48 protein-coding genes (1 of these 48 cut by a window edge) are annotated in these 57,671 nt (G+C 60.3%); 20 read left to right on the forward strand and 28 right to left on the reverse strand.

All coding sequences use genetic code 11. The annotated features are described in order from the left end of the window. The 4 genes from M5C71_RS06025 to M5C71_RS06040 all read left to right on the forward strand — a co-directional run. On the forward strand, positions 1 to 437 hold the 3' portion of the coding sequence (locus tag M5C71_RS06025; RefSeq protein WP_248767447.1) for a fumarylacetoacetate hydrolase family protein. Its footprint begins 259 nt before the window's first position; 437 of the gene's 696 nt are visible here — the last part of the coding sequence; its start codon lies off the left edge, out of view; it ends in the stop codon at positions 435 to 437. A gap of 458 nt (positions 438 to 895) precedes the next feature. Beyond that, complete coding sequence (locus M5C71_RS06030; RefSeq protein ID WP_248767448.1) at positions 896 to 2,272, forward strand: glycosyltransferase family 39 protein; 1,377 nt, start codon at positions 896 to 898, stop codon at positions 2,270 to 2,272. Positions 2,273 to 2,343: 71 nt separating this feature from the next. After that, the gene (locus M5C71_RS06035; protein ID WP_248767449.1) at positions 2,344 to 2,526 is read left to right on the forward strand and encodes a hypothetical protein; all 183 of its coding nucleotides are present in this window, start codon (positions 2,344 to 2,346) and stop codon (positions 2,524 to 2,526) included. Positions 2,527 to 2,886: 360 nt separating this feature from the next. After that, positions 2,887 to 3,234, forward strand: coding sequence for a hypothetical protein (locus M5C71_RS06040; protein ID WP_248767450.1), 348 nt, complete (start codon positions 2,887 to 2,889; stop codon positions 3,232 to 3,234). 49 nt (positions 3,235 to 3,283) lie between these two features. Here M5C71_RS06040 and M5C71_RS06045 read toward each other — a convergent pair whose 3' ends face one another. The 7 genes from M5C71_RS06045 to M5C71_RS06075 form a co-directional block, all read right to left on the reverse strand. Further along, positions 3,284 to 3,874, reverse strand: coding sequence for a hypothetical protein (locus M5C71_RS06045; RefSeq protein WP_248767451.1), 591 nt, complete (start codon positions 3,872 to 3,874; stop codon positions 3,284 to 3,286). Positions 3,875 to 3,915: 41 nt separating this feature from the next. Then, positions 3,916 to 4,476 (reverse strand): hypothetical protein, encoded by a 561-nt coding sequence (locus M5C71_RS06050; RefSeq protein ID WP_248767452.1) that lies wholly within the window; start codon positions 4,474 to 4,476, stop codon positions 3,916 to 3,918. Between the two features lie 151 nt (positions 4,477 to 4,627). Further along, positions 4,628 to 5,047 (reverse strand): RDD family protein, encoded by a 420-nt coding sequence (locus tag M5C71_RS06055; RefSeq protein ID WP_248767453.1) that lies wholly within the window; start codon positions 5,045 to 5,047, stop codon positions 4,628 to 4,630. Positions 5,048 to 5,313: 266 nt separating this feature from the next. Then, positions 5,314 to 5,790: a hypothetical protein gene (locus M5C71_RS06060; protein ID WP_248767454.1), complete on the reverse strand. Its 477-nt coding sequence runs from the start codon at positions 5,788 to 5,790 to the stop codon at positions 5,314 to 5,316. Between the two features lie 5 nt (positions 5,791 to 5,795). Continuing rightward, positions 5,796 to 14,303: a hemagglutinin repeat-containing protein gene (locus M5C71_RS06065; RefSeq protein WP_283093916.1), complete on the reverse strand. Its 8,508-nt coding sequence runs from the start codon at positions 14,301 to 14,303 to the stop codon at positions 5,796 to 5,798. 48 nt (positions 14,304 to 14,351) lie between these two features. Beyond that, complete coding sequence (locus M5C71_RS06070; RefSeq protein ID WP_152742253.1) at positions 14,352 to 14,861, reverse strand: toxin-activating lysine-acyltransferase; 510 nt, start codon at positions 14,859 to 14,861, stop codon at positions 14,352 to 14,354. Between the two features lie 11 nt (positions 14,862 to 14,872). Next, on the reverse strand, positions 14,873 to 16,573 hold the full coding sequence (locus M5C71_RS06075; RefSeq protein WP_248764455.1) for a ShlB/FhaC/HecB family hemolysin secretion/activation protein: 1,701 nt from the start codon (positions 16,571 to 16,573) through the stop codon (positions 14,873 to 14,875). A 306-nt stretch (positions 16,574 to 16,879) separates the two neighbouring features. On the opposite strand from M5C71_RS06075, the gene M5C71_RS06080 reads away from it, so the two are divergent. After that, complete coding sequence (locus tag M5C71_RS06080) at positions 16,880 to 17,785, forward strand: AraC family transcriptional regulator (protein WP_152742254.1); 906 nt, start codon at positions 16,880 to 16,882, stop codon at positions 17,783 to 17,785. 1 nt (position 17,786) lies between these two features. Here the strand turns inward: M5C71_RS06080 and rtcA are convergent, their stop codons facing one another. From rtcA to M5C71_RS06100, 4 genes are all read right to left on the reverse strand, one after another. Next, the gene (gene rtcA / locus M5C71_RS06085) at positions 17,787 to 18,809 is read right to left on the reverse strand and encodes an RNA 3'-terminal phosphate cyclase (protein ID WP_152742255.1); all 1,023 of its coding nucleotides are present in this window, start codon (positions 18,807 to 18,809) and stop codon (positions 17,787 to 17,789) included. A 9-nt stretch (positions 18,810 to 18,818) separates the two neighbouring features. Further along, a complete protein-coding gene (locus tag M5C71_RS06090; RefSeq protein ID WP_177098861.1) occupies positions 18,819 to 19,607 on the reverse strand; it encodes a nucleotidyltransferase domain-containing protein in 789 nt (262 codons plus the stop codon). A gap of 22 nt (positions 19,608 to 19,629) precedes the next feature. Continuing rightward, positions 19,630 to 20,865: an RtcB family protein gene (locus M5C71_RS06095; RefSeq protein WP_178130043.1), complete on the reverse strand. Its 1,236-nt coding sequence runs from the start codon at positions 20,863 to 20,865 to the stop codon at positions 19,630 to 19,632. Positions 20,866 to 21,045: 180 nt separating this feature from the next. Further along, positions 21,046 to 22,593: a TROVE domain-containing protein gene (locus M5C71_RS06100; RefSeq protein WP_103495195.1), complete on the reverse strand. Its 1,548-nt coding sequence runs from the start codon at positions 22,591 to 22,593 to the stop codon at positions 21,046 to 21,048. A 208-nt stretch (positions 22,594 to 22,801) separates the two neighbouring features. On the opposite strand from M5C71_RS06100, the gene rtcR reads away from it, so the two are divergent. From rtcR to M5C71_RS06125, 5 genes are all read left to right on the forward strand, one after another. Continuing rightward, the gene (rtcR, locus tag M5C71_RS06105; RefSeq protein ID WP_178130046.1) at positions 22,802 to 24,403 is read left to right on the forward strand and encodes an RNA repair transcriptional activator RtcR; all 1,602 of its coding nucleotides are present in this window, start codon (positions 22,802 to 22,804) and stop codon (positions 24,401 to 24,403) included. A gap of 123 nt (positions 24,404 to 24,526) precedes the next feature. Continuing rightward, the gene (locus M5C71_RS06110) at positions 24,527 to 25,282 is read left to right on the forward strand and encodes a YkgJ family cysteine cluster protein (RefSeq protein WP_248767491.1); all 756 of its coding nucleotides are present in this window, start codon (positions 24,527 to 24,529) and stop codon (positions 25,280 to 25,282) included. A 183-nt stretch (positions 25,283 to 25,465) separates the two neighbouring features. Then, the gene (locus M5C71_RS06115) at positions 25,466 to 25,906 is read left to right on the forward strand and encodes a CBS domain-containing protein (RefSeq protein WP_103495197.1); all 441 of its coding nucleotides are present in this window, start codon (positions 25,466 to 25,468) and stop codon (positions 25,904 to 25,906) included. A gap of 320 nt (positions 25,907 to 26,226) precedes the next feature. Next, positions 26,227 to 27,918, forward strand: coding sequence for a lipid IV(A) 4-amino-4-deoxy-L-arabinosyltransferase (arnT, locus tag M5C71_RS06120; protein ID WP_248767456.1), 1,692 nt, complete (start codon positions 26,227 to 26,229; stop codon positions 27,916 to 27,918). Continuing rightward, entirely contained in the window at positions 27,915 to 29,456 is a 1,542-nt protein-coding gene (locus M5C71_RS06125; RefSeq protein WP_248767457.1) for a glycosyltransferase family 39 protein, read from the forward strand. The genes arnT and M5C71_RS06125 overlap by 4 nt, the downstream gene beginning before the upstream one ends. A 44-nt stretch (positions 29,457 to 29,500) precedes the next feature. Here the strand turns inward: M5C71_RS06125 and ggt are convergent, their stop codons facing one another. Both ggt and M5C71_RS06135 read right to left on the reverse strand, forming a co-directional pair. Then, the gene (gene ggt, locus M5C71_RS06130) at positions 29,501 to 31,228 is read right to left on the reverse strand and encodes a gamma-glutamyltransferase (RefSeq protein WP_248767458.1); all 1,728 of its coding nucleotides are present in this window, start codon (positions 31,226 to 31,228) and stop codon (positions 29,501 to 29,503) included. Between the two features lie 171 nt (positions 31,229 to 31,399). Then, on the reverse strand, positions 31,400 to 32,287 hold the full coding sequence (locus M5C71_RS06135) for a LysR family transcriptional regulator (protein WP_152742261.1): 888 nt from the start codon (positions 32,285 to 32,287) through the stop codon (positions 31,400 to 31,402). A gap of 179 nt (positions 32,288 to 32,466) precedes the next feature. Here M5C71_RS06135 and M5C71_RS06140 point away from each other — a divergent pair, with 179 nt between their 5' ends. Then, positions 32,467 to 33,501 carry a D-cysteine desulfhydrase family protein gene (locus tag M5C71_RS06140; RefSeq protein WP_248767459.1) on the forward strand — a complete coding sequence of 345 codons (1,035 nt, stop codon included), beginning with the start codon at positions 32,467 to 32,469 and terminating at the stop codon, positions 33,499 to 33,501. Positions 33,502 to 33,522: 21 nt separating this feature from the next. Here the strand turns inward: M5C71_RS06140 and M5C71_RS06145 are convergent, their stop codons facing one another. Continuing rightward, positions 33,523 to 34,878, reverse strand: a complete 1,356-nt coding sequence (locus tag M5C71_RS06145; RefSeq protein ID WP_248767460.1) for an MATE family efflux transporter — start codon at positions 34,876 to 34,878, stop codon at positions 33,523 to 33,525. Between the two features lie 87 nt (positions 34,879 to 34,965). Continuing rightward, positions 34,966 to 36,000, reverse strand: a complete 1,035-nt coding sequence (locus M5C71_RS06150; RefSeq protein ID WP_248767461.1) for a hypothetical protein — start codon at positions 35,998 to 36,000, stop codon at positions 34,966 to 34,968. A 236-nt stretch (positions 36,001 to 36,236) separates the two neighbouring features. On the opposite strand from M5C71_RS06150, the gene M5C71_RS06155 reads away from it, so the two are divergent. Next, positions 36,237 to 37,049 carry a glycosyltransferase gene (locus tag M5C71_RS06155; protein ID WP_248767462.1) on the forward strand — a complete coding sequence of 271 codons (813 nt, stop codon included), beginning with the start codon at positions 36,237 to 36,239 and terminating at the stop codon, positions 37,047 to 37,049. Positions 37,050 to 37,239: 190 nt separating this feature from the next. Here the strand turns inward: M5C71_RS06155 and M5C71_RS06160 are convergent, their stop codons facing one another. Further along, complete coding sequence (locus M5C71_RS06160; RefSeq protein ID WP_248767463.1) at positions 37,240 to 38,118, reverse strand: LysR family transcriptional regulator; 879 nt, start codon at positions 38,116 to 38,118, stop codon at positions 37,240 to 37,242. Positions 38,119 to 38,364: 246 nt separating this feature from the next. Here M5C71_RS06160 and ampC point away from each other — a divergent pair, with 246 nt between their 5' ends. Continuing rightward, positions 38,365 to 39,540 (forward strand): class C beta-lactamase, encoded by a 1,176-nt coding sequence (gene ampC / locus M5C71_RS06165; protein WP_248747893.1) that lies wholly within the window; start codon positions 38,365 to 38,367, stop codon positions 39,538 to 39,540. A 43-nt stretch (positions 39,541 to 39,583) separates the two neighbouring features. Continuing rightward, positions 39,584 to 39,985: a hypothetical protein gene (locus M5C71_RS06170; RefSeq protein WP_103495205.1), complete on the forward strand. Its 402-nt coding sequence runs from the start codon at positions 39,584 to 39,586 to the stop codon at positions 39,983 to 39,985. Between the two features lie 9 nt (positions 39,986 to 39,994). Here M5C71_RS06170 and M5C71_RS06175 read toward each other — a convergent pair whose 3' ends face one another. Further along, entirely contained in the window at positions 39,995 to 40,903 is a 909-nt protein-coding gene (locus M5C71_RS06175; protein ID WP_248767464.1) for a helix-turn-helix domain-containing protein, read from the reverse strand. A 174-nt stretch (positions 40,904 to 41,077) separates the two neighbouring features. On the opposite strand from M5C71_RS06175, the gene M5C71_RS06180 reads away from it, so the two are divergent. The 3 genes from M5C71_RS06180 to M5C71_RS06190 are packed head-to-tail and all read left to right on the forward strand — an operon-like array spanning position 41,078 to position 44,872. Continuing rightward, positions 41,078 to 42,436, forward strand: a complete 1,359-nt coding sequence (locus M5C71_RS06180; RefSeq protein ID WP_103495212.1) for a glutamine synthetase family protein — start codon at positions 41,078 to 41,080, stop codon at positions 42,434 to 42,436. Between the two features lie 49 nt (positions 42,437 to 42,485). After that, positions 42,486 to 43,574 (forward strand): polyamine ABC transporter substrate-binding protein, encoded by a 1,089-nt coding sequence (locus tag M5C71_RS06185; RefSeq protein WP_103495207.1) that lies wholly within the window; start codon positions 42,486 to 42,488, stop codon positions 43,572 to 43,574. Further along, complete coding sequence (locus M5C71_RS06190) at positions 43,571 to 44,872, forward strand: FAD-binding oxidoreductase (protein ID WP_103495208.1); 1,302 nt, start codon at positions 43,571 to 43,573, stop codon at positions 44,870 to 44,872. Before M5C71_RS06185 ends, M5C71_RS06190 begins: the two co-directional genes overlap by 4 nt. 104 nt (positions 44,873 to 44,976) lie before the next feature. Here the strand turns inward: M5C71_RS06190 and M5C71_RS06195 are convergent, their stop codons facing one another. The 7 genes from M5C71_RS06195 to M5C71_RS06225 all read right to left on the reverse strand — a co-directional run bounded on the left by M5C71_RS06195 (position 44,977) and on the right by M5C71_RS06225 (position 51,073). Continuing rightward, positions 44,977 to 45,330, reverse strand: a complete 354-nt coding sequence (locus M5C71_RS06195) for a RidA family protein (RefSeq protein ID WP_103499157.1) — start codon at positions 45,328 to 45,330, stop codon at positions 44,977 to 44,979. Positions 45,331 to 45,353: 23 nt separating this feature from the next. Continuing rightward, positions 45,354 to 46,583, reverse strand: coding sequence for a D-amino acid dehydrogenase (locus tag M5C71_RS06200; RefSeq protein ID WP_103499158.1), 1,230 nt, complete (start codon positions 46,581 to 46,583; stop codon positions 45,354 to 45,356). Beyond that, on the reverse strand, positions 46,583 to 48,007 hold the full coding sequence (locus M5C71_RS06205; RefSeq protein WP_248767465.1) for an amidase: 1,425 nt from the start codon (positions 48,005 to 48,007) through the stop codon (positions 46,583 to 46,585). The genes M5C71_RS06200 and M5C71_RS06205 overlap by 1 nt, the downstream gene beginning before the upstream one ends. 4 nt (positions 48,008 to 48,011) lie before the next feature. Beyond that, positions 48,012 to 48,695: an amino acid ABC transporter permease gene (locus M5C71_RS06210; RefSeq protein WP_103499160.1), complete on the reverse strand. Its 684-nt coding sequence runs from the start codon at positions 48,693 to 48,695 to the stop codon at positions 48,012 to 48,014. Next, positions 48,692 to 49,348: an amino acid ABC transporter permease gene (locus M5C71_RS06215; RefSeq protein WP_103499161.1), complete on the reverse strand. Its 657-nt coding sequence runs from the start codon at positions 49,346 to 49,348 to the stop codon at positions 48,692 to 48,694. Before M5C71_RS06215 ends, M5C71_RS06210 begins: the two co-directional genes overlap by 4 nt. Next, positions 49,349 to 50,137, reverse strand: coding sequence for an amino acid ABC transporter ATP-binding protein (locus M5C71_RS06220; RefSeq protein ID WP_248767466.1), 789 nt, complete (start codon positions 50,135 to 50,137; stop codon positions 49,349 to 49,351). It lies immediately after the preceding gene. Positions 50,138 to 50,203: 66 nt separating this feature from the next. Further along, positions 50,204 to 51,073, reverse strand: a complete 870-nt coding sequence (locus M5C71_RS06225; protein WP_248767467.1) for an ABC transporter substrate-binding protein — start codon at positions 51,071 to 51,073, stop codon at positions 50,204 to 50,206. Between the two features lie 99 nt (positions 51,074 to 51,172). On the opposite strand from M5C71_RS06225, the gene M5C71_RS06230 reads away from it, so the two are divergent. Further along, positions 51,173 to 52,261: a GlxA family transcriptional regulator gene (locus M5C71_RS06230; protein ID WP_103499163.1), complete on the forward strand. Its 1,089-nt coding sequence runs from the start codon at positions 51,173 to 51,175 to the stop codon at positions 52,259 to 52,261. Positions 52,262 to 52,288: 27 nt separating this feature from the next. Here the strand turns inward: M5C71_RS06230 and M5C71_RS06235 are convergent, their stop codons facing one another. The 3 genes from M5C71_RS06235 to M5C71_RS06245 form a co-directional block, all read right to left on the reverse strand. Beyond that, entirely contained in the window at positions 52,289 to 52,603 is a 315-nt protein-coding gene (locus M5C71_RS06235; RefSeq protein WP_177097668.1) for an AzlD domain-containing protein, read from the reverse strand. Continuing rightward, on the reverse strand, positions 52,603 to 53,301 hold the full coding sequence (locus M5C71_RS06240) for an AzlC family ABC transporter permease (protein WP_103499165.1): 699 nt from the start codon (positions 53,299 to 53,301) through the stop codon (positions 52,603 to 52,605). The genes M5C71_RS06235 and M5C71_RS06240 overlap by 1 nt, the downstream gene beginning before the upstream one ends. Before the next feature lie 128 nt (positions 53,302 to 53,429). Further along, on the reverse strand, positions 53,430 to 54,086 hold the full coding sequence (locus tag M5C71_RS06245) for a ribonuclease T2 (protein WP_248767468.1): 657 nt from the start codon (positions 54,084 to 54,086) through the stop codon (positions 53,430 to 53,432). 193 nt (positions 54,087 to 54,279) lie between these two features. Between M5C71_RS06245 and M5C71_RS06250 the strand changes: the two genes are divergently transcribed. Continuing rightward, the gene (locus M5C71_RS06250; RefSeq protein WP_103499167.1) at positions 54,280 to 55,104 is read left to right on the forward strand and encodes an aspartyl/asparaginyl beta-hydroxylase domain-containing protein; all 825 of its coding nucleotides are present in this window, start codon (positions 54,280 to 54,282) and stop codon (positions 55,102 to 55,104) included. Positions 55,105 to 55,227: 123 nt separating this feature from the next. Here M5C71_RS06250 and fabV read toward each other — a convergent pair whose 3' ends face one another. Further along, positions 55,228 to 56,424 (reverse strand): enoyl-ACP reductase FabV, encoded by a 1,197-nt coding sequence (gene fabV / locus M5C71_RS06255; protein ID WP_103499168.1) that lies wholly within the window; start codon positions 56,422 to 56,424, stop codon positions 55,228 to 55,230. A gap of 217 nt (positions 56,425 to 56,641) precedes the next feature. Here fabV and M5C71_RS06260 point away from each other — a divergent pair, with 217 nt between their 5' ends. Continuing rightward, entirely contained in the window at positions 56,642 to 57,586 is a 945-nt protein-coding gene (locus M5C71_RS06260; RefSeq protein ID WP_103499169.1) for a sensor domain-containing diguanylate cyclase, read from the forward strand. Positions 57,587 to 57,671: the final 85 nt, after the last annotated feature.

The raw sequence follows: 57,671 nt of genomic DNA on the forward strand, positions 1-57,671 counted from the left end.
TTGGTGAAGGTGGTACGGATATCGATCCGGACGACGCCCTCGCTCATGTCTGGGGTTACGGCGTCGGTCTTGACCTGACGCGGCGTGATATCCAGGCCCAGGCCAAGAAGCTCGGACGGCCGTGGGATTGGGCCAAGGGGTTCGACGAGTCGGCGCCTTGCACGGCCTTGCGTCGCGCCACTGCGCTGGGACATCCGCAAAGCGGCGCGATCTGGCTGAAGGTCAACGATGTCGAACGCCAGCGCGGCGATCTGGCGGACCAGATATGGTCGGTGCCGGATGTCATCAGCCATATCTCGTGCTCGGTAGAACTCAAGGCCGGCGACCTGATTTTCACCGGCACACCGGCCGGCGTCGGTGCTCTGGTGGCGGGTGACCGGATCAGCGCGGGAATCGAGGGGATCGCCACGTTCGAGCTGACCATCGGTCAACGCTGATCGGCGACCGGAATGTCGCCAGCGCAATCAAGGCACTGGCGGCAACCAGCGATCCAAGATGCAACCATCAGTAATGACTCACTGACGAACTCGATCCGGCATGTACGCTTGCCGCAGACCCCGCCCAAAACAGCACATTGGGCTCGAGGGCATTCATGATCAGTGGGAGAACTTCTTTTCCCTTCGATGAAATTTCCTAGAAAGCTCCAAGCACTTGTTTGCGCCTGATCTGAACGCTAGGCTTCACTCCGTCACTGTCAATTCAGTGAGCGAGTTTAGTCATCCGCTGTCTGATCAGGCGCACAGTGCCACCTTCTCCGAGGCGCTTTTTTTCGGCCTCCGTTTTAAGGGTGGTCATGCACAGGGCACTTTGGTGCAGCGTTTTTCCTGATCACTGGCCGACTAATCCTACATCTTACGGCCCCCTTGCATCATTCATTCTTTGAGACACTCATCCTATGAAAGCCTTGACCAGGCACTTAACAAGACAGATTGCCGAAAGACCCTGCCTGGGTATTTTCTTTACCACACTTATCATCTTCATGGGATTACAATACAAGGCCGCCATCCTTAACTATACAACTCGCTTTGTCGATTTTGCAGACTACATGCTCCACCACGGCGTGACGCTGTTTCCTATTGCCGAAGACTTGAAACCTTACCCTGACTATACGATTGCAAACACCTTCCTGATTTATTTGGCTTCCTTACCTTTTGGTCGGATATCCATTCTTTCGATGGGTTTACCCTACTGCATTTCAGCGGCTTCGATGCTGGTGTTTATTTATAAACTGGGGGTATTGCATGAGAGAAAATGGGGGTTGTATGGTGTCCTTTTTTCGCTGTTCACCTGGGCGTTTCTGGATGGGGTCAATTCTTTAGCGCTTGACGTCTATCCCGCGCTGTTTACGGTGATCTGCTTCTACCTGGCCTACTCCGCAGACTTGAAAAAAGATCCATCGCGCCTGTTTTTTGTGTTTGTCGGGTTGGCACTGGGTTTTATGTTCCGCGGCCCTATTGGCCTGATCGGCCCGGCGATCGTTGTCGCGTCTTATTATCTGCTGAGCAGGCAGTGGCGCAGGGTATTTTTATTTTCATTGATCTCTGGCCTGATTTTCATTTCAGGTGCTGCCTTGCTGGCATGGGCCGCCTACCTGCAAGGCGGCACAGCTTTCATGCAAGATGTATTGATGATGCAAGGGCTGGAGCGCTTCGCCAGCAACCATTCGCCGCGCTATTACTTCTATTTTACCGGAGGATTGCTGGTCTACGGTGTCACGGCATTTTTTGCCTTGATCGTTATCGTAAAAAAACACAGACAATTCTTTTGTGCGCCTCGACAGTTCGACAACGGCATGCTGCTTTATCTCAGCGCGTGGTTGCTTGCCCTGCTTATACTCTTCACCCTTCCCAACTCGAAAAAATCGCGCTATATACTTTCAATCACACCGGCTATTTCGCTATTGGCCGCCTATATTTTTGTCGATAAATCGGGCGTATTTCTCAGAGCAAAAAACTGGCTGCTGCGGTTCTGCCTGGGGCTCCCCGCCGTTGGATTGGGGTTGGCCTTCCTAGTACTGATATATAACGCTTACGCAACGACTCCACTGCAACCAAACTATCCAGGTATTCTCGGTAGCTTTGTTGCTCTTACCGCCGTCCGTTACACGCTAATCAAATATTGGTCCGGACATCCGCATCGTGAACTGATTACCCTGTCGTTCGGGGTCGGAGCATTTCTCTTGCTGGATGCATTTTTCTTTAACCCCATCACTTATCACCTCGAGTTGGCGAACGAGCCGACGCCCAGGTTTCTCCCCTATTGGTTTTGGTGAGAACCCTCCGAGGGTAAGCCCAGGTGCTGAGCGGACACACCATCAGCCCTGGCGCCTGACAGGACTCCGTCATGGAACGGGAGGCGGCGCTTCCCGCGACGTTGATGATAATGGTCAATGTCTCGCCACTGACTGAGACCAATTCCCGACCAGGCGCGACCGTCACCAACCTGCCGTACTTGAGTAAAGGATACGGCTCAGGCTGTATCGTCCTTGATGATCGCCAGGGCGAATGTAATGCAACGCAGGCCTGACATCGGCGGTGATACTGTCTGGCGATTGGGCGCCAAGCGAGAGAACTCTCTTTCCCTTGAGTGAAATTTCCTAGAAAATCCCGACCGCTTGTTTGCGCCTGATCTCATGGCTAGGCTTCACTCCGTCACTGCCAATTCAGTGACCGGGTTTAGCAGCTCGTTTTTACCGAGGCACGCAAGTGCCGCCTTCCGTTCAAGCGGCGTTTTTTTTTGCGCCTGCTGTTCTTTATGGTGGCTGTGCGTGGGGCACTTTCGAGTGCGCCGGGTCCCTTGGTAACCGGTCTGCTAACCCGCGTACAGTCGCCACCCATTCCGTTTAGCAGCGATGTCTGGCGACTCCACTTACCAAGGAGTTTTGCCATGTTCAAGGTCACCCCCAATCCGCCTGTGATACTCAACGTTGAAACCATCGACCCTCGTGCCGCCGACCGGGCTTTGTCTCACTACAATCTCGGGCCGGACGCTGGTTCGAAGCCCGCACCAAACGCTGCCCTGCATGATCATCTACCTGCCCCAAGACACCAGGAAGACGCCCTGGTCAACGTCTATTCGATTCTGCAATCCGCCGCAGCCACAGCCTATGAGCACGCCGATAACCAAACCGGCTCGAACCGCAAAGTGGCGATGGGTGTGGTACACCTGATTGAGCTGGCACAGTTGAAGATGGACTCGGTGCTTGATGGACAGAGCATCAGCGTCGGAGGCTGATAGGACTGGGTAGTTGAACGGGAAGCCGTACTTCCCGTTCCGCACCCTTTTACACCTTCTTCCTCGCCGCCTGGGGCCGTTTCTTCCGAGTAGCCGGCTTCACCGCAGCCTCCCTTCCCGGCCATAGCGACACGCCCAGGGCAATAAGAATCACTGCACCCAGGCCACACACCGAGATCATCACAACATTCGCCTTCCACTCTCCCATTGCGACAGCTTCGCTTCTCCAAGCCATCCATGGATGGTCTGGCGACACCCTCAGCCCCTCGGCTGCCGCCTTGTCGCAGAATCGTTTCGTCAGCGCGTTCTGCTCACTCTGACTGATAACGGGATCGGGGTGACGGCTATACCTCGGCGTATCTGGCGGCGTCCAGGTTTCCTGATAGTGACGAGCGAAGTCGTCCCCGTAGCTGAACGTAGCCGAGACGTCCCACCACGAGTCCTGTTTGCTGTAGCGCATGTTCATCGAACATTGATCGACGCGAGCCGCAACCGACGGCCAGTCACGCGCTTGCCAAAGCGTGGCGGCATCGTAAAGCCCCATGCCAGCACAAACCAGGAAGACGATCCCGAACACGATGAGGACAATCGAACGAATACCAGAGAAGAAGGTTATGACCCAGGTAAAAAATCTCTGCATGATTTCCCTTGAGAGGTAGCCTTTGGTTTCTCAAATCGGACTCAAAGGCCCGATACGCTCGCCACGGGAATACGCGCCTCTGACTGGGTGACATCGTAGACATGCTGTTCGCAGCGGTCACCCACAAACTGAAACTCCACCAGATAGACCTTGCTTCGCTCCGGTGTGAATGTGCTTCTAACCGGGCCACATCGGTAGATACGCCCAATGCTCTCGTCACTGGCGTAACCCGAGACCACGAACGGTTGATCGGCGTCGGCCTGTACCTCCAACTGCGGGAAGCGCTTCAAAGTTGCGCTGCTAACCGTTTCGTTGAGCGTGGCAATCCAGCCGAACACCTTGCCCCGACCGGTATCCACTACAGTTCCCTGTACATCCATGCGCTGGTCAGGATCCGTTGCGCGCCTGATCGAAAACTCTACTGGGTGGGTGGCGCCCGACGCTTTCATGATGACCTTGGCGTGCTGCGCATCGACGACCACCTTGTTCTGGCGCAGTTGGATACCGTCCTTGAGCAAACTGGGGGAAGAGTCTCTGACGTTGGATTTACACCCAGACAATATCAGAATCAGGCTCAACATTAGCAGTGACGTTTTTTTCATAAACACTCCATGTACATCATTAAAAATTACTTGCCGCCCGACTGAGGTATTTCAGGAGCAGACAACGTTACCCTTTCCTTTTGCACTTCATCAGCAGTTGTGAGAGGAATCAACCGTTTTCAATACTCTGCGATATCGAAAGATATAACACCTATTCTGCGTTGATCACTACTGTCGACGCGAGCATGTCCCCCAATCTTTTCCGCCCTCCAAAAAATACGAACACCCAATCTATAAATAGCAGATTAAACTTCAAAAAATTCCGAACAAATGACTGAAGATAGCTGCAGCCTAAAAGGCTGAACTCATCAACAGCTGAAATCTTCATCATTTTTTTACCAATGCTTTGGCCATCCCAAATAGCGTCAGAAAATAAAAAATATCCGCCACCGACGACCATCCCCACGAGAGAGGCGATACTGTACGGGCCTACAAAGCTCAAAACCGTGATGATGACAGAAATCAGAAAAAGCACGATGACTGAGTCAATGATCTGAGCAGCTAATCGACGAATTGGGCTGGCCAAATTGGGAGAGTGTTTCTGTGCGCGTCCATCCATACTGAATTCCATATTATCTCTTGACTGCCGGATCACTGTAAGAAATTACTGACAAGGTAACTTGAAAAAGGGACGGATTTATTTTCAGACGCGACTGACAAGACTACCGCTCACTCACGCATAAAAAATAAATCGTCCTTTTTTAGGCCTTAAAACAAGTTCCCTCGCCTCTTCATCAACGCCAATAGCATCAAAAACACCAGCCTGTTCGATTATCATACAACCTCATTTGAGGCCTATCCACATTTACCGCCACATAAGGAATCTGAGCGCTATCATTACTGCATATCAACTGGCGTATCGCCCCCAGGCGCTGAAGGCTTTGTTTCAACAAGTAGCGCCCGCATAGAAATACGAGTTTCTGAGTCAATCTTCCCAGCCCCCAGAAAATAATAAATCGCAAAATGTACCTCGACAGGAAACTGTACGCGGCGCTCATACAAGTAATTAAAAAAAACTTTGGCGCTCATCCGTCGGACAAATACATCTGAAACCATGAATTTCATCGCATTCGCCCCTCCAGTTTCCAATAGATGTTGTAGCAGCAAAATCTGTTGCTCAGCAGACAAATCCCCTCTAGCAGCTAAGGCGGCAGCGGCTCGTACATTTTTATGCATGATCTGCATAATAATTTCCAACTTATGCTCCGTGCCCAACCCCCTGAGAACCTTAGCCAAATCGTTTTCTAGATTTGGCAGTCGGCGCTCAACAAGTTGAGTCGCCAGTTTCTTTGCAAGATCAATAGGCTCACTCATGATCGTTACTCACCTATAGGTTTAAAGAGATCATATGGCAACTTTACCACAGATGCTCCTGCAGCTGATGGTTGATAATGCCCTGAGCTGTTATCCCAGAATTTCAGGCTGCCTTTCTGTGAAAACTGAATTGTACCTGCATAGTCAACATCAGCACCTCTTGACAGAGACAAATGCCCCGAGACATCAGGATCATTTTTAGGTGGTGCAATTCTTATTTCACCGTCAACTTGAACAAAATCAAACACCCCTTTAGGCGTACGGAGATCGCCGTTTGGCATCTGATATTTGAAATCCCCCATTTCAGTTTGAATCAATTTATACCGAGGCCCTGGCATTGCCGGATCGTCAGGAAAGAGATTTGATAATTTCCCTGTCGAACTCGCGGCTGCCGCCTCATCAATCGCAGCCACTCCTCTACTTGCCCCTAGCCCGCTACTAAAGTCCCCAATGCCATCTACAACCTGCCCGTTAACAGTTGAAGGATAATCTCCAGAAAGTTTTCCGCTATACGGACCTTCAGAGCTGGCCCACGCAGACTTCCCAGTCGAACCTTTTGCGCTCGCACCAATCTCAGCTACATCTACTGCCCCTTGTACACCACCGACCTCTTTCGCCGCAACGCCCAGTGCCATATCATTTGTCACCGGTGCTTCAGGTGACGACGCCTTGAAACCAGAGTATCCCGCGAGCGTAGCTGTCAATATCTGCAAAGTCATTGCCGTATCATAACGACTTGCCTGCTCTTCCCAGCTTAGCTTTGACTCTTTTGCCATTGCAGTGATGGCTGCATCTCGCGTCACACTTTCATGATCCAACCCCAGCAAAATAGTTTCAACATTTCTTGCATCATTCGGGTATAAATCTTTATACAACAAGTTATAAGTTACGTTCCCCCCATACTCTTTCAACGCATCTTGCGCAGTTACTAGCAGGGCACCACAAGCGGCCCCCGACTTGTTCCCAGCAGTGCAGACAGACTGAATAGCGGCATTTCTATCCTTATCAAGCTGATTTATCTCGGCTAACTTCTGAGTTTCTTCAGGCGTGAGCGGCTCGTGCAACTGTTTGTACTCAAGCCCTTTCTTTTCTTTTGCTTCTGACACGCTCAGGTAATTATTCTCTACCGCATTTTTCCCAACCTGTGCCGCCGCTACCGCATTCAACGAATTATTACCCGTCACCGCCCCCGCGATCCCCGCTGTCAATGTGGACAAGCTGGAAATCGTCTGTTTCTGCTCTTCGGTCAGATTATCATTGCTGATGTCACCGTAGAGGTCCTTCCTGATCAGGCGTGCAGTTTCTTCGGCCACAACTGCGCCAGCAGCACCCGCTAGCGCCGAATTGCCTCCCGATCTGGCTAACACCGCCCCCAGAACAGCGTGAGCCATCAGATTCGCGGTATCGTCGCCCTCCGTCATCTGTTTTACAGTCTGGGCAAGATAAGGTGCTGCCGCTCCCGCTAAAGCCCCACCAATATTTCCACCAGCCACCCCTTCAACAATCGCGGTGACGGCTTGGGCTGCTTTTCTGAAGCTGCTGCCCACACCGTATGCCTGGCTGACCTGCTCGGCGATTTGCTCATTGCTCGGGTCAGCGTTGCCCTTGTCCAATAGCGCTTGTCGGGCAGACTTCGACTCTTCGCTATTGGGATCTTGAGCCGCCTTCATTTTTGCCGTGGCGATAGCATCAGCAAGACCATTAGCCAGTTCTACCGAACTCCTTACAAGCTCCATCCGCTCTTGCATGGCCTTTTCGTCGGGCTTGTCCAACTTATGATTGGCGTTCGCGGTATCGCGGTTGAGCCCAACCAGATCATTCGCGCCCTCGGCGCTACGTACGACTATCGCGCCCTCGCTGACGGCGCTGCGGGTTTTGTTGTGATCCGAGTCGGTCAGTGCAATACCAAACAAACCACCCAGTGAGGCCGTTGGCCCTCCATCACCACCGGAACTTGCAGACACGCTCACACCAACCGACTGGCTCTTGATCTCACTGGTGTTTTTGATATCGCTGACAATCAACCGATTCGTGTTGAGCAGGTTCTTGTCCGCGGACGCTTCACTGGCAATAACCGCGCCTTGCAGGATGGTGTTGTCACCGACATGGATGTTGTAACCACCCGCCCCCGCGAACAGCCCGCTCTGATCCGTCACGGCCTTGTAGTTACTGTTCATGTTGCCCGCCGCCAAGCTGGCGGAAGCCGTCACCGTCGAGCCGTAGCAGAACGGCGGAATACAAATGCTCGCGCCGAAACCAGCACTGCCCTGCTCACTCTTCTGGGTCTCGCTGTCCTGACGCGAGGTGATATTGAGATTGCCGCCGATATCCGCCTTGATGCTGTTCGCCCGGACCTGCGCGCCAGCCAAGGTGGTGTCCTGACCACTGCGCAGGACCAGGGAGCCGGTATCGAGGGTGCTGTTGACCTGGGTTACAGCCCCCCCGTCTCCCAGGCTCTTGGCGATGGATGCGCCCAGGTCGAGGGTGAAGCCATTCTGCTCACCGATATTGAAACTGGCACCGATCGCGGTTCTATCGTTATTGCTGTCGTTGGCCCAGTTCGCAGTGTCCTGCGCACTTTCCAGGGTGATGTTGTTCTTCGCCAGCAACAGTGTATCGGCCGCTTTCATGCCGCTGCCAATGACATGAATATCGCCTGCCGTTCCCGCCGCGCTGCCATCGGCGATGATCGTCAAGGTTTTACCCGCCGTGAGCGAGCTTTGTTTGGCAGTCTGGCTGTCGTACTCACTGGTACTGGTGTTGTGGGTGTTCGCCAGTTCAGTGCCGATCTTGATCAACGAACCCTTGCTGGCAGAACCACCTGCCTTGTTGGCATAGCCCGACATAGCATCGTAGACGTCTGACGCCGTGCCCCCCAGGTTGTAACCCGCCAACGCCGCCTGCGCCCACTTGACCGCCTTGAGTCGAGGATCGTCCGCGCTGTTCGCGGCTTGTATCGCGCTGCGAATGGTGTTGTAGCTATCGACCACCATGCCGCCCAGTACTCGCCCCACCGCCAGGCTGCGGGTCTCGTCGGTGCTGCTCTGACTCGCGCTCTCCATACCGGCAGCGATGGTCACATTGGCACCGGTCAGGCTCATGCTCTGGGTGCTGACCAGATCGCTGGCGGTCACGCTGAGCGAGCGACCGGCGCTAAGCGACACATTGCCTGCACTGGAACCAAGGGTGCTGCCGGTCAAGGTGGTTTCCGAGGACTGGCCGGTATGGTTCTGGCTGCTGATGGACAGGTGCTGGTTGCCGGTCATGTCATCGAGGCCCAGCTTGTTCCCCGTCAGCACGCCGGTGAAGTCGTGGTTCTTTTCCTTGTGCAGTTCGTTGCGGGTGAAGGTGTTTTGCGCCGCATCGATCTGCAGGTCACGCCCCGCGCTCACGGTGATATCCGCCGTGCTCACCAGCGACGATCCACGGACCAGTCCATCCTGCCCGGCCTGGACATCGACGCTGTTGCCGGAGACCAGGCTACCCACCGCCGTGGTTCGGGTTTCGCTGACCTTATCGGTCACTTTGCTGGCCTTGAATCCACCCAGGCTGCGGCTATTGCTGTCTTTGTCGTGGCGCGTCTGCGTGCTGTCGACAGCGGCGACAATCGAAAGATCGTTACCCGCCGAAAGCTGAGCCGCACCTTTCTCCGCGATCACTTCGCTGCCCTGAACCACCAGGTTGCGTCCAGCCTGGACCGCCAGTTGCTGCGCATCGAGGTGCGAGCCCTGGGCGGTGGTTTCAGTGACGGAGTCGCGGGTGGTCGTGGTTTTGCTGGAAAGGAAGCCATTGCTGCCTTTGACCTTGTGCGCTTCGTCGGCGCTGCGCATGTTCTCGCCGGCCGTCAGGTTGACGTCCCGCACAGCCTGGGCAATCACGGTACCGGCGGTGCTGCTGAGGCTGGCGGCACGCGCATTGATGTCGTTGCCGGCGCGCAGGCCCAGGTCACCCTGGGTCTGCAGGCTGCTGCCACTCTCGTTGCGGCTCGCTTCGGTGCGCCAGTTGTCCGCGTTCCAGTGGTTGCTCTGGTCGCGGCTCTCGATGACCGTTGTCAGGTTCAGGTCACGACCGGCGGACAGGCTGGTGACACCGGCGCTGCCGCTATTGACCACTTGCGCGCCCTGCAGGTTGATATCACGTCCGGCGGTGGCCATCAGGTTGGCCGCCGGATCGGAAACGAACAGACCGGCGACCCGCGAAAGATTGGTCTGGCTACCCTGCGCGCTGTGGGTGGTGAGCGTGCTGGACTGCACATTCAGATCACGCCCGGCGCTGACCATCAGGCTCTTGTCGGCGGCAATCCGGCCACCGAGGTTGTTCAGGTCCTGCGTCGCGTCAAGGCTGACGGCGCTGCCTTGAATACGCCCTTCCAGGTTATTGAGCGTGTCCGCCTTGATCGAGACCACTTGCCGTCCCGACAAGCTCGCGCTGTTGACCAGATTGCCCGTCACGTTCAGGTTCAGTTGCTGCCCGGCCATCAAGCCGCCGGCGCCGTTGATGTCGCCGTCACGGACCCGCACATAGACCTGCGGCACCAGCACACTGCGTACCTCGCCACTGGCCAGCGTCACATCCTTGGCCACCAGCCAGACGATATCGCTGGTCAACTGGGCCATTTGTTGCGCGGTCAGGGCGACACCGGGAATCAGCTTCCAGTTATTCGCGTAGGTGACGGCGTTGTCGATCAGGCCGCGATACTGCGCTTCGTCACTGGCATAACCGTCGACAAAACGGCGACCGGTCAGTTGCGCCACCTGCTCGCGAATCAATTTCTGCTCATAGAAACCATCACCCATGCGTTGCTGGGTCGCCGCCGGGTCCAGGTTCAGCCGGCCGAGCATGTAGTCCGAGGACAGCCACTGGCCATAGTTGGTGAAGCGCGGATCGGTTTCGACCAGATAACGGGAGGTGCTGCCGGGCATCGAACGAAACAGCGCGTTGTCCGGCAAGGCGCTGTTCACCCCGCCGGTGAGAATACGCTCAGCCACGCCACCGACATTGTTGGTGGCGTTGGCCAATACTTCGCTGATCGGCGTGAGGCTTGGCGCTTGGATCGTACGGCTGGACACCTCGGTAGCGCCCACCGCCCCAAGGTTCAGGCTTGCAACCTGGGGGCCACTGCCTTGAGGCGCGGTGTTCTGTTCGTAGACCGTCGGCTGCAAGGAAATAGCCTGCACGCTGGGCGCCGGGTTGTAGGCGGTAGAGTCGATCCCCTGACGGTCGCGGCCTTTGCGCTGGATGCGATAGAAGTGTTCGAGTGCGCCGCTGTCCGTGGTGACCTGCTGTCCGGCGACTTCGGTGTTGGTCAGGCTGTTGGCGTTGGTTTGCAACACGCCACCGGCGATGATCCGGCTCTTGTCGTTGAGGACCTGGCCGGCGTTGATCGTCAGATTGGCGCCGGCGAGTATCTGCCCGGGATCGGAACTGGCAATCTGGGTTTGGGTCACGACGCGGGTCAGGTCGTAGCGGTTCCAGTCGTCATTACTGCCTTCGGGTGTCACCAGAATGTCGACTTCGTTGTTATAGGTCGAAATCTGATTCGGATCGTAGCGATTGACCGAGCCCGTCAGTTGATACTGTTGCAGCGCCTGGCGCGAGACCTCGACTTCACGTGTCGAGAAGTGTTCGTTGGTGTTGCGCACCGAGGCCGCGTTCAACGTCAGGGCACCGAGGGCCTCGATGGTCGCACTCGCGTTATTGAGTTCGAGGGCCTGACCGGTCGCGTGGTAGGCGCTATCTAGCGCCCCACCGATGGCCATGTCTCCGGTACTGAAGATCAAGCCATGTTCGCTGTTGTTCAGGTATTGCGCACCGATATCCAGGCTCACACGAGCGGCGATCACCGCCGCCGTACCGTTTTCGACGGTATTGGTCAATGTGCCCGCCGCCAGCGCCAACTGGTCACCGTAGATTCGTCCGGTGCCCAGGTTGCTCAAGGTCGGCGCGCTCAGCCGAGTGTACTGGCCGTCGATCAGGCCGCGGTTGACCAGCGACTCGCTGGCACTCAGTTGTACCTGCAAGGCACTGATCTCAGCGGCGGCAGCGTTATCGATTTGCCGGGCCGACAGCGTCAGCAGGTTACCCGCCTGCAAGCTGCCCTGGTTACTCAGTCCCCCCGTGGTGGCCAGGGTCAGATTGCCATTGGCCTGCAGCAGGCCGGTATTGAGGTAATCGCCATTGAGGGTGAAGGACAGATCACCCAGGCTCAAGGCCCGACCGTTGCCGGTATAGCTGGCGCTGTTGAGCGTCAACGAGCGCCCCGCGACCAAGGTGCCGCCCTGGTTGCTCACGGTTTGGGTTTTAGCCGCCAGGTTACGGTCGGTCAGCAGAAACTGGGTACCGGCCGAGATCTTCCCGGACTGGTTGTCCAGCACGCCGCTGCCGGTCACGGTCAAGGCCTGATCGGCAATGATCGAGCCGACCTGGTTGCCCAACTGATCGGCGTTGAGGCTGATGGTGCGCCCTTCAATGCCTTGATCCAGGCCTTGGGTGCCGGCGTTGTCGATCTGCCCCGCGGTCATCAACAGATCGGCACCGGTGCGAATCAGGCCGCCGCTGTTATCGAGCTTGCCGTCGATGGTGAACTTGAGGTTACCCAGTGCTTCGATGCGCCCGCCGTGATTGTCGAGGCTGGTTGCCGCGATTGTCGCATCGGTACCGCTCTGGAGTTGCCCAGCGCCGCCATTGCCGATGCTCCCCGCCGTGATGTCCAGGGCCTGCCCGGCACCGACGAAACCAGCGGTGTTGAGCAACTGGCCCGAGACCAGCGCGATCGATTGCAGCGCCTGAAGGTGACCGTTACTGTTGTCCAGCAAACCGTCCGTGGCCGTCAGTGTCAGGCTCGACTTCACCGAACCGATACTGCCCTGGTAGTTGCTCAGCGAGGCGGCAGTGATTTTCAGTGCGCCCTGGCTGGCGATCACACCTTGGCTGTTATCCAGTGCCCCCTGCAAATCGATGCTCGCGAGTGACAGGCCGCTCTGCAGGATTTCGCCTTTCACGTTGGACAACTGACCGGCCTTGATCCCTACTTGAGCCGCACTGACTGTGGCGCCATCGGTGCGCAATACCTTCGCTGCTGTGGCGGTCAGCGTGCCCTTCGCGGACACGCGGGCCCGGCTGACGTCGATATCGCCCTGCCCGCTGGTGAGTGTCAGTTGGGCGGCGGAGGTCTGGCTGTCACTCAGGTCGACGGCCGCCGCCTGGGCCTGCAGACTTTCGGCGGCGATATTCTGCCCCTTGGCGCTGAGCTGGCCCGAAGCGTCCAGGGTCAATGAGCCGGTCTGGCCCAGCTTGCCACTGCTGTCGACCCCGGCAGCCAGGGTCGAACCACTGGTGCTGCGCAGGTTCACGGCCGCCACCCGGGTATTGCCCTGGGCGGCGACGATACCGCTGTTGTCGATGTCGGCCGTGGTCTTGAGCGTCAGGTCGCCCTTGGCGTACAGCGTGCCACTGTTCTGGACTCCGCTGCCTGTCTCGACCTGCGTCGAACCGGCACTGCTGATCTGTCCGCTGTTTTCCAGACGTCCATCGGCACGGATCACCACCTCGCCGGCACTGGCGCCGATCTGCCCGGCATTGCGCACCCCGACACCGGCGCCATTGCCCACCAGGACGATCTTGCCCGCATACATGCCGCCCAGTTGCGCGACATCGATGCCGACCACGGGTACAGCCGCAGTGCTGTTGTCGGCGGCGGTCTTGCCGGCCTGGATACTCAAGTCCTTGGCCCAGATACCGGCATTGACCTCGACGGTGCGCGCGATGATTTCGGTGTAGTCGCTGTCGCGGGTATCCATCCCGGCACCGTTGATGGAGACCTTGCCGCCGGTGACCTGATAGCCGCGCAACTCGCCGTTCTCGAGCTGCGCCTTGCCGGTGGTGAGGGTCGCGCGATTGGCGTTGATGAATCCACAGCCGTCACAACTGATCCCGGATGGGTTGGCGATCACCACCTGAGCCCGGGAGCCGGCCACTTCGACATAACCGTTGAGCTGGCTCGGATTGCTCGAGTTGACCTCGTTGAGGATCACCCGCGCCGTGCCCCTGCCCAGCGCCGGGTTGCCATCCACCCAACCGCCAAGCTGGGTCTGACTGTTGGTCGCCGAGTTATTGAGGATCACACCACGCCGATCGACATCGAACTGTTGATAGGTATTTCGCGACACACCGCCCGCGCTGGGCGCGGTGATATTGACCTGGGTGACGCCGTTCCCGGTCACCCCGATGCCCGGCTGCTGCGCGGCAGGTGCGCCGGGGTCGGCGACCACCGCCGCCTGGGCCGACGAGGCGTCCAGCAGGATCAGGCCGAGCGCCGCCATCAAGGCAAAACGCAGGGGTGTCAGTCGTACCACGCAGCCGACGCCAGGCGCTGCGCCTGCCACATGACCGCCAGCTGATTTCGAGCCACTGCTCACATTTTCGGCCACCACCATCAACAGGCCGCGCGCCTTGTTGAAAATGATCCGATACAGATGCTTGTTAATGTTCCAATTCCTTTTGAGCTGCGCCAATCCGTAGAGGCGCCAGATATCAAGATAAAAAGCTGCGGGTTGTGAGACCTAAGGCAGCGGGTGGGTGGCGAACCAGGCACGCGCTTCGGCAGGCAGGACACCGATGCCCTGCCAAGTCTTGATACTCAAGCCACGCTCATCGCCCCGATGCCCCAGGTGACGGCCGAAGCGTTGCGCCCAGAGACGGCTGTGCAGCAATTTCGATAGCTGCCTGGTATGCCCGAAAGGCGCGACCCAGTCGCTGATCCAAAGACGTTCGCCACTGTTCCAGTCGGCCTCCGGCATGCACACCGGCGGGTTGTGCAGATAGCGCTGTTCGGCCTCGGCACTGAGGTTCATCCACGCCATATAGAACACCGGCCTGCCTTGCTCGCTGGCGAGCATGAACTGGCGCTGCTTGATCGCCGGCAGCAGCAGCGCCGACAAGCTATGCAACGGCGCATCGCGATGGGCCGCCGAGTGCATCCACAGCCAGACGGCGGAGCCGAGCACGCTCGCTTCGTTCCAGGGTTCGTCGAACAGTTGGGGTGCAAGGATTTCAAGACTGCCAAAACGCATATCTGCCTCCGTCAAAATGACCAGCTGAGATTGAAGCCAGCAGTCACATCGGCCGTCTCAAAGTTCTTGGGTTTCATAAGTGGTTGGCCAAGGAACAGGTCGTAGGACACCTGCTTGTAGCCACCGCGCATACCGACCACCGCACCGGCGAGTCGATTCCCGGACAGGTACTGGGCGGAGTGTCCGCCGACCTCGCCATAATCGACGCCGAGATAGAGTTCCTGGCTGTTCTGGAAGACAAACCAGCCCAGGTCATTGCGCAAGGTCCAGCCCCGTTCGGCGGAGAGGATCTGTTCGCCATCGAACCCGCGGACGCTGTAGCGCCCCCCGATGGAGAAGCGATCCTGGGCCACCAGCGGCGAGCGGTTCCATTGGCTACGCCAGGCGCCGATATAGCGAAATTGCTGTGTCCCGATACGGAATGGGCTTTGCAGTTGAGCGCTGGCGCTGATGATCTTCGACCGTGAAGTCCCCTCGTCGAGGTCTTCTTCCGGTGCGCGCAAGGCATGGAACGCCCCGGTACCGCGTCGATAGCTCAAGCCCAGATCCAGGGTGTTGCTGCCAATGAACTCGCGATGATCCAGCCCCATCTGCCACCCGGCCATGCGCCGGCGCTGCACTTCAATTTCGGTGTCATCGATGTAATTGCTGGAAGTCCGCGTCCAGCCACTGACCCAGGCCGACGTCTTGCGCACGGCGTCACGGTAGAGCAGTCGAGAAAGTTTCAGTTCGTTGTTGTTACTGTGACCCTGATAGTCATAACTCTGATTGTTCCCGGCCACGGTCTGGTGATAGTCGTACTCGCTGGAGGTCAGCCCCAGTTGCCAGTAGTCGTACGGCAGCGAGTAGTACAGGGTGTGCCCTTCGGAACCGCGATCACCACTTTTGCCACCGCCCAGGTTGTGGCTGAAACTGGCATAGAACAGGTCATTGAGACTCAGCGGATTGTCCAGCGACAACGCGACGTTGCCCTGATACCTGCCGGTGTCCTTGCTGCCCGAGTCGTCCATCGACAGGCTCACGCGCGCAATGGAAGCTTGCTTCCAGAGGATCACCACATCGCTTTCACCCGGTTTGGCGTCGGTGTCGGTTGCCGGCGTGATCTGCACGTCGGCCTCGGCCGTGGGCACCCGTTTGAAGTTCTCCAGCGCCTGTTCAATATCCCGCAGGTTCAGCAGCTCACCGGGTTGGGCGGGCATGGCGTTCCACAGTGTCGCCCGCGACGGGGTGCCGTCGGCAAACCGGATATGTTTGATGCGTCCCGGAATCAGTACCAGGGAAAGCGTCCCCTGGCTCAGGTCCTGAGGCGCGGCCAGCACCCGCGTGGTGACGAAGCCCCGCGCAATGATCAGGTTCTGTATGCGCTTCATGGTCAGGTTGATGCCCGCGGCACCCAGGCAACGACCTAGTGCGGGATCAGACGCCGGGTTGGCGGCACGCAGGGCCCACTGGAAAGCCGCCGAATCCTCGCCTTCGAGCACAATATGGCGAATGGTGAAGCAGGGCGCTTCATGGGCCGGCAGCAGGCCCTGGCCATCATCGGCGGAAGCCTTGAGGCGTACGTCAGGGGAGGAGTCGAGCTGCTCACGCAGGACCCGTTCGCGCTCTTGCTGGCGCAGCAACGGTTGTTCCGGTGCCACCGGCTCGGCCGCCATGGCCGTGAGGCTGGCGGACAGGCTGATGATTGCGAAGGGGTAGAACGAATGTTGCAAAACTGACCGACCGGTCACGCAGGCACGCAACCGGGCACACAAACGAGGCTTGAAAAACACAACACATCCCTGAGAATAAAACTTCCTGCAACGCGCCGTTAATCAGCGCCTTGTCGAACAGCTGTAATGAAAAACCGACAAACCAGAAACAATTAGATACATCAACTCAGAAAAGTTCCGCGCCCCAGAGAAACAAAAGAACCGGCGTCGACAAACCAGCACAAGCCAAAATCCACCCGTGGCGTCGCAAAGCCCTCCTTCGCCCCTTAGAATGTCCGCATCCGGTTCAGTTCAAGGACAGTGTCGATGTCGAGTTCCTCCCGTGTGCGCACCTATGGCATGCAGCAACGCAGCGACCGCCCGGACTTCTATATCCGTGACAAACAGGCGCGCCCGGCCATCGTCACCCCGCACCGACATGACTACTTCCAGATCCAGATCAACCTGGGCGGCGACACCGTGCAGCACATCGGCGGCGCTATCCGGCCTTATCCGCGCCAGGCCCTGGCGTTTATCCTGCCCCATCGCCTGCACCTGATCCCGCACCCGGAAGACGGCAATTTTGTCCTGATCAACTTTTCCCAGGCGTTTTTCCTGCCGCACCTGCATTGCGACCCGCTGGACCTGGAGGACCTCTCCATCCATGACCTGCCGCAGCTGTCACCGTTCCAGCATCAGGAGCACCTGGATTTTATCCTCGCCGACCATGACTTCGCCGAAGTCCTGCTCCTGCTGGAAAAGATGCGCGAGCTGGATCAGGGTCGCGATCTTGGCACCCGCCAGGCGCTCAAGGGCTGCCTGCTGCAACTGACCGGCAAGATCTGCAGCCTGTATGCAGACGAGTTGCAGGCCCTGTCGGCGAACAAGGCGGCACGACGCGGCCGACGGGATGCACTGGCGCGGGTCTCGAGTTATCTGCGCGAGCATATCGCCGACCCGGCGCTGAACCTCAAGGACACCGCCGAGGCGGCCTTTCTGTCGCCCAACTACCTGACCCACTTGCTGCGCAAGGAAACCGGCAGCACCTTCTCGGAGCTGGTCCTGGAACGCCGCATGCGCCTGGCGCGCACGCACCTGCTCAACAGCGAAAAGCCGGTGAGCCAGATTGCGCAACTGTGTGGTTTTGCCGACGAGGCCTACTTTTCACGCCGTTTCAAGGCCACCCAGGGCCTGCCACCGGGGCAGTTTCGGCGCCGGCGGCAAGAATCCTGAATCAGGCGCGACACTCGACGTGCAACACCCCGTCCGCCGCTGTCGTACAGGTAATCCTCAGCGGCAGAAAACTCTCGATCACGCGAATATTGCTGTGCAGATGCTCGGTCATGCCGGGCGTAGTGAAACGCCCGCCACCGGCCAGGGCCATGGGCAACAGCAACTGATCGGCCAGGTGTTCGCCTACCGCGGCGCTGCTGTTCAACCAGCGTCTGGCAGACTCAACCGCTTCGTCCGCCACGGCCTCGGCCCGCAAGCGGGCTTGCCCGAATGCGCTGAACACCTCGGTCACCTGCTCACAGCGGTATTCCAGCAACAGCGCGTTGCCAGGACCTTCAGCCGGATCGATCAGCACTGTACGACGCGATTCACCCGGAAAGTCCAGGCGACTGCCAACCCTGGCCAACTCGCGCTCGGCCACGGATTCGGCAACCCCGCTGAGTAATACGCAGGCTTCGCGTGCAAGCACAACCCCGCGCTCATTCAGCTGCAAAGCCTTCAACGACGAAGGCTGGATAAAGGCCTCCAGTTCGCCGCCGCCAGCTGGCACAAAACCGTGGCGCGAGAGCTGCAGCTCGACCTTCGCCTCCATCCGCCGCAACAGAGGCAACCAGGCACGCTCGAGAAACTCGAACGGCGGTGCCAATGGATTATGGGTGCCGCCCGTAATAACCACACGACTCGGCGCGGGTGCCTGCAATAAAGCAGGCAACAAAGTTTGCAGCACCAACGTGCAGCTCCCTGCCGTACCGATAGCGAAGCGAAAATCCCCACCACGAATCGGACCCGGCTCGAAATACAGGCTTTGCGAACCGAGTTGCGCGCCCTCCACCTTCGCCCCACACACCTCGGCGGATGCCAGCACCGCCGCCAGGTGTTGGCGCATCAAACCGGGACGGCTGCGCTTTGCCCGAATATTGCCGATCCGCAGCGCCCGCCCCGTCACCATCGACAGACTCAGCCCGCTACGCAATACCTGCCCGCCTCCCATGGCGCCATCCAGGCCAATCACATCCCTTTCCATATCCTTCCTTCATGCATAGCTGTAAACCATTTCCCTCAGGTAGCGATCCAGCCGTTGACTGTCTTCAGTGGTACGCGGCAATACCGGTACCGGACGCTCCAATTGTGTTTCGATAAACCCGTGCAGCGCCGGACGCCGAGGGCCGTAGGCGGATTCATCCGCACTGCGCTTAAGCCGCAGTAACTCATCAACCTCCTCCAGCAACAGCGGATCGTCGACGGTCTTGAGCAGGGCATCGAACGTCATGGGCGGGCGACCCAATCCCATGTCGATCCAGCGCACCGCCAACAAAGGTCGCAGCACGTAGAAATATTTCTTGAAACGCACTGTCTCGCCTTGCAAGTAGCCGCGGAAGTTTTTCCTGGCCATCGACAGGTAGTGATTGCGCGCGGCTGGCGGGCTATAGAACGCTTCAGCCAGTTCACGCAACGACCGGGTCGCGACCTCTTCGCTGTGATACACCAAGGGCGAGTCGAGCCATTCGAGCAAGGTCGGGTTGGACTTGCGCAACAACCCGAGGGTCTTGCGCAGCTCCCAGCCGCTGATATCCAGCTCGTCGTCCAAGGGCCGCTCGATCACATCCCGAGCCTCACTGACCTGGATGAACCAGTCCGGTTTTTCCACATAGACAAACCGCACATCGTAATCACTGTCCGTCGACGAAAAGCCCCAGGCACGGCTACCGGACTCGCAGGCATACAGCACCTTGACGTTGCGCTCGCGCTCTATCCGCGCAAGCTCCTCCAGCACCCGGGCGCGCATGGCGCTATCCAGCGGGTGACGTTCTGCATGTTCCATCTTTATTTCCTTTTAATCCGCTCTATCCCTTTACACACACCACCTGCCGCAAGGTGTGCAGCACTTCCACCAACTCGCGCTGGGCGTGCATGACCTGGTCAATGTCCTTGTAGGCCATCGGAATCTCATCGATCACCGCCGCGTCCTTGCGGCACTCCACGTGGGCCGTTGCCCGGATCTGGTCCTCGACGGTGAACAGTTGCTTGGCCCGGGTGCGGCTCATCGTCCGTCCGGCGCCATGGCTGCAGGAGCAAAACGACTCTTCGTTGCCCAGCCCGCGCACAATGAAGCTCTTGGCCCCCATGGAACCTGGAATGATCCCCAGTTCGCCCTTCTTCGCCGACACCGCCCCCTTGCGGGTCACCAGAACCTCTTCACCGAAGTGCCGCTCCTTCTGCACATAGTTGTGATGGCAGTTCACCGCCTCCAGCGCTACATCAAAGGGCTTGCTGATCACCTGGCGTGTCGCCGCGATCACTGCCTGCATCATCAGTGCACGGTTCTGCCGGGCGAAATCCTGGGCCCAGCCGACGGCTTCGACATAATCGTCGAAATGCTGGCTGCCCTCTTCAAAGTACGCCAGGTCCCGATCCGGCAGGTTGGCGATATGCTCGCGCATATCGGCCCGAGCCATCTCGATGAACAAGTTGCCGATGGCGTTGCCGACGCCACGCGAACCGCTGTGCAACATGAACCAGACGCGGTTCGCCTCATCCAGACAGACTTCGATGAAGTGATTGCCTGAACCCAGCGTCCCCAGGTGGCTGCGGCTATTGCTCTTCGCAAGCTTGGGATACTTGTCGGTGATCGCCTTGAACCGCGACTCCAGCGCCGACCACGCCAGATCAGCCGCGCTCGGAACATGATCCCAGGCGCCCTTATCTCGACCGCCGCGAGTACCGCTACGCCCATGGGGCACTGCCCGCTCGATGGCCGTACGCAAACCGTGCAGGTTGTCCGGCAGATCACTGGCGGTCAGCGAGGTGCAGGCGGCAATCATGCCGCAGCCAATATCAACGCCGACCGCCGCCGGGATGATCGCACCCATCGTGGGGATCACACTGCCAATGGTCGAGCCCTTGCCCAGGTGCACGTCCGGCATCACCGCCATATGTTTGAAGATGAACGGCATCTTTGCCGTATTCATCAGTTGCTCACGGGCCTCTGGCTCGACCGGGACGCCCTGGGTCCAGAGTTTGATCGGCTTGCCGTTGGCGACTTCGAGCAAGGTGTAGGTCTGGTCTTGCATATTCTTCATTTCCTGATGGCCAAAACACTGGCCTTGTCCTGGGTTAACGGCGACAACAAAGGGGTGAAACAGGCACCGCGCTCTGACCACTGAGCTATTACCTTGCGGCAAGCGGGAATCGAACCCACCACCACGGCGTACTGTAGTTCCACCGGCATTCGCCGGAGTAAAACCATCAATCAAAGCTTGTCATATCGACATGGCGTCAATCACCTTCACCCAGTGCCGCGCCCCGTAGGAGCCCTCGGTGAACTGGCTGATGACATCGAACACCGCGTCACTGAAACCGCCGACATTCAAGATGTCTGGCCGGTCCGGTGCCTGGGTGGTCACACCGGGCTGCATGTCGATACAGATCAACTGCGCATTCGGATTTACCTGGCGGATACGCTCCCATTGCCGCATCGTTTCCGTAGCGCCATAACGTCGTTCATCCATCCAGGACTCGTTATCCGACACCAGAATCAAGGTGTCCACCCAGGCCCTTTCATCAGCCAACTGCGCCAGCGGTGCCGAGCAACAGGTGCCCCCGCCACCGATGGCGGCGAGCTTCTGGGCATTGCTCATCACACTGTCCCGTGGATTGAGCCGCACCTTCACCACCTCGTTCTCGAACGGCATCACCCTCGCCTCCGGTGTCTTGCGCAATATGGCCGCCGCGATCAGTGCCGCCACATCGATGCAACGCACAGCCGTGGTCGCCCCCTGGCGATAGCCGGTGACCGGGTTGTGCATCGAACCCGAGACATCCGGGCAGATCACCACCGAGCCCCGCAACACCGGGACATTGCCCAGGGACAGCTCCAACGCATCCTGCAATGCCTCACGGATCACCTGCGGCACTTCGGCGCCGGTCATCTGGTAGGCCGCGAGCAACTGGTATGGATAAACCCTCGCCTTGGCCACGGCCTCCGGGTCCGCCAGTCGCGCCGCAACAGCTGTGGCACAACCCTGGACCTCAAAGGCACCGTGGCGAGCCAATGTGTTCAGGTTCATCCGCAAAGCCTGCCAGCCCATGCTCATGGCCAGCGCAGCCCACTGGTGCTTGTCCAGCGTCTCGTTGCCAAGCAACTGGAACGGCACCTGAGGCAGTTGCCGGGTCGCACCGCCGCGAAACTCCAGCAGCGAGCGAGTCAACGGTGGCAAGGTGTCGATTGCCACGGGCTTGCCGAGGACCCAGGCAAAGAATGCTCCGCGCCAGGCTTCACTTGGCTTGGGATGAACCATCTTGAGCACATCCGCCAGCGAGGGCTGATTACCCACTGATGCTTGCAGTAACTGCTGCTCGCTGGCCGTGTTCAGCCACTCCTGTACCAATCGCTTGGGCTGCGAGCCCAGCGACTTGCGCCCGGTGACACCGCTGCGCAGGATCTGTACGAAATTGCGCAACATTTTGCCGCTGTCCACCACCTGTGCGAACACCACCGGCAGCATTGTCGAGTGTTGAGCTGCCAGGGCCGCCAGGAGCAACGCCGGCATGTCTTTCATGTGCCCTTTCTGGCGGGCATAAATCGCTGCCTTGGCGACAAAGACGCTATCAAGTTCGGTCACCCGCTTCAGGACTTCGTCCAGTTGGCTTTCCGCGCTGGCATAGAAGGTTGAGTTCAGGCAACCGGTGACGGCCAACTGTGCCAGGGCATGGCGAGCGGTGTAGGCATACGCCGGGGCCTGGGAAGCATTCAGTGTGTCGCACGCTGCCGGCATGGCACGAGCATGAAACAGTTGGGTATTGGCCATCTTGGCATCTCGCTCTGCTGTCTTGTTTGTTGCCAGAGGTACTGCAGACGCTGTGCCAGTTTTTTATTTCCGCCAAAAATAATTATAAACATATGATTTATAAGTAATTTTTTATACCTCTATCAAAAACAGTTTTTTGAACCAGACAAAAAAGCCTTTTTTATTTATTATTTTATATCGCCATTTATCCTGAAAGATAAACATGCCCATCAAGCGTACGGTCACCATCGGTTTTATCGGCTCCACTCTCGATCGCGTCGGCAAGGGCGCCAACCGCTGGGGTCACTGGCGACCGAGTGTGGGCTTGTGCCAGCAGCCTGACTTGCTGGTGCACCGCTTCGAACTGATCCACGGCACCGACGCCCGGGATGTAAGCCTGGCTGAACGGGTCAGCCACGACATTCGCCAGGTATCGCCGGAAACCGAAGTGCGCCTGCACCCCATGACCTTGCGCAATCCCTGGGATTTCGAAGAGGTGTACGCAACGCTGCATGACTTCACCACCGACTACCATTTCGATACCGAGCATGAGGAGTACCTCGTGCATATCACTACCGGTACCCACGTGGCGCAGATCTGCTGGTTCCTGCTCACCGAAGCGCGCTATCTGCCGGCGCGGCTGATCCAGACCTCCCCCGCCCGACGCCTGGATGAAGAAGCACGGGTCACCGGCACTCACGCACTGATCGACCTGGACCTGTCGCGTTATGACCGGATCGCCACACGCTTTACCCACAAGCGTCTTGAGGGACTGGCATTTCTGAAGTCCGGGATTGCCACCCGCAATGCCGACTTCAATCGCACTATCGAGCAGATCGAGCGCGTAGCCGTACGCTCACGTGCGCCGATGCTACTGATCGGGCCGACCGGCGCGGGCAAGTCCTTTCTCGCCCGGCGCATCTATGAACTCAAGCGCAGCCGGCACCAGGTTCAGGGGCGGTTTGTCGAGGTCAACTGCGCCACCCTGCGCGGCGACGGCGCCATGTCGGCGTTGTTCGGCCATATCAAGGGCGCATTCACCGGCGCGCAAAACAGTCGCGAAGGCCTATTACGGGCGGCCGACACCGGCCTGTTGTTCCTGGACGAGATCGGCGAGCTGGGCCTGGACGAGCAGGCGATGCTGCTCAAGGCCGTCGAGGAAAAGCGCTTCTTCCCCCTCGGTTCCGACAAGGAAGTCGAAAGCGACTTCCTGATCATCGCCGGCACCCACCGGGATCTGCGCAGTCGTGTAGCCGAAGGCCTGTTTCGCGAAGACTTGTACGCCCGAATCAACCTGTGGACCTTCGACCTGCCAGGCCTCGCGGGCAGGCGCGAAGACATCGAGCCGAATCTGGACTTCGAACTGGAGCGCCACGCTCGGGAACAGGGCCATCTGGCGCGCTTCAACGCTGAAGCACGGCGTCGCTATCTGACATTCGCCAGTTCCAGCGAAGCGAGCTGGCTCGGCAACTTCCGAGAGTTATCGGCGTCGATCACCAGAATGGCCACCCTGGCAGACAGCGGTCGCATTGATGAAATCCAGGTCGAGGAGGAAATAGAACGCCTGCGCCGGGCCTGGGGTCTGGCTGAACCGCAAGACGCCCTGGATCAGCTATTTGGCGAAAACACCCCGGAAGTCGATCTGTTTGATCGCTTGCAGCTCAATGCCGTGATTGACGTGTGTCGCAGAGCCAGCAGCCTGTCGGATGCCGGCCGTCAACTATTCAACGCCTCCCGCCAGAACAAGGCCAATCCTAACGACGCCGACCGACTGCGCAAATACCTGGCTCGATTTGGCCTGGACTGGAAGCAACTGAATCCCAACCACTGAGTTTATTTCGCCAACCCTGTAACAAAAAAGCTACTCGCCCCCTCCACAGATCAAACTCCGTGCAACCACGGGGGCCGGCGCTTGCGCGTCGGTTCAAAAAGAGCTGGGTGAGGTGGCGAGTTGATCAACACACGATTTTCCTGCGTGGGCTGCGGCAAATGCTGCAATGACCATTACGTCCCGTTGACGCTCGAGGAGTCCCGCCAATGGGCGGCGGACGGCGGCACGGTGATCGTGCTGGTAGAAGCGTTCCTGGAAAACGGCCACGGGGTGGCCGAAGCACAATTCGAACACGCCCGGCGCCGTTCGATCCTGGTTCCCAGCGGAACAACCCAGGCCTGGCTGGCCGTCACGTTCGCCGCCTACAACAACGGGCCGTGCCGCAATCTCGATGCCGACAACCGCTGCGGTATCTACGAGCGGCGCCCGCTGGTCTGCCGCATCTATCCGGCGGAGATCAATCCGCATATCCCGTTGCGCACAGACCGCAAGGACTGTCCGCCCGAATCCTGGGAGCAAGGCCCGGACCTGATCGTCGGTGGGCAACTGGTCGACCAGGAACTGGCCGAACTGATCGAGCGCTCGCGCCAGGCCGACCGTGAGGATATCGGCGCCAAGGCAGCCATCTGTGCCCGCCTCGGCATCAGCACGACCGCCCTCAAGGGCAACGGCTTCGCTACCTACCTGCCCGACATGCAGGCGTTCATGAGCGCCATCGACGAGGTTCGCGGAGATCGGACGCTCGGTTCCACTGAACAGCACTGGGCTTTTCATCTGGCCGATGAAAACAGCACCCGGGCACTGCTCGCCCATGGCGCGGCAGTCACTCAATCGGGTACAGGACACTACCGCTTTATTCCCTTGCGATCGGCCGATTAAGGCGCTTGACTCAGTGAACGGCGGTCATCTGCGGCAAAAAATCGGGCAATGACGTTTTTTCAGCCTCTACAGGCCGCTTTCCGCATCGTCTTCGCGGTATCCGTCTACGATTCTGTAAGAGCGCCACGATGGAGTGTGGCCCTCCCAAACAAGAACACTAAGAACAGCAAGAGAGAGCCGTCCATGAAAACCGTCGCAGAGCTGTTGAAACTCAAGGGTAGCCAGCATCAGGGCGTGCATACCATCGCCCACGACCATACTGTGTTCGAAGCCTTGATACTGATGGCCTCGAAAAATGTCGGCGCCCTTCCGGTACTCGAAAACGGCCAGGTCGTGGGCATCATCAGTGAACGCGACTACGCCCGCAAAGTGATCCTGCACGGGCTCAGTTCGGTCACCACCAAGGTCCACGAGATCATGAATGCCCCAGTGATCAGCGTGGATTCACGCCAGAACGTGGAAACCTGCATGAGCATCATGACCGACAAGCATCTGCGCCATCTTCCGGTGGTCGAGGACGGGCAACTGATCGGCCTGCTATCCATCGGTGACCTGGTGAAAGAGGCCATTGCCGAACAGGCCGACCTGATCCGCCAACTGGAACAATATATTCGCGGCGAGTAAGGCCAGCCCCGGCCCCTGGAATGGCTCACGGCAGGAGCGACGCCGCTCGCTCCTGCCAGCTCAATGATCGCCCAATAAAGTATGTCAAAATGTTTATGAAACCCCGCTAATACGGGGCTTCCAGCGATATTTCCGATTTTTTCACAACGCTTTCACTTCACTCCCACCTGCGCCTCTCTACATTCCCCCCCTGCCCACACGCGGCCTTGTCTATCCTTTACAGTTTTAAACATCGAAACCCTGGATCGGGCCATCAAGTCCATGCATTGTGCCTGCCCCGCTCAAACCCTAGCTGCGGCGCTTACCGCTAAGGTCGACCCATGAACCCTCACGTGTTTCCACTTTCCGCCGCGACGCTCAGGCGCTGGTCCGTGCCGGTGCTGCTGCTGGCCTTCGCGGTGTTCTACCTGTTGCCCATGATGGGCCACGGCCTGTGGATCCCCGACGAACCACGCTACGCCCAGATCAGCCAGGAGATGTTGTTAAGCGGCAACTGGACCTCCCCGCATTTCATGGGCCTGCGCTACTTCGAAAAACCCATTGCCGGCTACTGGATGATCGCCATCGGCCAGGCCATATTTGGCCAGAATTTTTTCGGCGTTCGCGTGGCATCAGCCGTGGCCACCGGCCTCAGCGTACTCTTGACGTATCTGATCGCCCGGCGCCTGTGGAACGACCCGCGCAAGAGCTTCGCTTCGGCCCTGCTGTTCATGAGCTTCGGCCTGATCGCCGGGCAAGCCAGCTACGCCAACCTCGACCCGCAATTCACCCTGTGGTCGAACCTGAGCCTGTTCGCGTTCTGGTTCGCGGTCGACAGCAAGGAACAACGCCAGCGCCTGTACGCCTGGGCCGGCCTGGGCCTGGCCTGCGGCATGGGTTTCCTGACCAAGGGTTTCCTCGCCCTGCTGCTGCCGGTACTGATCGCCCTGCCCTATATGATCTGGCAACGCCGCCTCGGTGAGCTGTTGCGTTATGGCCCGCTGGCCGTGATCGTGGCGGTGATCATCGCGCTGCCCTGGGTGCTGGCGGTCAATGCCCAGGAGCCCGACTACTGGAATTTCTTCTTCTGGCACGAACATATCCAGCGTTTCGCCGGCGACAACGCCCAGCACGCCCGGCCCTGGTGGTTCTACCTGCCGCTGCTGGTGGCATCTTGCCTGCCGTGGTCGGTGCTGCTGATACCGACGTTCAAACAGGCCTGGGAGCAAAAGCGCCTGCCCGGTACCGGCTTCCTGTGGCTGTGGTTCCTCTTGCCCCTGGCCTTTTTCAGCCTGAGCCGAGGCAAACTGCCGACCTACATCATGCCGTGCCTGTTGCCGCTGGCGCTGATGATGGGCAATGCGCTGATCGATCGGGTGACCCGCGCCGAAGGCCGGATGCTGCGGCTCAATGGCTGGCTCAACCTGGCCCTCGGCGTGGTGGCCATGGTCGCCCTGATCTACCTGCAAACCAGCCGTTCGATCTACGCCAACAGCCATGCGGAAGTCTTCAATCTCTCGCTGGTGTTCATCATGTTGATGGGCTGGATCATCGCCAACGCCCTGCAAGCGCTACGTCCGCTCACCCTTTGGGCCATGCCGGCGCTGGGGATCGGCTTGCTGGTGGCGCTGCTGCCGGCGGGCATGCCGGCCAGCATCGTCAACAGCCAGATGCCGGACCAATTTATTGCAGAACATGTCAATGAATTGCGCCAGACCAACCGTCTGCTGAGCAATGAGCTGGGCGCCGCCTCCTCCCTGGCCTGGCGCCTGCAACGCCCGCGGGTGGATTTGTTCAACACAGCGGGTGAATTGAAGTACGGTCTCGACTATCCTGATGCCGCCGAGCGGCAGGTCAACTCCGCCAACGTCGAACAATGGATGACTGAAGCCCGTAAACAGGGTTCGGTCGGTGTAGTGCTACGCGTCAAGAGCGTAGACGAAATGCGCGAAGTCGAGCAGCTCCCACTGGACGGCAAGCGTTATCAAAAGGGTAATACCATCATCATGATCTTCCCGCAGACCCAACCATGAATCAGAGTTTCTGGAAAACTGACAAAGGCGCACTGACGCTTCTGCTTATCGTATCGGCCGTCCTGCTGCTGGTGGGCCTGGGCCAACGCGAGTTGTGGGGCGCGGAAACGCGCTGGGCCAACATCGCCCTGCAGATGCTGCAGTCGGGCAACTACTTCGACCCCTACCTCAAGGGCTCGCCTTATTACGACAAACCGCTGCCGTCCTACTGGCTGATCACCGCCAGCGCCGGCCTGATGGGCGGCCTGGGCAATTGGTCGCTGCGCCTGTCGTCGGTGATTGCTGCCTGGCTGACGGTCTGGCTGGTCTACCTGATCGGCGAGCGCCTGTGGCGCAAGGGCACCGGCCTGATCGCCGGCTGGATGCTGGCGACCACCTTCTATTTCGTGTTCTGGGCACGGGTGGCAACCGCCGATATCCTCACGGTGTTCGGTGTGGTCGCGGCCATCTGGTGGTACTGGCGCGGGCCGGACGATACCCGGCTGGGCCGCTACACGGTGTTTTTCCTGATCCTGGCCCTGACTTCCCTGCTCAAGGGGCTGATCGGTTTCATCCTGCCGGGCCTGATCCTGCTACCCCACGTGCTGGCTGACGGGCGCTGGAAACGCCACCTCAACCCACGGCTGTTCGTCGCCCTGGCGATTGCCGGCGCGCTGTACGCCATTCCTTTCGTGCTGTCGCATTTCTATGGCTCGCCGACCTATGGCGAAAGCGGCCTGGCGCTGGTGTTCAAGGAAAACGTGGTCCGTTTCTTCAATCCCTTCGACCATATGGGGCCGATCTACACCTACCTGATCTACCTGCCGGCCTACACCCTGCCCTGGGCACCGTTCTGGATCCTCGGCCTGTGGGTCGCCATCCGCCAATGGAAGAAGATCGAGCCCAACACCCGCTGGCTGGTCTGGGGACTGGGACTGCTGTTCCTGTTCTTCACCCTCAGCGGCAGTCGTCGTAGCTACTACGTGCTGCCCCTGGTGCCATTCGCCCAGTTGCTGGCGGCCTGGTGGGTGACCCGACGCCTGGAAGAGAAGCGTGCGGCCGGCAAGGTCGCGGGCCCCGGCTGGTCGAAAGGCTTCGCGGCGGCGGCGCTGCTCCTGCTGCTGGTGATCGGCGTGCTCTACCCGTGGACCAACAGCGGCGGCGGCGTGACCAAGTTCGCCGACGACGTACGCGCCAAGGCCAGCCAGCAAATGCCTTGGGACGAATGGAAAATCGTCATGATCGAGGTGGACAACAAGCTGCCGATGTACATGAACAACCAGGGCGCACCGTTCTACTACATCAAGGATTCCCAGGACTACCCGCGTACCGGTGACAGCGCTGCGTTCATGGCCTGGCTGGAGAAAACCAGCGGTCAGCGCTGGGATCCGTCACGTACCCTGATCGTCACCAGCTACAGCAAGCACGACGAGGTGCCGTTGAGCTACCTCTCAGTTGACCATGATGTGGTCAACACCGAGCTCACCAATGGTGCGCGGCTGGCCAAGAAGAAAGAGAGTGGCAGCGTGGCTTATATCCCCAAGGCCAAAGGCCTCTAGCCAATAGACAAGGGCACCGAAAGGTGCCCTTGTTCATTTCAGCCTCAATAACCCAACGACAGCCCCGTATTACGACGCGGATCATTCGCGCCGTAGAAGCGGTTGTTGCCTACCGGCTTGCCATCGAGGGACGGAGCGCCGACCAGGATCGCCGCCAGGTGATTCGACGGCTGAGGACCGGCAAACTTGTGACCCCAGCCTTCAAGAATCTTCTGAGTGTCCGGGCTCAAGGCAAAGGCCTCGATGTTGGTCTCCTCCGGCAGCCATTGCTGGTGGAAACGCGGCGCGTCCACCGCTTCCTGGATGTTCATCTTGTAGTCGATGACATTGAGGATGGTCAGCAGGGTTGCAGTGATAATCCGACTGCCGCCAGGCGTCCCCACCACCATGACCGTCTTGCCGTCCTTGGTGACAATGGTCGGACTCATCGATGACAACGGTGTCTTGCCCGGGGCAATGGCATTGGCCTCACCCTGCACCAGGCCGTACATGTTCGGCACACCGACCTTGGAGGTGAAGTCGTCCATCTCGTCATTGAGGATGACCCCGGTCTTGCTTGCCATGACGCCAGCACCGAACCAGTCGTTGAGGGTGTAGGTCACCGATACCGCGTTGCCCCATTTATCGACGATCGAGTAATGGGTGGTGTTGTTGCCCTCATGAGGTGCCACGCCAGGGTTGATGTCCTTGGAGATCCCGGCCTTCTGCGGTTCGATGGCCGCCCGAAGTTTCTCGGCGTAGCCCTTGTCCAACAGGTGCGCTACAGGGTTCTTGATGAAATCGGGATCACCCAGGTAGCTGTTGCGGTCGACGTAGGCGTGCCGCATGGCCTCGATCTGATAGTGCACGCCCTGGGCCGAGTGATAACCCAGGTCCGCCATCGGATAGCCTTCGAGGATGTTCATGATCTCGCAGATCACCACACCACCCGAGCTCGGCGGTGGCGCCGAAACGACGTGGTAGCCACGGTAGTCGCACTCGATGGGGGCCAGCTCGCGGGTCTTGTATTTGTCGAGGTCGGCCTGGGTGATGATGCCCTTGCCGGCCTTGCTCGAATCGACGATGGCCTTGCCGACCCAGCCCTTGTAGAAGCCGTCGGTGCCCTTGGCGGAGATTTCCCTGAGGGTCTTGGCCAGGTCTTTCTGCACCAGCTTCTGGCCGACCTGCATCGGTTCGCCCTTGTTCAGGAAGATCGAGCCCGAATCGTGAATGTCTCTCTTGAACTCGTCAGTGGCGGTGTGCAACAGGTCGATATCGCCCTGCTCCAGCACAAAGCCCTCGTCGGCCAGCTTGATGGCCGGAGCCATGACCTGAGCGCGTTTTTTCGTACCGTACTTTTCCAGCGCCAGTTCCATGCCCGAGACGGTACCCGGTACGCCGACCGCCAGATGGCCTTTCGAACTCAGGTTGGGGACGACGTTGCCGTCCTTGTCCAGGTACATGTTGGCCGTGGCGGCCAGAGGCGCTTTTTCGCGGAAATCGAGAAAGGTCTTGCGACCGTCGGCCAGTTGCACGGTCATGAAGCCGCCACCGCCGAGGTTGCCGGCGGCCGGGTAGACCACCGCCAGCGCATAAGCGACGGCGACCGCCGCATCGACCGCGTTGCCGCCGGACTTGAGCACGTCGACCCCGACATGGGTAGCCAGGTGCTGCGCCGTGACGACCATGCCATTTTCGCCCGCGACCGGGGCCTGGGAAGCAGCATGAACAGGGGAAATAGCCAGAATCAGTGCCGTCGCCAGGAGCGAACGCGCAAGGGGTTCAAACTTCATAAGCCGACTCTCTTGTTTTTATTTGCGGGGAACAACGCAGACTCCTGCCTGCGCAGGCCTTTACCAAGGTAGGCGCTCCAGCGGTATTTACCTAGTACCAATGCGCAACTTTTTACGGGTACCACGCTGAGCCAGGGGGACATGGCAAACACTTGATGCCAGCGAGAACCGTCACTCCTGGCGGGCCCATCGGCGGACAAAACCGATGAACGCGTCCAGCTTGGGCACCGGCGTCCTGGAGCGCGGATAGACCATATGCACCGGCTTGGGCGCCGGGATGCAGGCGTCCAGCAAACGGACCAGGCGCCCCTCGGCAATCGCCGGAGCCAGCAGGAAATCCGGCTGCATCAGGATACCGTTACCGGCCAGCGCGGCTTGCAACAACACCTGCCCGTCATTGCTTTTCAACACGGCTTTTTCCGGCCATGGCACCTCTTCCGTGCCATCGCTCAAAGGCCAGGCAAAGCGGTTGTTCCAGGAGGTGTGGGCGAGGATGCGATGGCGATGGAGGTCGGCGGGTTCAAGCGGGGTGCCGTGCTGTTGCAGATACTCGGGCGCTGCGCAGATCAGCATTTGATAGGGGTTCAACGCAACCGACATCAGGTTGATATCGACCCCCTCCGAAACCCGAAACGCCAGGTCGAAAGCACGTTCCTGCAGGTCGATGATCTCGTTGCCGAGGATCAGCTCGACCTGAATATCCTCGAAGGCGCGCATAAACGCCGCCACCAGCGGCGCTACGAAGGAGACTCCGAGCGTCATCGGCGCCGTTATCCGCAGCAGGCCGCCGGGTTTGTCGGCGGAAGACTCAAGACGGGCAAAGGCGGCATCGACCTGCTCGAGTGCCAATCGGGCCTCGTCATAGAACAGCCGGCCTTCGGCGGTCACCGTCTGGCGCCGGGTGGTGCGCTGGATCAGACGCACCTTGAGCACCTGCTCCAACTGCTGGATATGCCGCCCCACCATCACCGCCGACATTCCCAGCAACGGGGCCGCCTCGGTAAAACTCCCCGCCTCCACCACGGCAACGAACACTTCCATTTGCCTGAGCTTGCTCATCACTGCCACCTTCGGCCGGGCAAAATACGCTCGCCATCATGCCCGGCCACAACGGCAAGTCAATCAAGCGGAGGCCTTATCGATTACTAATCCAAGGTTAGCAATCAACGAACGCAGGGTGCCTTTATCCTCACCCGGTCGACCCCTACCCTGAACGGCATACTCACGGGAGACCGACCATGACCGCCTCGCTGGACAACACCCTCGCCACCTTCCCCCGCGCCCGACTGCTTGAGGGCCCGACGCCGATCCAGCGCGCGTATCGCCTTGAACAGCAGCTGGGAGCCGCGGCCAAAGGCATCGGCCTGTATCTCAAACGCGATGATTTCATGGCCCTGGGCGGTGGCGGCAACAAGTTGCGCAAGCTTGAATTTCACCTCGGTGCGGCCTTGCACCAGCACATCGACACGCTGATCACCGTCGGCGGATTGCAATCCAATCATGCCCGGCTCACCGCCGCGGCCGCCGCACGCTTGGGAGTGGACTGCGAACTGATGCTGACACAATCGACAGCGGTTTCCGGCCTCGATTACGAATACAACGGCAATCGGCTGCTCGACGAGTTGTTTGGCGCCAGATTGCATCTGTTGCCCGCCGGAGCTGATTCACTGGCCGTTGCCAATCAACGGGCAGCACAGTTGCAAGAGGCCGGACGCAAGGTCCTGGTGATCCCTGTCGGCGGCTCCACGGCACTCGGCAGCCTGGGGTATGCGAGTTGCGCCCAGGAAATTGCCCGGCAGGAGGCCCAATTGGGACTGCACTTCGAACGAGTCTTCGTGGCTAACGGCAGTGCCGGTACCCATGCCGGGCTGGCAGCCGGCTTTGAGGTGCTGGGCCGAGGCGCGGCGCTGGTGAAGTCCTGGTCGGTGCTGGCCGAAGAAACCGTCTCGGCCGAGCGAACCTGGCAGTTGACTTGCGACACCCTCGACTTGCTGGGACATCCCCACGCATTGGAACGCGCATCGATACAGGTTAACGGCAGCCAAAGGGGTTGCGCTTACGGCGTGCCCACCGAGGCCATGCTGGAAGCCGTACGCCTGCTGGCCCGTAGCGAAGGGCTGCTGGTCGATCCGGTGTATTCCGGCAAGGCCCTGGCCGGATTGCTCGCCGACCTGCGTGACGGCCGTTACCAAAGCGGCGACAACCTGCTGTTCGTGATGACCGGCGGCTCGCCGGGGCTCTACGCCTATCGCGAGTCACTGCAGCGAGCCTGAGGCAGTCGCCGGAGCGCCCTGTCAAATCAACCGTTCAATCCGCTTGTGCCGCCACACCACCTTGTAATAAGCGCTCTGCAAAACCAGCATGCAGATGTAGGCCACCGGAAACGCCATCCACACCCCTTCCAGCCCGAAACGCGCATCGAGCAGGTAGGCCACCGGCAACTCCATCCCGACAATACAGAAGATCGAGATAAACACCGGCGCCAGCACCGTGCCGCTGGCGCGCATGATGCCGCCGATCACCGCCTGGAAACCGAACACCAGAATGCTCCAGAGCATGATATGCAGCAGGTGCTCGGCCTGGGCGCGGGTGATCGAATCGGTGATAAACAAACCCAGCAGCCAGTGGGACAACATATAACCCAGGACAATCAGGGCACCGGTCAGGCAGGCGTTGATCATCAAGCCCGTGCGCAGAATCGGCCCCAGGCGCTCCAGACGCCCGGCCCCAATGGCCTGGGCCCCCAGGATCGAAGCGGTAATGGCAATCGAGAGCGCCGGGAACTGCACATAGTTGACGATCTGGGTCACCGCGCCATACGCCGCCGTCGCCTGGGAACCGTGATGGTTGACCAGGGACAGGATCACCAGTTCGGACAGCGATAACACCACCATCTGCAACCCCGTGGGCAGGCCGATCTTCAGGACTTTGCTCAAGATGCTCCAATCCAGGCGCATCGCCCTCAGCAATGTCCAGTCCGGGGCCATGACACTGGCTTTATGCCGCAGGCGCAAGGCCAGGAAAACCATCGCCAATGCCGTGCCCAGCAACCCCGCCACAGCAGCGCTCTTGATACCCATCTGCGGCAAACCGAGCCAGCCACGAATCAGCGCCGGGGTCAGGAGCAGGCCGGTGGCGGTGGAGACCGCCAAGGCCAGCAGCGGCGACAGCGTATCGCTGATGCCCCGCAACAACTGGGTAAAAAGCACGAAGACCAGCAACAGCGGCATGATCAGCATCATCACCTGGGCATAACCGACTGCCTCGTCGAGCACATCAGCGGGCGTACCCAAGCCGATCAGCGCCGGGCGCGCAAACACGCTGCCCAGCACTGCCGCGACCAAGCCGATCAGGACGCCCAGCGCCAGCGTCGTGCCGGCTACCGCCTTGACCGAGTCGGGCTCGCGGGCGCCCCAGGCTTGCCCTATCAATACCGAGGCCCCCGCTCCCAACCCGATGATCAGGGCAATAAAGAAGAATACGATCGGAAACATCCCCGACACCGAGGCCAATGCCTGGGTGCCGAGCATCTGGCCGATATAGATGCTGTTGAGCGTACCGGAAAGCGACTGGAGGAAGTTGGAAAGCACCATGGGTGCCAGAAAAACCAGATAGAGCTGCCAAAGCGGGCGCTGAGCATTTTTTTGCATGAAGGGGTCGAGTTCCAAATAATTACATCTGCGTGCTCGCCGACTCTACCTTATAGCGCCGACCGTGTTGAATTTTCCTCGTCTTGATCAAGGATGCGGCGTCACTTTCGCTGGCGGCTCGACCAGCACCCGCTGCTCCACCGCGGTCGCCAGATAGCCTTCGATCTGGGCCGCCAGATAGTGGGTCGTGGCCGTCACCCCGCCACTCGGGTCCGACACCAGTTTGAGCCACGCCTTGTCGAACGCCTCCCCCAGGGTCTTGCGAATGCGCACCCGGGTATCCGGCTGCTCATGCTCGTGGACGATCGCGCGAAAACCCGCGACCCCGAGGGAAATCATCGCCCCGGCAACCCGACCGACCGCCGTCGCGACCGCACCGGCCACCCCACGGCTGGTGAACTCGGACTGGAGCTTCTCGCTGGTCTGCCGGGCGACCGAATTGATCCCCGCACTCGATGTTCCGTCATTTGCGCCTCCCCCCAGGTGAGTACGCGCGTTCAAGGCGAGATAGGCCGGCAACTGACTCAACGGCGCGGCATGCAGCGCTTGATAGAGTGAGGCATTGTGGTCGGCGGGCGGAGCCAGGGAGATCGCCGGAATCTGATTGATGTGCTGGGCGAGCTGGTCCGCCGGTACGCCATACCGCTGGGCGATCACCGCCAGTTGCTTGCCCATCTGTTCGAGATAGAACTGCGCCGCCTGATCCATGATCGAGTCGGGATCGATCTCCACTGCCACCGGGGCCAGCACCCGCGCGCGATATTGCTCCTGCAGGTAACTCGCCAGACGCTTGGCCGATGGATCCTGCTCGCCCTGGTCATTGAGCCGGTACCAACCGACCTTGATCGACAACCACTCCTGGGTCCAGTAACCGTCGAACCAGGGGATGAATTTTTCGTCAGTCTGCTGATAGATCCGCGTACGCCAATACTCCATGGTACTGCGTGCCCAGGCGTCCGCTTGCACGGTGGCTTGCTCGGAAGCCTGGATCAGATCGACATCGACTTGCTGCCAGATCCCCGGCGAAACCGCAGCCGCTGCCGCGACCTCAGAGGCGCGCTCATGGCCGGCACACCCGGCCAGCAGCACCATCAAGGCAACAATCAGCGCACGCAGGCTCAAGGTCGCAACTCCCTAAAACCGGTTCAAGCACGGTCGTGCCGCCGGCATCACCTGCCTTGAGTATAGGTCGCGAACCTGATGGCCCCCGTACTGCCGACTTTCACCTGACAATCAATGGTACGGGCAGGTGTCAAAAAAGTTACCCAACGGAGAAACGCCTGAAACCTGGCCCCTTGCAGAATGCGCCCACGCCTGACCTCCCAGGCACTTACATCGGCCCATAAGCGAGGCTTTCCATGATGGTGCGCACGCGTCCCCTGCAAGCGAATTACAGCATTGTGCTAGTCAACTATAAGACCCATGAGCTGACGCGGACTTGTCTGGAATTGCTGAAGACCGCCTTGCATGGAACCGATGTCCCGGTATTCGTGGTGGATAACGATTCGAACGACGCAAGCCTCGAGTATTTGCACAGCCTGGACTGGATCAACCTGATCGAGCGCAAAAGTGGCGCCCCTGAATGCGGGAGCGCCGCCCATGGCCGAGCTCTGGACCTGGCCCTGGCGGAAGTCGAAACCGAATACCTGTTTCTGCTGCACACCGACACCTTTATCCATGATCCGGACGTGTTCGGCCTGATGATCCGGCAGTGCTCGACCCCGGAGGACGTCGTCGCGGTCGGCTGCATGGAGCAGTTGAATCGGGGCGTGATCCGCTCGGCCTGGCGCCTGACCTCACGCTTTGCCAAGCATTACACCCGACGCGGCCTGCGCGCCCTGGGGATGAATGCCAGGGAGCCGAGGCCGTTCCGGGAAAAGCACCTGAAGAGTTTTTGCACGCTGTGGAATGCACGCCTTATCAAGCACCATGGACTGCACTTCCATATGAACGGCGGCAATCCCGGCTATGCACTGCAAGACCGTATGACCGAACTCGGCTACCGGGTCGAGTGCATTGCGCCGCGCCAGCTGTTTCGCTATCTGGACCATATCCAGAGCGGGACAGTGGCGGCAACCGGCGGTTTTGCCAAGAACCACCGTCGGGTCAAAATGTACAACCGCCTGAGCCCGGAGCCCGTTGCGGCCCTGCCCGCTTCGCCGTACATATAACCCGGCGTTTGAATCATCATTTCGATTGATCATTCAAATCGCAAAACAGAATTTTTTATTTGCCCGCGATCCGTCCAGGATAGGCCCGCCTCCACAGTCCCGGACGAAGCCCCCATGAATCTCAATTTTGCCATTGCCTGCGCCGTTGTCGTGTCCTTCGCCATTGCCCTGCTTCACGCCTGAGCGCGACTCAAGGCGTGGCCACGGCCTCACCCAGCCAACTCCTGAACGCCGCCATCGCCGAGGTTTCAGGACGCGACTGCAAACGCGTCAGCCAGTAGCTGCCCGTGGCAATCTCGACATCGAAGGGTTGTAGAACAAGCTCCGCCTCCAATTGCCGGGCGAACATCATCACCGGCACCAACGCCACACCCGCCCCCTGAAGCGCCGCCTCCATCATCGCCAGCGAGGAATCGAAGACGATGCTCTCCGGTACCCGCCCTTCGTCCGGCAAGCCCGCTGCCTGAAACCATCGCGGCCACTCGTCCGTCCGATAAGAGCGCAGCAGCGTCTGCTTCAGCACATCGGCGGGGGCTTTGAGTTGCCGGGCAATCGGCGCGGTGCACAGCACTGAAAGGGGCGTTTCCAGCAGGTGCATCGCCTCTACCCCGTGCCAGGCCCCGGCGCCGAAGCGGATGGCGAAATCCAGGCCCTCGGCGGCCACATCGACGCGGTTGTTGTGGGTCGACAGCCGCAAATCGATAAAGGGATGCCGGGCGCGAAAGTCCGCCAGGCGCGGTAACAGCCAGCCCAGCGCAAAAGTCCCCACCGCACCCACCGTGAGCACCTCCCGATAATGCCCGCCCTCGAACCGCCCCAGGGTCTGGGCAATCCGGTCGAAGGACTCGTTGAGCACTGGCAACAGGCTTTCGCCTTCGGCTGTCAGCATCAGTCCGCGGGCAACGCGCTTGAACAGCGTCACCTTCAACTGGCGCTCAAGGCTCTTGACCTGATGACTCACCGCGGCCTGGGTCACGCACAGTTCAATCGCCGCCCGGGTGAAACTCAGGTGCCGCGCGGACGCCTCGAAAGCGCGCAGCGCATTCAACGGCAAGTGCGGTCGAACCATGATCAAGCCCCTAATTTTTCTAATAGCTAATCCGAAATTTCATTGTTTGTCGATTTCCTGCCCACTGACTACATTCGGCGTCCTGGCATTTGCATGGGCCGCTGAAACTCACGGAAAGCCGCGTAAATCGGGGATTTTCCCCACTCGTCAGTGCAGCCGGATAATCGCACCGGCGTATTTTCGACACAAAAAACCGCTCCTGGGCGAGCGGTTAACATAATGAAACATATTGGGAGCCTTTGAACCATGTTCAAGAAGAACCTTGCCAAACTGGAAGTCCTGGTGACCTCCCTCCTGCTGATCGGCGCCAGCAACAGCTTCGCGGCGGACACGCCCCAGGCCGACGTCAAGTCCATCGTCGACGCCGCTATCGCCCCGATCATGCAGGAGCAGAATATTCCCGGCATGGCGGTGGCCGTGCTGGTGAACGGGAAGCCATATCACTTCAACTACGGAATGGCCTCGAAGAGCAATCGGCAAGCGGTGACCGATGACACCCTGTTCGAGATCGGCTCGGTCAGCAAGACCTTCGCCGCCACCCTCGCCGGCTATGCCCAGGCCCAGGGCAAGCTCGTCCCGTCGGAGCGGGTCAGCCACTACCTGCCGGAGCTGCAAGGCAGCGCCTTCGACAACATCACGGTGTTGCAACTCGGCACCTACTCCGCAGGTGGCCTGCCCCTGCAGTTCCCGGACGCGTTCGACGCCCAGGACAAGATGCTCGACTACTTCAAGCAATGGAAACCGACCTATCCGGCCGGCACCTATCGGCAGTATTCGAACCCGAGCCTGGGGCTCTTCGGTTATGTGGCCGCGAAAAGCCTCGGCGCACCCTACGACGAACTGATCGAAAGAACCCTGCTGCCGGCGCTGGGCATGAAGCACACCTATCTCCACGTGCCGCCGGCACAGATGGGCCATTACGCCGAGGGTTACACCCAGGATGACCAATCCGTCCGGGTCGGCCCGGGCGCACTGGATGCCGAAGCCTACGGCATCAAGACCACCGCAACCGACCTGCTGCGTTTTGTCGAGGCCAACCTCCAGCCGGAAACCCTCGAAGCCCCGCTGCACAAAGCCATCGACCTGACGCAGAGCGGCTACTACCAGATCGATGGGACCACCCAGGGGCTGGGATGGGAGTTCTACCCCTACCCGATCAAACTTGAGCAGTTAGTGACGGGTAATTCCTCGGAAATGGCCTACGAGGCCCACAAGATCACCACTCCATTCAACCCCGCGCAGCCGCCGCAAAAGAATGCGCTGTTCAACAAAACCGGGGCGACCCGTGGCTTCGGCGCTTACGTCGTCTACGTGCCGGCGAAGAAAATCGGCATCGTGATGCTGGCCAACAAAAACTATCCCAACCCGGTCAGGGTAAAAGCCGCCTACCAGATCCTGAACGCACTGGAGGGCGTCAAGTAAGCGGATAGGCAAAGGCCGGCCGGGTTGGCTATGATCGGAGACCATGACAGTCTCACTTCCGATCCGTCAGCCCTGCCCACCCGGCGCCTGCATTTGCGAGCGGGAACAACTGCTGCAAATAGCCGGCGCCGACCTGCGCATCCTGGGCCTGACCCGCCAGCAGGAAAAGGTGCTGCTCGAACGTCTGGAAAACCTCAAGAGCCTGGCCGACCTCGAACACCTGCAAAAACGGATATACGAACAGTTGGGCCTGCGGGTGTCCGTCGTCCCGGGCTTCAATGAAGTACGCACCATGCGTGGCATCGATATCCAGATCGCCGACCACCCCGGCCTGTGCCGCAAGACCCGCCAGTCGATTCCGGCCGCGATCCGCCGTGGCCTGGAGAAAAACCCGGAGATCGCCTACGCCCTGCTCAACGCCAATGACCTGTTGCGTGATGCCTGAGACGCGGTCTCAGCGCAGCCGCTGACCGCGCTTGAGGGTCTCGCTGGGCAGTTCGCCAAACAGCGCCCGATAGCTGTTCGAAAACCGCCCCAGGTGCCAGAACGACCAATTCATCGCCACCTCGGCCACCGTCTTGTCCAAGGCATTGCGCCCGAGCAGTTCATGGCGGGCACTGTTGAGCCGGCGCAAGCGCAGCCAATGGCTCGGCGTCATGCCTGTGTAGGCCTTGAAGGTGTGCTGTAACTGACGCAATGAAACCCCGGCGAAACCGGACAGTTCCAGCAGGTTGAGGGTTTCATCAGGCGAATCGGCCGCCCACTCGCCGATGCGCTTCATGATCGAACGCTCCTCGGCGCGGCGCTGCAAGGAACCTGGGTCCAGGCAGACAGCGTTATCGAGAATGTACAGGCAGTCGTCCAGCAGTTGCTGGGTCAGGCTTTCCCGGCTCGGCGGATCGAAGGTCTGCGCCAGGCGGGTCAAGGTCCCGCTCAGCCAGCGGCTGAACAAGCCGTTCTGTTGCGAGTTGAGCGGCGCCATGAACAACCCCTCCAGCCGTGCCACATCCAGGCCATGGTGCTGCACGAACTCCGGACCGAACACCACCGCCACTTCCTGGTAGTTCTCGGGAGTGATCCAGATATTGCAGCTCTCGCCGTTGAGCACATACAAGGCGTTGTCACTGCGATCGAAACAGAAGGCCAGCGCCCCCGACGGCGCACTGAAATTCTGCTCGACCCGGGTGTTCATGCACTCCTCGTAGATCTGCACCCCTTGCAGGTCCAGGTAACGAATCTGCCCGGCGAAATGCCCCGGCGACATCTGCTGGTAATGCTGCACCCAACCCGGTGTGGCGCGTATCTGTTCGGCCACATCGGCGGTATTGAACGCTTGAACCCGCAAGGCGTTTGACTCTGTCATCGGATGACCGTTCGCACTCATTTGGTGCGTCTTATGCCGTCATAAAGTGGATAGATGGGACCCCCATCGCTCGCCCAAGATAGTCGCCAATGCGCCGCAGGGGAAGTCTCTCGCCGCTCGGCCGGGATGCAGACAGATCACCCGGCGCAGAAAAAAACCAACAACGAGGTCTTTATGAATGCCCCTTTCGATCAGCTGTCTTCGTGGCTGAAAGAACACAAGATTACCGAAGTAGAGTGCGTGGTCAGTGACCTGACCGGTATCGCCCGCGGCAAGATCGCACCCACCAACAAGTTCCTGCATGAGCGAGGCATGCGCCTGCCGGAAAGTGTGCTTTTGCAAACGGTAACAGGGGACTTTGTCGACGACGATGTCTATTACGACCTGCTCGACCCTGCCGATATCGACATGATCTGCCGGCCGGATTCGTCGGCCATGTATGTGGTGCCATGGGCCATCGAGCCCACCGCCATCGTGATCCACGACACCTTCGACAAGCAGGGCAACCCTATCGAGTTGTCGCCGCGCAATGTCCTGAAGAAGGTCCTCAAGCTGTATGCCGACAAAGGCTGGCAGCCCATAGTCGCTCCGGAGATGGAGTTCTACCTGACCCAGCGCTGTGAAGACCCGGACCTGCCGCTCAAGGCCCCGCTGGGGCGTTCGGGTCGCGCGGAAAGCGGTCGGCAGTCGTTCTCCATCGATGCCGCCAACGAGTTCGACCCGCTGTTCGAAGACGTCTACGACTGGTGCGAAGCCCAGGGCCTGGACCTCGATACGCTGATTCACGAAGACGGCCCGGCGCAGATGGAAATCAACTTCCGTCACGGCGATGCCCTCGACCTGGCCGACCAGATCACCGTGTTCAAGCGCACCCTGCGCGAAGCCGCGCTCAAGCACAACGTCACCGCGACCTTTATGGCCAAGCCGATCGCCGACGAGCCCGGCAGCGCCATGCACCTGCACCAGAGCGTGGTCGACAGCGTCACCGGCAAACCGATCTTCGTCGATGCCGACGGACAGATGAGCCAGCTGTTCCTGCACCATATCGGCGGTCTGCAGAAGTACATCCCCAAGCTGCTGCCGATGTTCGCCCCCAACGTCAACTCGTTCCGCCGCTTCCTGCCGGACACTTCGGCGCCGGTCAATGTCGAGTGGGGCGAGGAAAACCGCACCGTCGGCCTGCGGGTGCCGACCTCCAGCCCCGACGCCATGCGCGTGGAAAACCGCCTGCCGGGCGCGGATGCCAACCCTTACCTGGCGATTGCCGCGAGCCTGTTGTGCGGCTACCTGGGCATGGTCGAGCAGATCGAACCGAGCGCCAAGGTCGAAGGCCGCGCTTATGAACGCCGCAATCTGCGCCTGCCGATCACCATCGAGGACGCGCTGGCGCACATGGAAGACTGCCCGACCATCGAACGCTACCTGGGCACCCAGTTTGTCCGTGGCTATGTGGCGGTGAAACGTGCCGAACACGAAAACTTCAAGCGTGTGATCAGTTCCTGGGAGCGGGAGTTCCTGCTGCTGAGCGTCTGATCCAGAACCTTTACCCAGACCGAAAAACAACCCCAACAAGAGGTGTCGAATGCGTCTATTGAAATCCGTCGTTCCGCTAGCACTGGCCTTGCTGTTCAGCGCCACCGCACAAGCCGAGCCGACCGTCAGCGTCTACAACTGGACCGACTATATCGGTGATACCACCCTCGCCGACTTCCAGGGCAAGACCGGTATCAAGGTGATCTACGACGTCTTCGACTCCAACGAAACCCTGGAAGGCAAGTTGCTCGCCGGCCGCACCGGTTACGACGTGGTGGTGCCTTCCAACCATTTTCTCGGCCGCCAGGTGAAAGCCGGGGCCTTCCTGAAACTGGATCGCTCGCAGCTGCCGAACTGGAAGAACCTCGATCCCAAACTGCTCAAGCTGCTGGAGAAAAACGACCCGGGCAATGAACACTCGGTGCCGTACCTGTGGGGTACCAATGGCATCGGCTACAACGTCGACAAGATCAAGCAGGTGCTGGGCATCGACCATATCGATTCCTGGGCGGTGCTGTTCGAACCGGAGAACCTGAAGAAGCTCACCCAGTGCGGCGTCTCGTTCATGGACTCGGCCGACGAAGTGTTCCCGGCGGTGCTCAATTACATGGGCATGGACCCACGCAGTTCGAAACCCGAGGACTACAAGAAGGCTGAAGCCAAGCTGCTGACCCTGCGGCCCTATATCACCTATTTCCACTCGTCCAAGTACATCTCGGACCTGGCCAACGGTGATATCTGCATTGCCTTCGGTTACTCGGGTGATGTGTTCCAGGCCGCGAACCGGGCCAAGGAAGCGAAGAACGGCATCAACATCGCCTATTCGATTCCCAAGGAGGGCAGCAACCTGTGGTTCGACCTGCTGGCGATTCCCGCCGATGCGACCAATGTGAAAGAGGCCCATGCCTTCATCAATTACCTGCTGGACCCGCAGGTGATTGCCAAGGTCAGCGCCACCGTCGGCTACGCCAACCCCAACCCGGCGGCCAAGCAGTACATGGACGAAGCGCTGGTGAACAACCCCGAGGTCTATCCCTCCCAGGAAGTCCTCGATAAGCTCTACATCTCCACCACACCGACACCTGAGATCATGCGCCTGATGACCCGCTCCTGGAGCAAAGTGAAGTCCAACAAATGAGTCAAGCCAGCCCAATGGAACACGCTCGCTCCTATTACGCGGCGACCGCCGGTTCGATGCCGGATTATCCCCGGCTCGACTCCCAGGTGACTGCCGATGTGTGCGTGATCGGCGGCGGTTTAACCGGCGTCAACACCGCCATCGAACTGGCGCAGCGTGGGCTGTCGGTGGTGCTGCTGGAAGGCCGGCGGATCGGCTGGGGCGCCAGCGGGCGCAATGGCGGGCAGTTGATTCGGGGCATCGGCCATGATGTCAGCGGTTTTGCCAAGTATGTCGGCACGGAAGGCGTGCGTTATCTGGAGCGTGCCGGTATCGAGTCGGTCGAGGTGGTGGGCAATCGCATCCGCGAGCACGCCATCGACTGCGACCTGCGCTGGGGCTTCTGCGAACTGGCCAACACCCCGGCGCAGTTCGCGGCGTTCCGCGCCGAGCAGGCGCATCTGGCGGAACTGGGTTATGCCCATGAAACCCGGATTGTCGGGCCCCAGGACATGGCCCAGGTGGTGGCCAGCACGGCGTATGCGGGCGGTCTGATCGACAAGGGTTCGGGGCATTTGCACCCGCTCAACCTGGTGCTCGGTGAAGCGCGGGTGGCGAAGGCGCTGGGGGTTCAGATCTTCGAACATAGCCCGGTGCTGGAGCTGATCCATGGCAGTACGGTGGAGGTGCGTTGTGCCGCCGGTAGCGTGCGCGCCAACAGCCTGGTGCTGGCCTGCAACGCGCACCTGGAAGATCTGGAACCACGTTTGAGCGGCAAGGTGCTGCCCGCCGGCAGCTATATCATCGCCACCGAACCATTGGCCGCCGAGGTGGCGGCCGAGTTGATTCCGCAGAACCTGTCGCTGTGCGACCAGAAGGTCGGGCTGGATTACTACCGTCTTTCTGCCGACAAGCGCCTGTTGTTCGGCGGTGCCTGCCATTACTCCGGACGCGACCCGGCGGATATCGCCGCCTATATGCGACCGAAGATGCTCAAGGTGTTCCCGCAACTGGCGGATGCGCGCATCGACTATCAATGGGGCGGCATGATCGGCATCACTGCCAATCGTTTCCCCCAGGTCGGGCGCCTGCAACAGCATCCGAATGTGTTCTATGCCCAGGGTTATTCGGGGCATGGCGTCAACGTGACCCACTGGACCGCGCGGTTGTTGGCCGAGGCTATCCATGCAGGGCAAAGCAAAGGCATGGATATCTTCAGCGCGGTGCCGCATATGACCTTCCCGGGGGGCAAGGCCTTGCGCTCGCCGTTGCTGGCGCTGGGGATGCTGTGGCATCGGTTGCGTGAAGCGCTGGGCTGAGGTGCCCCTGTAGGAGCCGGCTTGCTGGCGATCCAGGCGACGCGGTCTGACAGGACACCGCGTCGATCCCATCGCCAGCAAGCCGGCTCCTACAGGGGTTGGATTCAGGCCTTGGCCGCAATCACCATGATTTCCACCAACACTTCAGGCCGCGCCAGGTTGGCTTCTACCGTGGCCCGTGCCGGGGCACCGCCCTCCGGCAACCAGGCATCCCAGACCGCGTTCATCGCCGCGAAGTCGCGGTCGATATGCTTGAGCCAGATCTGCGCGCTGAGCAAACGGTTCTTGTCGCTGCCGGCCAGGGCCAGCAGCCCTTCGATCTTCTCCAGCACCTGGCGGGTCTGGGACTCAATGTCGCCTTGCAGATCGCCCGGTACCTGGCCGGCGAGGTAAAGCACATCGCCATGGCTGACCACGCCGGACATCCGCGCATTGCTCTGGAAACGTTGAATCGTCATCGGTCTTTCTCCTTGGATAAACGTCAGCCGGCCGCGTGTTCGACCAACCGCACCAGGCGCTGCGCGCTGCCAAAGGCCAGGGTCATGCCCAGTGCGCCATGCCCGGTGTTGAGGTACAGGTTACTGCCTGCGAGGTGTTCAAGCACAGGTCTGCCAGTGGGCGTCGCCGGCCGCCAGCCGCTCCAGGGCTGACAATCCCCGGTGTGCCAACCGCCGCCGAACAACGCCTCGGTCGAGGCTTGCAGTTGCTCGATCCGCGCCGCCGGAATCGACGCGTCCATCCCGCACAACTCCACCATCCCGGCCACCCGCAGACGGTCACCGATGCGGGCGAACACGGTCTTGCGGCGCATATCGGTGATACTGACCGTCGGCGCCCGGGTGTGCCCGGTAATCGGCAAGGTAATGCTGTAGCCCTTGAGCGGATAGACTGGCAAACGGCTACCCAGTTGCGCCAGCAAGCCGGTGCTGTAGGCGCCCGCGGCCAGGACCACCGCCTCGCTGTGCAGCACTTCGGCCCCTTTATCGGCATGCCTCAGGTTCAGCGCGGTGATCCGCTCAGCACGGCGCTGGAAACCTTCGACCTTGCGCTCGAACAACAGCTGCACGCCCTCGCCCGCCATGATCCGGGCCATTTCGCGACACAGCTTGAGACCGTCCACCGCGCATTCGCTGTCGGTGTGAATCGCGCCATGAAACGCCGACTGATAACCGGCCAGCGCCGGCTCTATCGCCACCGCCTCACTGGCGCTGACCACCTGTTGTCGCGAGCCCAGCCCCGCCTGGAACCGCACCTGACGCTGCGCCTTGTCCAGCCCTTCGGCGTCCGGGTACAGCACCAGCTTCCCGGTGCGGGTGAAATCGCAGTCCAGACGCTGCTCTTGCATAAACCCGTCCAGGGCCTGACGGCTCTCGGCCGCCAGCGCCAACAACTCCACCGTGGTCTGGCGCGAGACCGAAGTCCGGCAGGCCGCCAGGAACGCCATGCACCAGCGCCATTGTTCCGGGCTCCACTGCGGGGTGAAGCGCAACGGCCCGCTACGGTCGAGCAACAGCTTGGGGATCCCCGGCAACAGCGACGGATCGGCCAGCGGCTGCACATAGCTGTAGCTCAACTGCGCGCCGTTGCCGCCCACCGCGCCCATGCCGGGACCGGACGCCTGGTCGATCACCGTGACGCGATGCCCGGCCCGGTGCAGGAACCAGGCACTGCTCAGCCCGACGATCCCCGCGCCCACCACGCAAATCTCCATTACACCGCCTCCTTGTCCAGGGCCCAGCCGCTCGGCGTCAGTTGATGCCAGTCGGTCTGCTGCTGATAGGCATGACCGATGCGCAGGATCAGCGGCTCGGCGAACGCCTTGCCGACGATCTGCATCGACACCGGCATGCCCTGGCCGTCAAAACCCACCGGCAATGCCACCGAACACAGATTGAGCAGGTTGGCGAAACGCCCCAGCAGCGCCAGCGGCGTGCCGTACTCATCCACTTGATCCAGCGGCACACTGCCGACGGCATTGGTCGGGAACACACAGGCGTCGAGATTCAGCATCGCCTCCTGCATGGCCTTGCGCGCGGCGCGGCGCTGATTGTGCAGATCGATATAGGCCGCCGAATCGATGGCCTTGCCGCTCAATACACGACGCTGAACGTGGGGGTCGAAGCGCAGGTCGCGCTGTTCGAACAGCGCACCGAGACTGGCATAACCTTCAGCACTCATCAGCCCGCCGGCCACCCGCATGCACAACTCCAGCGAGCGTGGCAACGGCTGCTCCACCAGATGCATCCCCAACGCGGCCAACTGCTCCAGCCCTCGATCGTAGGCCGCCAGGATATCGGGGGCAATGGCGGCGCGCTCGGCTTGTGGCAACACCCAGATCCTGAGTCCCGCTACCGCTTGATTGAGTCCCGCCGCGGCACTGAACACCGGGGCCTGGGCCGAGACCGGGTCCAGCGGATCGGGGCCGAGTAAGGCATCGAGCATCCAGGCCGCGTCCTCGACGGTGTGGGTGATCGGCCCCACCGAGTCCAGCGACGGGCAGAGTTCGATCAGGCCATGACGGCTGATCAGCCCACGGGTGGTTTTCAAACCGACCAGGCCGCACATACCGGCGGGAATCCGCACCGATCCGCCGGTATCGGTGCCCAGGGCGGCACTGGCCAGGCCGCTGGCCACCGCCACCGCCGAGCCGCTGCTGGAACCGCCCGGCGCCCGATGGACTTCGCGGTCCCAGGGATTCCAGGGCGTGCCCATCACCACATTGGTGCCCCAGCCGCCGAAGGCGAACTCCACCGTGTGGGTCTTGCCCAGGATAATCGCCCCGGCCCGCTCCAGACGCTGCACGGCGGTTGCCGTGAGGCGGGAGATGCGCGGACGCTGCGCCAGCGAGCCACCGGTAATGGCCTGCCCGGCGATTTCAAACAGGTCCTTGATCGCCACCGGAATGCCGTGCAACGGCCCGAGATCGACCCCGGCGGCACGCTGCTGGTCAGCAGCGATCGCCGCCCCCAGCGCACGCTGGGTGTACGCCTCGACATAGGCATTGAGCTGGCCGTTGAAGCGTTCGATACGGGCCAGTTGGCCGCGCACCAGGGCCTCGCTGGTCAGTCGGCCGCTGCGCAGCGCCTGCTGCAACTGGCCGATACTGTGGAAAGTGCTGTGATCCAGGGAATTCATCCAGTCAACCTCTCAGGCTTTTGCGGCCACGGGAAAAGCGCTTCTCAAGCACTCGCGACAGCAGGGAAAGCGGGAACGCGATCACGAAATAGAACAGGCCGACCAACAGGAAGATGTGCATCGGCAGAAAGCTCTCCGAAGCAATCGCCCGGGCAGCCAGCATCAGCTCATCGGTGGCGATCAGGGCACAGAGCGAACTGTCCTTGAGGATCGACACATAGGCGTTGAGCAATGGCGGCAACATCCCGCGAATCGCCTGGGGCAGGATCACCGCGGTGAACGCCTGGAACGGCGTCAGGCCGACGGCAATCGCCGACTCCCGCTGCCCCCGGTGCAGGGCATCAAGGCCGCCGCGCAGGATCTCGGCGATATAGGCACTGCCCTGCAAGCCCAACCCGAGAATGCCGGCCTCGAAGCCGGACAAGGTCAGGCCCAGGCTCGGCAAGGAGAAATACAGCGCCAGCAACAACGCCAACAACGGCAGCGCGCGCATGCCCTGGATGAAATACACCGCTGAGCGACGCAGCCAGGTAAACGGGCCGCGCAAGGCCCAGGTCAGCAAGCTGCCGAGCAGCGCCGCCAGGGCAAAACCGCCCAGGGACAACTTCGCGGTGACCACGCCGCCTTGCAGCAGGCGCGCGGTCCAGTCGCTCCAGTACTCGGGGTATTGCGCAAGGAAACTGATCATCGTGCGCTCCCCCAATGCCGTTCAAGACGGATAAAACCCAGGCCGATGGGCAGGATCATCGCGGCGTAGATGCACATCACCGCAAAGTAGATCAGAGAGGTCTGGAAGGTCGAAGTCACCAGGTTGCGCGCCAGGAACATGATTTCCGGCACGGCGATGGCCGAAGCGATGGAGGTGTCCTTGATCAACTGCGTGACATAGTTGGCGAAGGCCGGCAGCGAACGGCGCAGCGACTGCGGCAGAAGAATGTTGGCCAGTATCTGCATCCGGGTCAGCCCGACCGCCAGACCGGCCTCGTATTGCCCGACATGCAACGACTGCAGGCCGGCGCGAAAGATATCGCAGAGCACGGCACTGCCCACCAGGCTCAGGCCGACGATGGCCGCCAGCCACGCGGGCAGATTGATCCCCAGGTACGACAGGCCGAAGTAGATCAGGAACAAATGCGCCAGGGCCGGCACGTTGCGCATCCATTCGATAAAACAGGCAATGCCCGCCTGCACCAGTCGCGAACGGCTGAAGGTCAGCCACACCGCCAGCGCCAGGCCGCCGATACTGGCCAGCACCAGAGTGCAGAGGGCGATTTCCAGTGCCGTCAGGGCACCGCTCAACAGCAGGGGCAACAAGCCGAAAAAGGTCTGGAGGCTGCTCATTCAAGCCTGCTCCATGGCCATGCGCCCGAGAAAGCTGCGGGTGCGCTCGTGGCTGGGCGTGTCGATCACCTGGGCGGAAGGTCCCTGCTCGACGATATGGCCGCCGTCCATAAAGATCACCCGATCGGCCACATCGCGGGCAAAGCGCACTTCGTGGGTGACCATGATCATGGTCCGGCCCTCTTCGGCCAGTTCGCGGATCACCGCCAGGACTTCGCCCACCAGTTCGGGGTCGAGGGCCGAGGTCGGCTCATCGAACAGGATCACCTTGGGTTGCTGCGCCAGAGCCCGGGCAATCGCCACACGCTGCTGTTGCCCGCCGGACAACTGCTCGGGGTAGGCATCGGCCTTGTGCCGCAGATGGACCTTCTCCAGCATCGCCTCGGCCAGCTCGTAAGCCTGCTTGCGCGGCATGCCACGGGCCTTGATCGAGCCCAGCGCGACATTGTCGCGTACGTTCAAGTGCGGCCAGAGGTAGAACAGCTGGAAGACCATGGCGATCTCCAGCCGCTGCGGGGCCATTTCCCGGTCACTCAGAAAACGCAGGCGCGAACCGTCCCGGGCTTGCCCGATCAGTTCATCGCCGAGCCAGATTTCGCCCCGGCTGGGCTTCTCCAGGTAATTGATGCAGCGCAGGCAGGTCGACTTGCCGGAACCGCTGGGGCCGATCAGCGACAGGGTTTCCCCGGCCTTGAGCTCCAGGCTGATGCCCTTGAGCACCTCCAGGTCGCCATAACTCTTGTACAGATCACACACGCGCAACAGCGCAGGTTCTACCAGGTTGGACATCTTGCTCACCCGCTTTTTCTCGGTCCGGCGCAGGGTCGACCACCTGACCCTGCGCACCACGCTTTATTATTGGCAGCCAGGCAGTTTCCAATCCGCCGGACGGTCGACGCTCAGGCGCAGGTCCTTGCCCTGGGGCATGAACCAGACATCCTGGGTCAGGCCGTAGCGAGCGCCGATCTTGCGCATCTCGCAGGTTTTCCAGAGCGCCTCGATCTGCGCATTGACCGCCGCCAGCAACTGCGGATTGTCCTTGTTGAAACCGAACACCACCTGTCCCAACCCGGTCAGCAGGGGGAAATCCGGGTCGTTGTCGGTGAAGGCGTTGAAGTGCAGGTGCCACTGGGCATTGCGCGAAATGGCGTACTGCATGACCGGCGGATCACCGATCACCGCGTCGATACGCCCGGCCAGCAGGTCACGCACGGCGGCGTCCGAGGTATCGTAGAGCGTCACTTGCAGCCCCGGGATCTTGCGCATTTCAGGAATGAAGGAGAACCCGGTGATGGTCCCGACCTTCTTGCCCTGCAGGTCCTTGAGGGTTTTCCAATCGGTCTTGTCGGTCTGGGTGATGCCGTTCTTGAAATAGTGGATCGGATCGCTCAGGGCCATGATTTTCGAGCGTTGCTCGGTCCAGCCCATGGTCCCGGCCATAACGTCGACGCGGCGGGCCTGCACCGAGGCAATGGTTCCCGACCACTCCATCAGCGCCGGCTTGACCTTCATCCCGAGTTTCTCGGAAATTTGTTGAAGGATTTCACCGTCATAACCGACCATCTTGCTATCTTGATAACCAGTCCCCGGCATGTCACCGCTGAAGGCGATGGTCAGGCTGCCCGGCTCCACGGTGTCCAGCGCGAACGCCGGTCCCGCGGCCAGCAGGGACAGTATCAATCCGGCGCAGAGGCCGGTAAAACGTTGCATGTCAGGCTTGTTCATCGTGTGCACCTCGTTGGTTTTCTTATTGAACGACAGGATGTTGGGCAGGCCTCCATCCTAGGGCCGAGGGCACATAAATCAGTTGGATGCTTTGCACGAATGATTGAATATTTGCGACATCTGCATGAAACCGCGAACGAGGCCGGCGAGCCGAGCCTGGTGGCGCGCCTCGACCAGCAACCGGCACCCGCCCCGCACAAGCGCCGCGGAACGGCCGAACTGTCGGTGGGCATCGTGCTCTGGCCGCGTTTTCCGTTGCTGTCCTTGTCCGGGCTGACCGATGCCCTGCGCCACGCCGCCGACACCGGCGACCAGAGCCGGCCGATCCGTTGCGAATGGAAGGTGCTGGGCACACCGGGGCAACGCGTGGCCTCAAGCGGTGGACTGGACGTGCCGATCGATAGCGAAATGGGCGACCCGCAACGCTTCGACTACATCGTGGTGATCGGCGGCCTGCTGGACTCGTTGGCCGATGTGCCGAAAAGCTACCCGGCGTTCCTGCACCAGGCGGCGGCGGCCGGCGTGCCCTTGATCGGCTTGTGCACCGGCAGCTTCGTCCTGGCCCGTCACGGGCTGATGGATGGCCACACCGCCTGCGTGCACGCCTACCATGCCGATGACTGGAAACGCCTGTTCCCGACCCTGCGGTTTATCACCCACAACGACTTTCTGATCGACAAGGACCGCATCACCTGTGCCGGCGGTGTGTCGGTGATCGAGCTGGCGGTGCATCTGATCGGCATGCACTGCGGCCCGGACCGCGCCGGCAAGGTGGTGCACCAGATGACCGTGGCCAAGAGCGGCACCGGCAGCTTTCTCGACCGACGCAAGGCCCTGGGTTATGCCAGCTCGTCCAACCGGCGTTTGCACGAGGCGGTGATGCTGATGGAAAAACACATGGCCGAACCGCTGGAAATCGAGGCCATCGCCCATTGGGTCGGCACCAGCAAGCGCCAGCTGGAACGGTTGTTCATGGCGGAAACCGATACCAGCCCGGCGCAGTTCTATCGCCAGGTGCGGCTCCGCTTCGGGCGCTGGCTGCTGGTCAGCTCGGATCGACAGATCGGCGAAATCGCCTTTGAATGCGGCTTTGCCGACGCGCCGCATTTCATCCGGCATTTCCAGAGCCTGTTCGGTCTGTCACCGGGCAAGTTGCGCAAGGAGTTGTTGAAGCACGCCGGTCCGTGATCGGTGTGAAGACCGCTCAGCCCAAGATCACGCCAACCACCAGCGCAGCAGAAAAAAGAACGCCATGCTCAGCAACATGCTGAGCAAGGTGTTGCGGGTGTAGAGCACCAGGCCGATGGCCACCAGCGAACTGAGCAGGTACGGATTGTCGTACTGCAGGTTCAACTGGTGATCGGGCATGAACACGATCGGCCCGCAGATCGCCGTGAGCATGCCCGGCACGGCAAAACCGAGAAACTGCCGGGCATTGCTGCTCAGGCGCACCGGCAAGCGGGGTTCGAGAAACACGTAACGGTTGAGGAACACCAGCAGCCCCATCCCGAAAATCACTGCCCAGACGATCATTCGTGCCCCCGATACAGCTTGTTGCAGAGAAATCCTGCCGTCATTCCCGCCAGCCCCGACAACACCAGGGCCGAACCCAACTGCCAATAGCTGAACAGCACCGAACAGAACAACGACACCGCCACACAGACCACGGTCGGCACATTGCGTACCACCGGGGTGATCAAGGCGATAAAGGTCGCCGCGATGGAGAAATCCAGCCCCAGATGCTCAAGACCGGGAATGCTGCGGCCCAGCACGATCCCCGCCAGGGTGAACAGGTTCCAGGCGATATAGAACGTCAACCCCACCCCCAGCGCATACCAGCGGTTGAACTGTCGCTTGTCGTGCTGGCTGGTCAAGGCAAAGAGCTCGTCGGTCAGCAGGAAGCCCAGGCCGACCCGCCAGCGGCCGGACAACGGGGAAATCACCGAGCGCATGCTCATGCCATACAACAGGTGTTGCGAGGTCAGCAGCGCGGTGGTGAGCAGGATCGAGAAAATCCCCGCGCCGCCCTTGAGCATGCCGATCGCCACCAGTTGCGCGGCACCGGCAAATACGATGCTGGACAAGCCCTGGCCTTGCAGCGGCGTCAGGTTGGCCTCGATGGCCATGGAACCGGCCAGCAATCCCCAGGGCGCGGTCGCCAGGGACAGCGGCATGATGGCCACGGCACCGCGCAGGAAAGCGGTGCGAGGTAACAGATGATCGGACATAAGACTCGGGCACACAGAAAAAGACGCCGACTTTGCCAGCCCGCCGCACGCCTGTCTTGAACATTTGTGCACAAACGGGCACTTGAGCCGCGCGTCGAATCAAGCGCCGCCCAGGTATCCCGGAGCAATCAGCGAATCGGCGGCACGCGCACCGGCCCTTGTCGGCATTGATTCCTGACGCCTTTGCCGCACTCGCCGAAGCCCAGGTCCTTGGTCAGGCACACACGCACTTCGGCCAGTTCCGGTCCGCTGCAACGCACCGTCACCCCACCCTCCGGCATCCCCGGATTGCTCTGGCGGAACAGTTGGACGATCTGGTCGGCGGAGTATTCCCGTGGCGTCGTCGAAGGTTGCAGGGCGGCTGGAACCACCACTGTCCCCAGCGCCTTGTCGGCCGCATTCAGGTAGCCAGAGGCGCCCAGGCCACTGCAGGTACCGTGCTTGTCCCACTCATGCTCCAGCAGTTTGCCCGAGGGAAACAGGGTGAGGCCCTTTTGCCGCTCCTGCTGCGTCAAGGGTGTCAGTGGCGGGCAGGATTGTGGCCAGCCGCCCTTGGCATACTGCGGCCACAAGCCATGGAGCACAAAACCATAACCCTTGCCGCTGCACTGCTGATCCTTGGCATGAGTCAGGCAGAAGGTCGGCGACCAGGACAAGGTCAGCAGGTAGTAATCGAAGACCCCCGCCACCGACTCCGTCTGCTGCCTCGATTGCCGGGCTTCGCTGAGACTTGCATGGCCCATCGTCAGGGCGATGAACAAGACGACTACAGAAGATAATTTCATTGGTTTTCCTATCCCATCGGGCGCCATCATGGCGCTCAAAACATCGTAACCATAGCGTCAGATCAAGGTCTGTCTTGAACAATAACTGTTAAATGTCACTGCAAAACAGTAACATTCAGCACTTTTTTCCAGGCTTTGCCGCGCCGTCCCGGCGCACGCCGCACTTGACGTAGTCGCTCTAGGAGCAGGTTTCATGAGTATTCGCAACATCCGCAAGAAAGTCGTCTCCGCCCTCTGGACCCTGGCCGTACTCTTGCTGATCTACTGCTTTCCGAAAACCATTCTCGGTTTTCTGCTCCTGGTTGGTGTCTGCGGTGTCTATGACTTCCTGCGCAACGGCATCTACACCGCCGAACTGGCGAAGAAGTATTTTATCGGCAACGGCCGCAACACCTGGGTACTGTCGCCCTTCAACTCGCTGTTCGACCTGATCAGCAAGCCCAATCGCGGCATCTACAAGATGCAGGACCTGCCAGAAGACTGCCAGCGCGACCTGCAGCAAGTCATCGACAAGGCGATGAGCCACAAGGACGAGATCATCCAGTACCTCGACTCACGGATGGCGGAAAACAAGCGCGGCATGTTGTTCTTCCAGTGGTACGGACGCAAGATCGACACCGAACTGGATATCTCGGAACTCCAGCAGAAGTTCCCCTACGTCAAGACCGTGGGCGTGTCGGTCTTCAATGAAAACCGCTCGACGTCCTTCCACTTCGGCCCGTTGCGCATGATGTTCCGCGTGCTCTACAACATGGCCCCGGCGCCGCACCACGACGGCGTCTACATCCAGTGCCGCAAGCAAAAGCATTACTGGCATGACGACCCGCTGTTCATTTTCGATGACACGCTGCTGCACGCCTCGTTCAACAAGAACGACGCCAAACGTTACTGCCTGTTCATCGATATCGTCCGCCCGTCCTACGCCCCGCGCATTATCAGCGGTGCGATCGCTGCGTTCGCCAGCGCGGCGTTCACCCTGCGCCAGGGCTTCTACAAGAACTGGAAGGTCATCAAGTAATAACGGCTGGAGGTTGCGCCGCGCCTTCGAAGCTGCGCGGCCAAACCCGGCAATAGCCTTGAGGCGCTGGATTGACCAGCCCCTCAAGTGACCGCCTCAACCCCGCAGGACGCGGGCGCTGATTCAGGCCTGGATCAGCTTGGCAATCGCCACGTCCGGGCTGACGTCGGCCTCGTAATCCACCCCTTCGACCCCGAAACCGAACAGACGCAGGAACTCGGCCTTGTAGCCGGCAAAATCCGTCAGTTCGTTGAGGTTTTCGGTGGTGACCGCATCCCACAGCTTCGCCACCTGCGCCTGGACTTCCGGCTGCAGTTCCTTGTAGTCGGCACGCAGGCGGCCGTCTTCGTCGAGGATCGGGGTCGGCGAGTACAGGCTGTCCTTGTACAGGCCGTAGACCTGCTCGATGCAACCTTCGTGGGAGCCCTGCTCCTTCATCACCTTGAACAGCAGCGACAGGTACAGCGGCATGATCGGGATCGCCGAGCTCGCCTGGGTGACCACGGCTTTCAACACCGAAACCCGCGCGTCGCCGCCTTTGGCCGCCAGACGCTCACGAATCTTCAGGACCTTCTGGTCCAGGTCCTTCTTGGCCGCGCCAATGGAACCGTTCCAGTAGATGTCGTGGGTCAGTTTTTCGCCCAGGTAGGTGAAGGCGGTGGTTTTCGCGCCGTCAGCCAGCACACCGGCCTCGTCCAGGGAATCGATCCACAGCTGCCAGTCTTCGCCACCCATGACCTTGACGGTACCGTCGATCTCTTCCTGGGTCGCCTCGGCCAGCGTGGTGACGTTGACCTCTTCCTTGTCGGTGTTCAGTCCGCGCTGGGTGACCGACTTGCCGATCGGCTTGAGCGTCGAGCTGTAGACTTCACCGGTTTTCGGATCGGTACGACGCGGGGCCGCCAGGCTGTAGACCACCAGGTCGATCTTGCCCATGTCGCGCTTGATGGTCTCGATGGTCAGGCGCTTGACTTCATCGGAGAAGGCGTCGCCATTGATGCTCATGGCGTACAGGCCTTTCTCTTCGGCAAACTTGTGGAACGCGGCGCTATTGTACCAACCGGCGGTGCCGAGCTTGCCTTCGTCGCCTTCACGCTCGAAGAACACCCCCAGGGTGTTGGCACCGCAGCCGAAAGCCGCAGTGATGCGCGCTGCCAGGCCGTAACCGGTGGATGCACCGAGCACCAGGACGTTCTTCGGTCCGTCGCTGACCGGGCCTTGCTGGGTGACGTAGTCAATCTGTTGCTTGACGTTGGCTTCACAACCCACTGGGTGGGTGGTCACACAGATAAAGCCACGAACGCGTGGTTTGATGATCATAAGGTTCCCTTTTTTCATAGGCCGATATCGACACTGACGGTAAGCAGCGTCGCGGATTCTAGTCATAGACGTTCAAAAAGCCGATGCGTCACTGCTTTTACAACACAGGCCCGCGCGGGGAAAGCAAATTCCCCTGCCATGTATCGCCTGGACCTTGATTAGCCGCCGTGCGCGCAACATTCTAGCGCCCACCTCCGCCAGCGAAGCCTGATCGATCATGAGCGCCACGCCTTCTACCGAAACCGATAGCGACGTCTACAAAACCCTGCTCGAATCGACCAAGGCCATTCCCTGGCGAATCGACTGGCAAACCATGACCTTCAGCTACATCGGCCCGCAGATCGAGACCCTGCTCGGCTGGACACCGGACAGTTGGGTCGGGATCGATGACTGGGTGTCACGCATGCACCCGGATGATCGGGAGTATGTGGTGAACTTCTGTGTGTCGCAGTCCAAGGCTGGCGTCGACCACGAGGCCGACTACCGGGCGCTGACCCGCGACGGCGAATACGTCTGGATCCGCGATGTGGTGCATGTGGTGCGCAAGGACGGCGAAGTCGAGGCGCTGATCGGCTTCATGTTCGATATCAGCGAACGCAAGAAAACCGAGGAACACCTGATCCGCCTGCAAAAGCAGTTGGAGGAGTACTCGTTCCAGGATGGCCTGACCGGTATTGCCAATCGTCGTATGTTCGACACCGTGCTCGCCCGGGAGTGGGAACATGCCCAGCGCAATCAACTGCCGCTGTCGCTGATTATCCTGGATATCGACTTTTTCAAGCAGTACAACGACCACTACGGGCATATCAGGGGTGACGAGGCCCTGCGACAAGTGGCCCAGACCCTGTCCCAGGCGACCAATCGGCCACGGGACTTTATTGCCCGGATCGGCGGTGAAGAGTTCATCTGGCTATTGCCCGAAACACCGGCGGACAAGGCTCGGCAAGTGGCGGATAAATGCCTGCAACTGATTCGCCAGCAGCAGATCGAACATGAGAAGTCGGCGATTTCCGGGCTGCTGAGTCTCAGCCTCGGAGTCGGCACCATACGCCCCGCCGTCGATGAAGCGGCACTGGGTTTTGTCGAGAAAGTCGATGAGTTGCTCTACAAGGTCAAACGCAACGGCCGTATGGGGGCCGAGTACGCCAACTTCAGCGACTGACCGATGGATTCACTGGATATCGAGGCTCGGCGTCGGACGCTCCGATGTCGCTGCCGATACAATTGCGCAGATTTGTATCAATAAT

The organism is Pseudomonas sp. MWU12-2345, from assembly GCF_023242385.1.
GTDB classification, from domain to species: domain Bacteria; phylum Pseudomonadota; class Gammaproteobacteria; order Pseudomonadales; family Pseudomonadaceae; genus Aquipseudomonas; species Aquipseudomonas gingeri_D.

Bases quoted from the DNA above. Each gene is read 5' to 3' on its own strand.
- M5C71_RS06030 (WP_248767448.1), top strand. From the start codon at position 896: ATGAAAGCCTTGACCAGGCACTTAACAAGACAGATTGCCGAAAGACCC.
- M5C71_RS06035 (WP_248767449.1), top strand. From the start codon at position 2,344: ATGGAACGGGAGGCGGCGCTTCCCGCGACGTTGATGATAATGGTCAAT.
- M5C71_RS06040 (WP_248767450.1), top strand. From the start codon at position 2,887: ATGTTCAAGGTCACCCCCAATCCGCCTGTGATACTCAACGTTGAAACC.
- M5C71_RS06045 (WP_248767451.1), bottom strand. From the start codon at position 3,874: ATGCAGAGATTTTTTACCTGGGTCATAACCTTCTTCTCTGGTATTCGT.
- M5C71_RS06050 (WP_248767452.1), bottom strand. From the start codon at position 4,476: ATGAAAAAAACGTCACTGCTAATGTTGAGCCTGATTCTGATATTGTCT.
- M5C71_RS06055 (WP_248767453.1), bottom strand. From the start codon at position 5,047: ATGGAATTCAGTATGGATGGACGCGCACAGAAACACTCTCCCAATTTG.
- M5C71_RS06060 (WP_248767454.1), bottom strand. From the start codon at position 5,790: ATGAGTGAGCCTATTGATCTTGCAAAGAAACTGGCGACTCAACTTGTT.
- M5C71_RS06070 (WP_152742253.1), bottom strand. From the start codon at position 14,861: ATGCGTTTTGGCAGTCTTGAAATCCTTGCACCCCAACTGTTCGACGAA.
- M5C71_RS06080 (WP_152742254.1), top strand. From the start codon at position 16,880: ATGTCGAGTTCCTCCCGTGTGCGCACCTATGGCATGCAGCAACGCAGC.
- rtcA (WP_152742255.1), bottom strand. From the start codon at position 18,809: ATGGAAAGGGATGTGATTGGCCTGGATGGCGCCATGGGAGGCGGGCAG.
- M5C71_RS06090 (WP_177098861.1), bottom strand. From the start codon at position 19,607: ATGGAACATGCAGAACGTCACCCGCTGGATAGCGCCATGCGCGCCCGG.
- M5C71_RS06095 (WP_178130043.1), bottom strand. From the start codon at position 20,865: ATGAAGAATATGCAAGACCAGACCTACACCTTGCTCGAAGTCGCCAAC.
- M5C71_RS06100 (WP_103495195.1), bottom strand. From the start codon at position 22,593: ATGGCCAATACCCAACTGTTTCATGCTCGTGCCATGCCGGCAGCGTGC.
- M5C71_RS06115 (WP_103495197.1), top strand. From the start codon at position 25,466: ATGAAAACCGTCGCAGAGCTGTTGAAACTCAAGGGTAGCCAGCATCAG.
- arnT (WP_248767456.1), top strand. From the start codon at position 26,227: ATGAACCCTCACGTGTTTCCACTTTCCGCCGCGACGCTCAGGCGCTGG.
- M5C71_RS06125 (WP_248767457.1), top strand. From the start codon at position 27,915: ATGAATCAGAGTTTCTGGAAAACTGACAAAGGCGCACTGACGCTTCTG.
- ggt (WP_248767458.1), bottom strand. From the start codon at position 31,228: ATGAAGTTTGAACCCCTTGCGCGTTCGCTCCTGGCGACGGCACTGATT.
- M5C71_RS06135 (WP_152742261.1), bottom strand. From the start codon at position 32,287: ATGAGCAAGCTCAGGCAAATGGAAGTGTTCGTTGCCGTGGTGGAGGCG.
- M5C71_RS06140 (WP_248767459.1), top strand. From the start codon at position 32,467: ATGACCGCCTCGCTGGACAACACCCTCGCCACCTTCCCCCGCGCCCGA.
- M5C71_RS06145 (WP_248767460.1), bottom strand. From the start codon at position 34,878: ATGCAAAAAAATGCTCAGCGCCCGCTTTGGCAGCTCTATCTGGTTTTT.
- M5C71_RS06155 (WP_248767462.1), top strand. From the start codon at position 36,237: ATGATGGTGCGCACGCGTCCCCTGCAAGCGAATTACAGCATTGTGCTA.
- M5C71_RS06160 (WP_248767463.1), bottom strand. From the start codon at position 38,118: ATGGTTCGACCGCACTTGCCGTTGAATGCGCTGCGCGCTTTCGAGGCG.
- ampC (WP_248747893.1), top strand. From the start codon at position 38,365: ATGTTCAAGAAGAACCTTGCCAAACTGGAAGTCCTGGTGACCTCCCTC.
- M5C71_RS06170 (WP_103495205.1), top strand. From the start codon at position 39,584: ATGACAGTCTCACTTCCGATCCGTCAGCCCTGCCCACCCGGCGCCTGC.
- M5C71_RS06175 (WP_248767464.1), bottom strand. From the start codon at position 40,903: ATGACAGAGTCAAACGCCTTGCGGGTTCAAGCGTTCAATACCGCCGAT.
- M5C71_RS06180 (WP_103495212.1), top strand. From the start codon at position 41,078: ATGAATGCCCCTTTCGATCAGCTGTCTTCGTGGCTGAAAGAACACAAG.
- M5C71_RS06185 (WP_103495207.1), top strand. From the start codon at position 42,486: ATGCGTCTATTGAAATCCGTCGTTCCGCTAGCACTGGCCTTGCTGTTC.
- M5C71_RS06190 (WP_103495208.1), top strand. From the start codon at position 43,571: ATGAGTCAAGCCAGCCCAATGGAACACGCTCGCTCCTATTACGCGGCG.
- M5C71_RS06195 (WP_103499157.1), bottom strand. From the start codon at position 45,330: ATGACGATTCAACGTTTCCAGAGCAATGCGCGGATGTCCGGCGTGGTC.
- M5C71_RS06200 (WP_103499158.1), bottom strand. From the start codon at position 46,583: ATGGAGATTTGCGTGGTGGGCGCGGGGATCGTCGGGCTGAGCAGTGCC.
- M5C71_RS06205 (WP_248767465.1), bottom strand. From the start codon at position 48,007: ATGAATTCCCTGGATCACAGCACTTTCCACAGTATCGGCCAGTTGCAG.
- M5C71_RS06210 (WP_103499160.1), bottom strand. From the start codon at position 48,695: ATGATCAGTTTCCTTGCGCAATACCCCGAGTACTGGAGCGACTGGACC.
- M5C71_RS06215 (WP_103499161.1), bottom strand. From the start codon at position 49,348: ATGAGCAGCCTCCAGACCTTTTTCGGCTTGTTGCCCCTGCTGTTGAGC.
- M5C71_RS06220 (WP_248767466.1), bottom strand. From the start codon at position 50,137: ATGTCCAACCTGGTAGAACCTGCGCTGTTGCGCGTGTGTGATCTGTAC.
- M5C71_RS06225 (WP_248767467.1), bottom strand. From the start codon at position 51,073: ATGAACAAGCCTGACATGCAACGTTTTACCGGCCTCTGCGCCGGATTG.
- M5C71_RS06230 (WP_103499163.1), top strand. From the start codon at position 51,173: ATGATTGAATATTTGCGACATCTGCATGAAACCGCGAACGAGGCCGGC.
- M5C71_RS06240 (WP_103499165.1), bottom strand. From the start codon at position 53,301: ATGTCCGATCATCTGTTACCTCGCACCGCTTTCCTGCGCGGTGCCGTG.
- M5C71_RS06245 (WP_248767468.1), bottom strand. From the start codon at position 54,086: ATGAAATTATCTTCTGTAGTCGTCTTGTTCATCGCCCTGACGATGGGC.
- M5C71_RS06250 (WP_103499167.1), top strand. From the start codon at position 54,280: ATGAGTATTCGCAACATCCGCAAGAAAGTCGTCTCCGCCCTCTGGACC.
- fabV (WP_103499168.1), bottom strand. From the start codon at position 56,424: ATGATCATCAAACCACGCGTTCGTGGCTTTATCTGTGTGACCACCCAC.
- M5C71_RS06260 (WP_103499169.1), top strand. From the start codon at position 56,642: ATGAGCGCCACGCCTTCTACCGAAACCGATAGCGACGTCTACAAAACC.